The organism is Streptomyces sp. NPDC058678 (assembly GCF_042714835.1).
Taxonomy (GTDB): domain Bacteria; phylum Actinomycetota; class Actinomycetes; order Streptomycetales; family Streptomycetaceae; genus Streptomyces.
Genome location: NZ_JBHXSG010000006.1, coordinates 64664 through 121343 on the forward strand (window position 1 = coordinate 64664; position 56680 = coordinate 121343).

The 56680-nt window shown below is 70.6% G+C and carries 50 protein-coding genes, 5 tRNA genes and 2 pseudogenes (2 of these 57 cut by a window edge); 21 read left to right on the forward strand and 36 right to left on the reverse strand.

Annotated elements, in window-relative coordinates:
- The 3 genes from ACFWWR_RS08415 to ACFWWR_RS08425 all read right to left on the reverse strand — a co-directional run.
- Window positions 1-2102: the 5' portion of an AAA family ATPase gene (locus ACFWWR_RS08415; RefSeq protein WP_384302581.1), read on the reverse strand. The gene continues 1768 nt to the left of window position 1, outside the view; 2102 of the gene's 3870 nt are visible here — the first part of the coding sequence; its start codon is at window positions 2100-2102; its stop codon lies off the left edge, out of view.
- Between the two features lie 212 nt (window positions 2103-2314).
- Window positions 2315-2518: a hypothetical protein gene (locus tag ACFWWR_RS08420; protein WP_217234679.1), complete on the reverse strand. Its 204-nt coding sequence runs from the start codon at window positions 2516-2518 to the stop codon at window positions 2315-2317.
- A gap of 382 nt (window positions 2519-2900) precedes the next feature.
- Window positions 2901-3182, reverse strand: a complete 282-nt coding sequence (locus tag ACFWWR_RS08425; RefSeq protein ID WP_363287081.1) for an acylphosphatase — start codon at window positions 3180-3182, stop codon at window positions 2901-2903.
- 168 nt (window positions 3183-3350) lie between these two features.
- On the opposite strand from ACFWWR_RS08425, the gene ACFWWR_RS08430 reads away from it, so the two are divergent.
- Complete coding sequence (locus ACFWWR_RS08430) at window positions 3351-4421, forward strand: CAP domain-containing protein (protein WP_383861161.1); 1071 nt, start codon at window positions 3351-3353, stop codon at window positions 4419-4421.
- 81 nt (window positions 4422-4502) lie between these two features.
- The gene (locus ACFWWR_RS08435) at window positions 4503-4904 is read left to right on the forward strand and encodes a winged helix-turn-helix transcriptional regulator (RefSeq protein WP_383861158.1); all 402 of its coding nucleotides are present in this window, start codon (window positions 4503-4505) and stop codon (window positions 4902-4904) included.
- On the opposite strand, the gene mutM is transcribed toward ACFWWR_RS08435, so the two are convergent.
- The 8 genes and pseudogenes from mutM to recG all read right to left on the reverse strand — a co-directional run bounded on the left by mutM (window position 4877) and on the right by recG (window position 12243).
- Window positions 4877-5737 carry a bifunctional DNA-formamidopyrimidine glycosylase/DNA-(apurinic or apyrimidinic site) lyase gene (gene mutM / locus ACFWWR_RS08440; protein ID WP_383861155.1) on the reverse strand — a complete coding sequence of 287 codons (861 nt, stop codon included), beginning with the start codon at window positions 5735-5737 and terminating at the stop codon, window positions 4877-4879. The genes ACFWWR_RS08435 and mutM overlap by 28 nt on opposite strands.
- 87 nt (window positions 5738-5824) lie before the next feature.
- Window positions 5825-6637 (reverse strand): ribonuclease III, encoded by an 813-nt coding sequence (gene rnc / locus ACFWWR_RS08445; RefSeq protein ID WP_383861152.1) that lies wholly within the window; start codon window positions 6635-6637, stop codon window positions 5825-5827.
- 19 nt (window positions 6638-6656) lie between these two features.
- A complete protein-coding gene (gene rpmF / locus ACFWWR_RS08450) occupies window positions 6657-6830 on the reverse strand; it encodes a 50S ribosomal protein L32 (RefSeq protein WP_007493396.1) in 174 nt (57 codons plus the stop codon).
- 2 nt (window positions 6831-6832) lie between these two features.
- On the reverse strand, window positions 6833-7486 hold the full coding sequence (locus tag ACFWWR_RS08455) for a YceD family protein (protein ID WP_383861148.1): 654 nt from the start codon (window positions 7484-7486) through the stop codon (window positions 6833-6835).
- A 164-nt stretch (window positions 7487-7650) separates the two neighbouring features.
- Window positions 7651-8727 carry a cell division initiation protein gene (locus ACFWWR_RS08460; protein WP_383861145.1) on the reverse strand — a complete coding sequence of 359 codons (1077 nt, stop codon included), beginning with the start codon at window positions 8725-8727 and terminating at the stop codon, window positions 7651-7653.
- A 57-nt stretch (window positions 8728-8784) separates the two neighbouring features.
- Entirely contained in the window at window positions 8785-9264 is a 480-nt protein-coding gene (gene coaD / locus ACFWWR_RS08465; protein WP_383861142.1) for a pantetheine-phosphate adenylyltransferase, read from the reverse strand.
- A 26-nt stretch (window positions 9265-9290) separates the two neighbouring features.
- A pseudogene (gene rsmD, locus ACFWWR_RS08470) lies at window positions 9291-9881 on the reverse strand (16S rRNA (guanine(966)-N(2))-methyltransferase RsmD); the annotation flags it as partial.
- A 142-nt stretch (window positions 9882-10023) separates the two neighbouring features.
- Complete coding sequence (gene recG / locus ACFWWR_RS08475) at window positions 10024-12243, reverse strand: ATP-dependent DNA helicase RecG (RefSeq protein WP_383861139.1); 2220 nt, start codon at window positions 12241-12243, stop codon at window positions 10024-10026.
- Between the two features lie 165 nt (window positions 12244-12408).
- Between recG and ACFWWR_RS08480 the strand changes: the two genes are divergently transcribed.
- Window positions 12409-14244: an HSP90 family protein gene (locus ACFWWR_RS08480; protein WP_383861136.1), complete on the forward strand. Its 1836-nt coding sequence runs from the start codon at window positions 12409-12411 to the stop codon at window positions 14242-14244.
- Window positions 14244-17711, forward strand: coding sequence for a tetratricopeptide repeat protein (locus ACFWWR_RS08485; RefSeq protein ID WP_384302583.1), 3468 nt, complete (start codon window positions 14244-14246; stop codon window positions 17709-17711). Before ACFWWR_RS08480 ends, ACFWWR_RS08485 begins: the two co-directional genes overlap by 1 nt.
- A gap of 18 nt (window positions 17712-17729) precedes the next feature.
- On the opposite strand, the gene ACFWWR_RS08490 is transcribed toward ACFWWR_RS08485, so the two are convergent.
- Window positions 17730-19466: a DAK2 domain-containing protein gene (locus ACFWWR_RS08490; protein ID WP_383861129.1), complete on the reverse strand. Its 1737-nt coding sequence runs from the start codon at window positions 19464-19466 to the stop codon at window positions 17730-17732.
- A 257-nt stretch (window positions 19467-19723) separates the two neighbouring features.
- On the opposite strand from ACFWWR_RS08490, the gene rpmB reads away from it, so the two are divergent.
- Window positions 19724-19909, forward strand: coding sequence for a 50S ribosomal protein L28 (gene rpmB / locus ACFWWR_RS08495; protein WP_286064931.1), 186 nt, complete (start codon window positions 19724-19726; stop codon window positions 19907-19909).
- Window positions 19910-20013: 104 nt separating this feature from the next.
- On the opposite strand, the gene thiD is transcribed toward rpmB, so the two are convergent.
- A complete protein-coding gene (thiD, locus tag ACFWWR_RS08500; RefSeq protein WP_383861125.1) occupies window positions 20014-20814 on the reverse strand; it encodes a bifunctional hydroxymethylpyrimidine kinase/phosphomethylpyrimidine kinase in 801 nt (266 codons plus the stop codon).
- Window positions 20811-21776: a thiamine-phosphate kinase gene (locus ACFWWR_RS08505; protein WP_383861122.1), complete on the reverse strand. Its 966-nt coding sequence runs from the start codon at window positions 21774-21776 to the stop codon at window positions 20811-20813. Before ACFWWR_RS08505 ends, thiD begins: the two co-directional genes overlap by 4 nt.
- A gap of 206 nt (window positions 21777-21982) precedes the next feature.
- On the opposite strand from ACFWWR_RS08505, the gene ACFWWR_RS08510 reads away from it, so the two are divergent.
- Both ACFWWR_RS08510 and ACFWWR_RS08515 read left to right on the forward strand, forming a co-directional pair.
- Window positions 21983-22216 (forward strand): Lrp/AsnC family transcriptional regulator, encoded by a 234-nt coding sequence (locus ACFWWR_RS08510; protein WP_020121007.1) that lies wholly within the window; start codon window positions 21983-21985, stop codon window positions 22214-22216.
- A 20-nt stretch (window positions 22217-22236) separates the two neighbouring features.
- Entirely contained in the window at window positions 22237-22746 is a 510-nt protein-coding gene (locus tag ACFWWR_RS08515) for a DUF3515 domain-containing protein (RefSeq protein ID WP_383861119.1), read from the forward strand.
- A gap of 9 nt (window positions 22747-22755) precedes the next feature.
- Here the strand turns inward: ACFWWR_RS08515 and ACFWWR_RS08520 are convergent, their stop codons facing one another.
- From ACFWWR_RS08520 to ACFWWR_RS08530, 3 genes are read right to left on the reverse strand one after another with little or no spacing between them, the layout of a single operon-like run.
- Window positions 22756-23913 carry a D-alanine--D-alanine ligase family protein gene (locus ACFWWR_RS08520; RefSeq protein WP_383861116.1) on the reverse strand — a complete coding sequence of 386 codons (1158 nt, stop codon included), beginning with the start codon at window positions 23911-23913 and terminating at the stop codon, window positions 22756-22758.
- Between the two features lie 58 nt (window positions 23914-23971).
- A complete protein-coding gene (locus ACFWWR_RS08525) occupies window positions 23972-24982 on the reverse strand; it encodes an NAD(P)H-dependent glycerol-3-phosphate dehydrogenase (RefSeq protein WP_383861114.1) in 1011 nt (336 codons plus the stop codon).
- The gene (locus tag ACFWWR_RS08530) at window positions 24979-25755 is read right to left on the reverse strand and encodes a lysophospholipid acyltransferase family protein (RefSeq protein WP_384302585.1); all 777 of its coding nucleotides are present in this window, start codon (window positions 25753-25755) and stop codon (window positions 24979-24981) included. The genes ACFWWR_RS08525 and ACFWWR_RS08530 overlap by 4 nt, the downstream gene beginning before the upstream one ends.
- Window positions 25756-25909: 154 nt before the next feature.
- On the opposite strand from ACFWWR_RS08530, the gene cofC reads away from it, so the two are divergent.
- Window positions 25910-26548: a 2-phospho-L-lactate guanylyltransferase gene (gene cofC / locus ACFWWR_RS08535; RefSeq protein WP_383861108.1), complete on the forward strand. Its 639-nt coding sequence runs from the start codon at window positions 25910-25912 to the stop codon at window positions 26546-26548.
- Window positions 26549-26557: 9 nt separating this feature from the next.
- Window positions 26558-26761 carry a hypothetical protein gene (locus ACFWWR_RS08540; protein ID WP_040906068.1) on the forward strand — a complete coding sequence of 68 codons (204 nt, stop codon included), beginning with the start codon at window positions 26558-26560 and terminating at the stop codon, window positions 26759-26761.
- A gap of 71 nt (window positions 26762-26832) precedes the next feature.
- Here the strand turns inward: ACFWWR_RS08540 and ACFWWR_RS08545 are convergent, their stop codons facing one another.
- The 4 genes from ACFWWR_RS08545 to leuC all read right to left on the reverse strand — a co-directional run bounded on the left by ACFWWR_RS08545 (window position 26833) and on the right by leuC (window position 30155).
- Window positions 26833-27480, reverse strand: a complete 648-nt coding sequence (locus tag ACFWWR_RS08545) for an HU family DNA-binding protein (RefSeq protein WP_383861104.1) — start codon at window positions 27478-27480, stop codon at window positions 26833-26835.
- Window positions 27481-27617: 137 nt separating this feature from the next.
- Window positions 27618-27848 carry a hypothetical protein gene (locus ACFWWR_RS08550; RefSeq protein WP_383861102.1) on the reverse strand — a complete coding sequence of 77 codons (231 nt, stop codon included), beginning with the start codon at window positions 27846-27848 and terminating at the stop codon, window positions 27618-27620.
- A gap of 277 nt (window positions 27849-28125) precedes the next feature.
- Entirely contained in the window at window positions 28126-28719 is a 594-nt protein-coding gene (leuD, locus tag ACFWWR_RS08555; RefSeq protein ID WP_383861099.1) for a 3-isopropylmalate dehydratase small subunit, read from the reverse strand.
- Between the two features lie 5 nt (window positions 28720-28724).
- Window positions 28725-30155 carry a 3-isopropylmalate dehydratase large subunit gene (gene leuC / locus ACFWWR_RS08560; protein ID WP_383861096.1) on the reverse strand — a complete coding sequence of 477 codons (1431 nt, stop codon included), beginning with the start codon at window positions 30153-30155 and terminating at the stop codon, window positions 28725-28727.
- 188 nt (window positions 30156-30343) lie between these two features.
- Between leuC and ndgR the strand changes: the two genes are divergently transcribed.
- Complete coding sequence (gene ndgR / locus ACFWWR_RS08565; RefSeq protein WP_383861093.1) at window positions 30344-31060, forward strand: IclR family transcriptional regulator NdgR; 717 nt, start codon at window positions 30344-30346, stop codon at window positions 31058-31060.
- 229 nt (window positions 31061-31289) lie between these two features.
- Window positions 31290-31403 (forward strand): annotated as a pseudogene (locus tag ACFWWR_RS08570) (transcriptional regulator); the annotation flags it as partial.
- Window positions 31404-31539: 136 nt separating this feature from the next.
- Here the strand turns inward: ACFWWR_RS08570 and ACFWWR_RS08575 are convergent.
- The 9 genes from ACFWWR_RS08575 to ACFWWR_RS08615 all read right to left on the reverse strand — a co-directional run bounded on the left by ACFWWR_RS08575 (window position 31540) and on the right by ACFWWR_RS08615 (window position 35550).
- Window positions 31540-31612, reverse strand: a tRNA-Glu gene (locus tag ACFWWR_RS08575).
- Window positions 31613-31640: 28 nt separating this feature from the next.
- A tRNA-Gln gene (locus tag ACFWWR_RS08580) sits at window positions 31641-31712 on the reverse strand.
- Between the two features lie 20 nt (window positions 31713-31732).
- Window positions 31733-31805, reverse strand: a tRNA-Glu gene (locus ACFWWR_RS08585).
- A gap of 62 nt (window positions 31806-31867) precedes the next feature.
- Window positions 31868-31940 (reverse strand) — tRNA-Glu (locus tag ACFWWR_RS08590).
- A gap of 42 nt (window positions 31941-31982) precedes the next feature.
- A tRNA-Gln gene (locus ACFWWR_RS08595) sits at window positions 31983-32054 on the reverse strand.
- Window positions 32055-32145: 91 nt separating this feature from the next.
- Window positions 32146-32877, reverse strand: coding sequence for an HAD family hydrolase (locus ACFWWR_RS08600; protein ID WP_383861087.1), 732 nt, complete (start codon window positions 32875-32877; stop codon window positions 32146-32148).
- Window positions 32878-32973: 96 nt separating this feature from the next.
- Window positions 32974-34458 carry a glutamate--tRNA ligase gene (gltX, locus tag ACFWWR_RS08605; RefSeq protein ID WP_383861085.1) on the reverse strand — a complete coding sequence of 495 codons (1485 nt, stop codon included), beginning with the start codon at window positions 34456-34458 and terminating at the stop codon, window positions 32974-32976.
- Window positions 34451-35227 (reverse strand): fumarylacetoacetate hydrolase family protein, encoded by a 777-nt coding sequence (locus tag ACFWWR_RS08610; RefSeq protein ID WP_383861082.1) that lies wholly within the window; start codon window positions 35225-35227, stop codon window positions 34451-34453. The genes gltX and ACFWWR_RS08610 overlap by 8 nt, the downstream gene beginning before the upstream one ends.
- A 131-nt stretch (window positions 35228-35358) precedes the next feature.
- The gene (locus ACFWWR_RS08615; protein ID WP_383861079.1) at window positions 35359-35550 is read right to left on the reverse strand and encodes a hypothetical protein; all 192 of its coding nucleotides are present in this window, start codon (window positions 35548-35550) and stop codon (window positions 35359-35361) included.
- Window positions 35551-36163: 613 nt separating this feature from the next.
- Here ACFWWR_RS08615 and ACFWWR_RS08620 point away from each other — a divergent pair.
- The 8 genes from ACFWWR_RS08620 to ACFWWR_RS08655 all read left to right on the forward strand — a co-directional run bounded on the left by ACFWWR_RS08620 (window position 36164) and on the right by ACFWWR_RS08655 (window position 46730).
- Window positions 36164-39919 (forward strand): nitrate- and nitrite sensing domain-containing protein, encoded by a 3756-nt coding sequence (locus ACFWWR_RS08620; protein ID WP_383861076.1) that lies wholly within the window; start codon window positions 36164-36166, stop codon window positions 39917-39919.
- A 9-nt stretch (window positions 39920-39928) separates the two neighbouring features.
- The gene (locus ACFWWR_RS08625) at window positions 39929-40342 is read left to right on the forward strand and encodes a roadblock/LC7 domain-containing protein (RefSeq protein WP_030611534.1); all 414 of its coding nucleotides are present in this window, start codon (window positions 39929-39931) and stop codon (window positions 40340-40342) included.
- A 112-nt stretch (window positions 40343-40454) separates the two neighbouring features.
- A complete protein-coding gene (locus ACFWWR_RS08630; RefSeq protein ID WP_030045307.1) occupies window positions 40455-40850 on the forward strand; it encodes a DUF742 domain-containing protein in 396 nt (131 codons plus the stop codon).
- Window positions 40831-41406: an ATP/GTP-binding protein gene (locus ACFWWR_RS08635; RefSeq protein WP_046258886.1), complete on the forward strand. Its 576-nt coding sequence runs from the start codon at window positions 40831-40833 to the stop codon at window positions 41404-41406. The genes ACFWWR_RS08630 and ACFWWR_RS08635 overlap by 20 nt, the downstream gene beginning before the upstream one ends.
- A 378-nt stretch (window positions 41407-41784) precedes the next feature.
- Window positions 41785-45054: a nitrate- and nitrite sensing domain-containing protein gene (locus tag ACFWWR_RS08640; RefSeq protein ID WP_384302587.1), complete on the forward strand. Its 3270-nt coding sequence runs from the start codon at window positions 41785-41787 to the stop codon at window positions 45052-45054.
- A gap of 10 nt (window positions 45055-45064) precedes the next feature.
- The gene (locus tag ACFWWR_RS08645; RefSeq protein WP_003993185.1) at window positions 45065-45478 is read left to right on the forward strand and encodes a roadblock/LC7 domain-containing protein; all 414 of its coding nucleotides are present in this window, start codon (window positions 45065-45067) and stop codon (window positions 45476-45478) included.
- 96 nt (window positions 45479-45574) lie between these two features.
- Complete coding sequence (locus ACFWWR_RS08650; RefSeq protein WP_383861068.1) at window positions 45575-46168, forward strand: DUF742 domain-containing protein; 594 nt, start codon at window positions 45575-45577, stop codon at window positions 46166-46168.
- Entirely contained in the window at window positions 46149-46730 is a 582-nt protein-coding gene (locus ACFWWR_RS08655) for an ATP/GTP-binding protein (protein WP_026248371.1), read from the forward strand. The genes ACFWWR_RS08650 and ACFWWR_RS08655 overlap by 20 nt, the downstream gene beginning before the upstream one ends.
- Window positions 46731-47423: 693 nt before the next feature.
- Here ACFWWR_RS08655 and ACFWWR_RS08660 read toward each other — a convergent pair.
- From ACFWWR_RS08660 to ACFWWR_RS08670, 3 genes are all read right to left on the reverse strand, one after another.
- Window positions 47424-47612 (reverse strand): acyl-CoA carboxylase subunit epsilon, encoded by a 189-nt coding sequence (locus ACFWWR_RS08660; protein ID WP_384302589.1) that lies wholly within the window; start codon window positions 47610-47612, stop codon window positions 47424-47426.
- A gap of 57 nt (window positions 47613-47669) precedes the next feature.
- A complete protein-coding gene (locus tag ACFWWR_RS08665; RefSeq protein ID WP_383861062.1) occupies window positions 47670-49277 on the reverse strand; it encodes an acyl-CoA carboxylase subunit beta in 1608 nt (535 codons plus the stop codon).
- A 151-nt stretch (window positions 49278-49428) separates the two neighbouring features.
- Window positions 49429-51777, reverse strand: a complete 2349-nt coding sequence (locus tag ACFWWR_RS08670; RefSeq protein WP_384302591.1) for a polysaccharide lyase 8 family protein — start codon at window positions 51775-51777, stop codon at window positions 49429-49431.
- A gap of 142 nt (window positions 51778-51919) precedes the next feature.
- Between ACFWWR_RS08670 and ACFWWR_RS08675 the strand changes: the two genes are divergently transcribed.
- The gene (locus ACFWWR_RS08675) at window positions 51920-52528 is read left to right on the forward strand and encodes a YceI family protein (protein WP_383861056.1); all 609 of its coding nucleotides are present in this window, start codon (window positions 51920-51922) and stop codon (window positions 52526-52528) included.
- A 112-nt stretch (window positions 52529-52640) separates the two neighbouring features.
- On the opposite strand, the gene ACFWWR_RS08680 is transcribed toward ACFWWR_RS08675, so the two are convergent.
- Window positions 52641-53207 (reverse strand): YdeI family protein, encoded by a 567-nt coding sequence (locus ACFWWR_RS08680; RefSeq protein ID WP_383861053.1) that lies wholly within the window; start codon window positions 53205-53207, stop codon window positions 52641-52643.
- 280 nt (window positions 53208-53487) lie between these two features.
- Between ACFWWR_RS08680 and ACFWWR_RS08685 the strand changes: the two genes are divergently transcribed.
- Window positions 53488-54270 (forward strand): serine protease, encoded by a 783-nt coding sequence (locus ACFWWR_RS08685; RefSeq protein WP_383861050.1) that lies wholly within the window; start codon window positions 53488-53490, stop codon window positions 54268-54270.
- A gap of 142 nt (window positions 54271-54412) precedes the next feature.
- Here ACFWWR_RS08685 and ACFWWR_RS08690 read toward each other — a convergent pair whose 3' ends face one another.
- On the reverse strand, window positions 54413-55792 hold the full coding sequence (locus tag ACFWWR_RS08690; protein ID WP_383861047.1) for a hypothetical protein: 1380 nt from the start codon (window positions 55790-55792) through the stop codon (window positions 54413-54415).
- A 61-nt stretch (window positions 55793-55853) separates the two neighbouring features.
- On the reverse strand, window positions 55854-56680 hold the end of the coding sequence (locus ACFWWR_RS08695; RefSeq protein WP_383861044.1) for a glycoside hydrolase family 3 N-terminal domain-containing protein. It continues 2197 nt past the right edge of the window; 827 of the gene's 3024 nt are visible here — the last part of the coding sequence; the start codon falls outside the window, past its right edge; the stop codon is at window positions 55854-55856.

A 56680-nucleotide genomic window follows, 5' to 3' on the forward strand; every position in this document is an offset into this window, starting at 1 on the left:
GGGCCGCGGACCAGGTCGGCGGCGAAGGGAGGGCCGTCGGAGCGCGAGCGTCCGGACGAGGTACCAGGGTGCGGGCCGCCGGCCGCGTTGTCGGGGCCCGGGCCGGCGTGGGCGCCGGAGGAGGCGGAAGCGGTCGTGGGGTTTGCCTCGGCCTCGGCGGTGCCGCTCGTGACGGTCGCCACCGAGGGCACGTCCACGCCACTTCCGTTCGCGGGCCCGCCGGCGTCCGTGGATGCGTCAGGCGCCTGTGCGCCATTCCCGGCCGTCGCCGCAGTCGTCGCGGGCCCCGTCTCCGCACCCACCCGCTCGGCCCCGGCATTCGTGGCTGCCGGCACCGAGTGTGCCCGTGCGCCGCCTTCGGCTCTCGCGCCCGTGTCCTCGGGCGCTCCCGCCAGCAGCAGGGCCGCCCGGCCCGCGTCCTGTTTGCGCAGCAGCCGGATCGCGTCGGCGGCCGAGGACGGGGTGGTCACCGCGATGGCGTCCGCGGCGGCGCCGAAGGCGGCGGCCAGGGCGACCTCGTGGCCCGGGGTCACGGTCAGCAGCTCGGCGGCCGGGCCGAGCAGGCCGGTGAGGCGGTCCTTCGCGCCGAGCAGCACGCCCGTGCCGTCCTTGCGGCGCAGGCCGAGCGCCAGCGTCTCGTGCCGGGCCTGGGTCGCGGCCCGTCTGCGCTCGGCAGCCGTGGCGGCCTCGCGGGCCGCGGTGAGCGCGGCCTCCGCCTCGGAGAGCCGCTCCTTCGCCGTCTCGTGCTGCTCGGCGAGTTCCGCGTCGTCGGCGTCGAGGCCGTCGACCTCGGCCTTCAGGATTTCGTACTCCTCCTGGGCCCGGAGGGCACGCTCCTGCGCCTCGTCCCTCGCGGCGGCCAGGCGGTCGATCTCGGCCTGGGCGGAGGCGGCACGCGAACGGGCCGCGTTGACCTGCCCGTTCAGGCGGGCCAGGCCCTCGCGACGGTCGGCGATCGCACGGGCCACGTCCTTCAGACGCCGTTCCTCGTGAGCCAGTCCGCGTTCCAGCTCGGCGCGGTGCGCGACCGTGTCCTCCAGGGCGTGCTCGGCCGCCTCCAGCGCCGCTTCGAGCTCGGCCTCCTGCTCCCGGATCCGGGCGGCCTCGCGCTCCATGTCCTCGGGGTCACGGCCGCGCCGTTCCTCAGGAGGCGCGGAGGTCGCGCTCTTCACGCGCGCGTCGGCCAGCGAGATCGTGCCGCGTACCCGCTCGGCGAGCTGGGAGAGCTCGTACCAGCTCTGCTGTGCGCGCTGGAGGCGCGGGGTGAGCTGCCGTACCTCGTCCTCCAGGAGCGCCTCCCGCTGGAGCGCCTTCTTCAGCTCCAGCTCGGCGGCTTCCTTGCGCTCCTTGAGGGCGGCCTCGTCCGCGACTTCGGCCTGCAACGCCTCGCGCAGCCGTACGAGATCGTCGGCGAGGAGCCTGAGCCGGGCATCGCGCAGATCGGCCTGGATCACGGCGGCCCGGCGGGCGACCGCGGCCTGACGCCCCAGGGGCTTCAACTGCCGGCGCAGCTCGTCGGTCAGGTCCTGCACGCGCGCGAGGTTGGCCTGCATCGCGTCCAGCTTCCGCAGCGCCTTCTCCTTGCGCTTGCGGTGCTTGAGGACGCCGGCCGCCTCTTCGATGAAGGCGCGACGGCCCATGGGGTCGGCGTGCAGGACGGAGTCGAGCTGGCCCTGGCCGACGATGACGTGCATCTCGCGGCCGATGCCGGAGTCGGACAGGAGTTCCTGGATGTCGAGGAGACGGCAGGTGTCGCCGTTGATCTGGTACTCGCTGCCGCCGTTGCGGAACATGATCCGCGTGATGGTGACCTCGGCGTACTCGATGGGCAGTGCGCCATCGGAGTTGTCGATGGTCAGCGAAACCTCGGCACGGCCAAGTGGCGGACGGCCGGTCGTGCCGGCGAAGATGACGTCCTCCATCTTGCCGCCGCGCAGCGACTTGGCGCCCTGCTCCCCCATGACCCAGCTGAGCGCGTCCACGACGTTGGACTTGCCCGAGCCGTTCGGTCCGACGACACACGTGATGCCCGGTTCGAACCGGAGCGTGGTCGCCGAGGCGAACGACTTGAAGCCACGGAGGGTCAGGGCCTTGAGGTGCACGCCGCCGGACTCTACCTTCCGGTTGGTGTCTCACTCCATGAACCCACGGTTTCACCCATGAACGCGCAGGGCAGACCAGACGTTGAAGAGGGTGAAAGGATGTGCGGGGAAAGAAAGAAGGGACGCCGAAGCGTCCCTTGCAAATCTGACAACTTAGCGGTTGATACAGGCTGCCCAACCACTGCGTGAGCTGTCGTGTAGCGATGCAGTGATCAGGTGAGCGCAGGCTCCGCCTGGTGTGCGTCGATGCTCTCCATGATCCTGTCGTGAGAAGCGGCAGCCGCGAGCGCGTCGTTCTCCTCCTGGATCCGAACGAGCTCGGATTCCAGGTCTTGGACGCGCTGCTGAAGCCGTCGCATCTCGGCGAGGAGTCGAGGGTCGGAGCCGCCGACGTAACCGAGAAGCGCCTTTGCCATGATGGATGGTCCTCCACACTGAGTGACCGACCGAAGCGGTGTGGGTCGTGAGGGATTCGCACCCGCGGTGCTTGACACTTTTGAGTTCTTGCTGCCGTTCTTCCATGCCAAACAGCTAAGGTGCGCGGGGTGCTTTCAGCGTCTCACCAAAAAGTTTGACGGTCAACACGATCACGCCCCGTATTGGTGGGCAACCCGCTGCCGCGCGGCCGAGAACGGCGACGCTGCGGCTCCTTCGGGACCCTCGAGGGGTGACGATCATCCTTACGTGCGGAGCCTGCCACGGTCGGCGTTTCTTGGCAACCACCAGGCTCTTTCTGCTTCTGGCAGCTGCCGGTGGCATGTCCCTCCACTTCCGCCTGGGCTGTTTTACGGAATCGGGTCAGCGGATGGCGAAGCCGTCGTAGCCCCCGCGAGGTGTGTCCCAGATCTCGGTGACGCCGTCCACGCGGCCGGGCGTGTCGTCACCCTGGAGCCAATCGAGGAGTCCCTGGCACCCGGCTCGGGGCCCTTCGGCTACCACCTGGACCCGCCCGTCGCCCAAATTGAGAGCAAAACCACTCAGGCCGCCGATCTCCAGGGCCTTGGCCCGCGTGAACCAGCGGAAACCCACACCTTGGACCCGTCCACGCACCCAGGCGACCAGTCGCACATCCTCGCTCATGAGTGCAACCTAACGGGCCAATGTCTCTCGGGACACTTCCTCCCCTGGCGCCATGCGGTACCGTCCCCACCCAATGAATCTCATACGAAACTCACTCGATCGTGTGGGTTTCGTGAGCTTGGTTGACCGGGGGGACGCGTCGACCGCCAGGACGAGGAAGGCAAGGACATGGGACGCCACCGACGCTCCGCCGCCGGCCGCGCCGCCACGGGCCGCGCCACGGGGTTGACAGAGACGTATGACCCGTACACGGGGAGTTACTCACACCACGACTCGTACGGGGACCACCCCACGACAGGCACCGCCCCCTATCTGAACCCCGAGGCGCACACCGAGGCCAACGCGAGAAGCGACGCCTACCTCTTCGCGACGGAGGAGGACTACGCCGCCTACCGGGGCGAGGGCTTCACGCCCGGCAACGGTCCTCGGCGTGGCTCGCACCGCCGGAGGAAGAGGACCGTGACGCCGGTGAAGACCGGTCTGCTCGGCGTCTCCGCGGCGGTCGCCCTCGGTACGGTCGCGGTCGCCACGGGTGCGGTGCCCGGCCTCCAGAACTACAAGCTCGGCGGGGGCAACAGCAGCGGCGACGGCAGCGTGCAGGCCGTGGACTCGCCGACCAACAGCCCGGCCGAGCAGGGCGGCACGTCCGGCAGCGCCGAGAGCCGTGACGAGGGCGCGACCAGCCGCGACGCCGACCGCTCCGCCTCACCCTCGCCCTCCCCCTCGACGTCGTCGGCCACGCCGACCGAGACACCGTCGAAGAAGCCGAAGGCCACCCCCAGCAAGAAGCCGAGGGCGACTCCTCCCCAGGCGGCCACCAAGGCGCCGAAGGAGACCAGCGCCCCCGTGACGGTGTCCGCGGAGACCGCCGCCGCGACGGAGGTGCTGAAACTCGTCAACGAGGAGCGGGCGAAGGTGGGCTGCAGCGCGGTCGCCGCGAACAGCGCCCTGGCCGACCTCGCCCAGGCCTTCAGCGAGGACATGGCCGAGCGCGGGTTCTTCGACCACACCGACCCCGGCGGCCTGAGCCCCTGGGACCGGGCCGCGAAGGCCGGCATAACCGACCTCGGCGGCGAGAACATAGCCCGGGGTCAGGCCGACGCGGCCGCGGTGATGGAGGCGTGGATGAACAGCCCCGGCCACAAGGCCAACATCCTGAACTGCGACTTCAAGACGCTGGGAGTAGGCGTGCACCTCGGGTCGGGCGGCCCTTGGTGGACTCAGGACTTCGGGTACTAGACCCGGCGGCTCCGGCAGGGTGCACTAACTCGTAGTTAGTGCAACCTGTCGGTTAGCGCTGCGGTCGAGTACGCTTGAGGTATGGACACCACGCAGGAGCGCACGGAGGCGCAGGACCTCCCGTACAACGTGTTCGCCAAGGCCTGCCCCTCGCGCGGCACCCTGGAGCACGTCACGGGACGCTGGGGCGCGCTCACCCTCGGCGCCCTGCACGAGGGCTCGCTGCGCTTCAACGAGCTGCGCCGCCGCGTGGACGGCGTGAGCGAGAAGATGCTCTCCCAGACGCTGCACGCCCTGGAGCGCGACGGCCTGGTCCACCGCGAGGCCCAGCCCACCAACCCGCCCCGCGTGGACTACGAACTGACTCCGCTCGGCCGCGAGATCGCCGCACGGCTGACCGGCCTCATCGAGTTCGTGGAGGGGCGGATGGACGACGTACTCACGGCACGCGAGCGTTACGACGCGACGCGCGGCGCCCGCTGACACCTCGGGCAGAAATAGCTGGACCGGTTCATCCAGGGGCGCCGGCGCATCGGTGTGGCGCACCGCCTGCAGGGCAGACCCTCACGTCCGTACGCGTCCAGGGAGCGGTCGAAGTAGCCCGACTCCCCGTTGACGTTGACGTAGAGGCTGTCGAAGCTCGTGCCGCCGACCGCGAGGGCCGCGTTCATCACGTCCCGGACGTGACCCAGGAGTTCGGCGCTGCGCGGCCGCGTGAAGCCGGTCGTCGGACGCTCGTAGTGGATGCGGGCGCGCCAGAGGGCCTCGTCCGCGTAGATGTTGCCGACGCCGCTGATCAACGACTGGTCGAGCAGGGCGCGTTTGATGGTGCTGCGTTTGCGGCGCAGGGCCTGGTGGAAGGCTTCGTCGTCGAACTGCGGGTCCAGGGGGTCGCGGGCGATGTGCGCGATGACGTCGGGCAGGCCGTCCGGGGTGGTGTCGTGCAACGACAGACCGCCGAAGGTGCGTTGGTCGACGAAGCGGAGTTCCGTGTCGACCTCGTCCGCGAACCGGACCCGGATCCTGAGGTGCTTCTCGTCGGGCGCCGCGTGCGGCTGGACCAGGAGTTGTCCGCTCATGCCGAGATGTGCCAGGACCGCCTGGTCGGTGTCCTCCAGCGGCAGCCACAGGTACTTGCCCCGGCGGCTGGGCACGCCGATGCGGTGGCCCTTGAGACCGTGGGCGAAGTCGTCGGCGCCGGCCGGATGACGGCGTACCGCACGCGGGTGCAGCACCTCGGCCTCGGCGACCGTCCGGTGGGCGACCCACCGCTCCAGACCGCGCCGTACGACCTCGACCTCGGGCAACTCGGGCATGGGGTTCCCCCGTCACATCCGGTGTATGAGTCGAGCGCCCGCCCCGGGGAAGGACCCAGGGGCGGGCGCTCGGTCGCGCTTGTTCGGTCAGGCGGGGACGGACGACGGACCTTCGCCGTCCTCGGCGGCCCGCTCGGCCGCCTCCTTGGCTCGCTCGTCCGCGGCGGCCCGAATGGCCCGCCAGGCGGACTCGGCGGCCTGCTGCTCCGCCTCCTTCTTGCTGCGGCCGGTGCCGGTGCCGTACGAGACGCCTCCGACGCGGGCGGCAGCAGTGAAGGTCTTCTCGTGGTCGGGACCGGTCTCCGTGACCAGGTACTCGGGCACGCCGAGTCCTTCGGTCGCGGTGAGCTCCTGGAGACTGGTCTTCCAGTCCAGGCCGGCTCCGAGATTCGAGGACTTCTCGATCAACGGGTCGAACAGGCGGTGCACCAGCTCCGCCGCCGAGTCCAGGCCCTGGTCGAGATAGACCGCGCCGATCACCGCTTCCAGGGTGTCGGCGAGGATGGACGCCTTGTCCCGGCCGCCCGTGCCCTCTTCACCACGGCCGAGCCGGATGAAGGAGCCCAGGTCGAGCCCACGGCTGACCTCCGCCAACGCACGCGAGTTGACCACCGCGGCCCGCAACTTGGCCAGCTGGCCTTCGGGCAGGTCGGGGTGGGTGCGATACAGCGTGTCCGTGACCACGAGGCCGAGTACGGAGTCCCCGAGGAACTCCAGGCGCTCGTTGGTGGGCAGACCGCCGTTCTCGTACGCGTACGAACGGTGGGTCAGTGCACGCACCAGAAGGGCGGACTCGAGTGTGTACCCGAGCCGCCCTTCCAACAGCGTGTGGGACGAGGCCGTGTTGTCCGCCGGGATACTCCCGCTCACGCGGGGAGCGGTCTTCTTTGGCGTGGACACTGTGCCTCTCACCAGCCGCTCAGACCTCGAGGACCTGGCGCTTGTTGTAAGTGCCGCAAGACGGGCACGCAATGTGCTGCAGCTTGGGCTCGTGGCAGCGCTCACACGCAACCAGGGTGGGGACCGCAGCCTTCCACTGCGACCGGCGGTGGCGCGTGTTGCTGCGCGACATCTTCCGCTTCGGAACAGCCACGGCTACTTCTCCTGCTTCTCGTCGACGCCCGCTTCGGCGCCGCTCATGTCGTCCTTCTCGCCGTCTCCGAGTGAATCGGCGAGTCCCTGCAGTGCCGCCCAACGAATGTCGACGGCGTCATGGTGGTGGTCCGGGTCGTCCGTGAGCCGTGCTCCGCACTCGGAGCACAGGCCCAGACAGTCTTCCTGGCACACCGGCTGCATCGGCAGTGAGAGCACCACCGCATCCCGCAGCACGGGTTCGAGGTCGAACAGGCCGTCCTCGATGAAGAGCATGTCCTCGTCCTGTACGGACCCCTCGGCGTCGTCGGCCGGCTCCGCTTTCACGCGGCCCCGGTCGTCGGCGTCATGGTACGAGAACATCTCCTGGAAGTCCGCTTCGAGCAGCAGCTCGAGCGGCTCCAGACACCTTACGCACTCCCCCTTGGCCCGTGCACGGGCGGTGCCTGTGACAAGCACCCCTTCCATGACCGACTCAAGGCGGAGATCAAGCTTCACCGGGGCGCCTTCCGGCACTCCGATGACCTCCTGGATCCCGAGATCCTTGGGGGCGTCGATCTCGCGGGTCAGGCGCTGCAGCGCGCCAGGACGCCGCCCCAGCTCGTGTGTGTCGAACACGAGAGGGTTGCGGTGGTCGAGGCGGGCGTTCAGAGCCATTCCTGCTTTCGATCTTCTGAGCTCGTGGGGCGCTGCCCTTCGGTGTTCCCGGGCAGCGTTGATCGCGGACGTACACGCGACCGAAGAGCCAGGATACTGGACCTTTCGCTCACGGCCCAATCCGCTGTGCGCTCCTGGCCACCGCCCCTTTCCGAAGAGGCTGATCAGCCGTTTCCGCGCCCCTGTTCATAGGCCCGCAGCTGCTCCGCGCTGATCATGCCGGTGTCGAAGAGACTGGTCTCGTCCAGGGCGGGCATCTGCTGCTGCCCGGCGTAGCCCTGCTGGGCCTGCTGGGCCTGCTGGGGGTCGTAGGTGCCCTGCTGAGCGTCGTAGCCCTGGTAGGCGTACGGATCCTGCTGGTAGCCGTACTGATCCTGCTGGCCGCCGTACTGCTGCTGGTAGCCGCCGTAGGGGTCGGCGGCCGGCTGCTGCTGATAGCCGTAGGCCGGCTGCACGGTCTGGTCGTACGGCTGCTGGGCCGGTTGCTCGGCGTGAGCGGCCTGGGCTGCCGAGGTGTTCGCCTCCGTGTGGGCGACGAGGTCGGCCAGGTAGTCGGCGTCGCTGGAGTGCTGGAGGGTGGAGAGGTCGTCGGCGAGAGCCCCGAGGTCGTCCGAGGCGATCCGGCCGTGCAGCTTCTGGCGGCCGCGGCCGACGGCCTCCAGGGTCTTGGCCAGGACCGCCTCGAAGGCGCCGAGCTTGACGTCGACGTACTCGTCGGCCGTGCGGCGCAGGGTCTCGGGGTCGTGGCTGCGCTCGGGGGCGTCCTCGTCCTCGTAGCCCTGCTCGTCGATGCCGGGTCCGGTGCCGAGGAGCTTCTCGCGGCCACGGCCCACCGAGCCGAGGGTCTTGGTGAGGACGACCTCGAAGTTGGCGAGCTTGGAGTCGACGTAGTCGTCGGCCTCCGCGCGCACGTCCTCGGCCTCCTTGCGGGCCTCGGCGAGGATGCGGTCGGCCTCGGCCTGGGAGCGGCGGGCGACCTCCGTGTCGGAGATCAGCGAGCCGCGCTCGGCGTGCGCCTGACCGATGATCCGCTCGGCCTCCTGACGGGCCTGCTCGACCATCTGCTCACGGTCGCCGATCAGCTCCTGGGCCTGGGCGAGGGAGCCGGGCAGGGCCTGGCGCAGCTCTTCGAGCATCGAGAGCAGTTCGGCGCGGTTGACCACGCACGAGGCCGACATGGGCATCGACCGGGCACCGGAGACCGAGGCCACGATCTCGTCGAGCTTCTTCTGCACGTCCACCTGTGCTCGCCACTCTCTACAGCTGTGTTGGAGACGGACGGGACGACTGTAGCCCCATCAGTCCTTGCGCAGGCGCTCGTTGAGGGCCTCGAGGACGATGGGCGGCACCAGGTGGGAGACGTCTCCGCCCCAGGTCGCGACCTCCTTGACGAGCGAGGAGGAGAGGAAGCTGTACGTCGGGTTGGTCGGCACGAAGAGCGTCTCCACACCCGAGAGACCGATGTTCATCTGGGCCATCTGCAGCTCGTAGTCGAAGTCGCTCACCGCACGCAGGCCCTTGACGATGGCGGGGATGTCGCGCTGCTTGCAGTAGTCGACGAGGAGGCCGTGGAAGGCCTCGATACGGACGTTCTCGTACTCGGCGGTGACCTGGCGGATCAGGTCGATCCGCTCGTCGACCTCGAACAGGCCCTTCTTGGACTTGTTGATCATGACCGCGACATAGACCTCGTCGTACAGACGGGAGGCGCGGGAAATGATGTCGAGATGTCCGTTGGTGATCGGGTCGAACGACCCGGGACAGACGGCGCGGCGCACTTGAGATCCCTCGCTCTCCGGTCCGGTCATCGTGCGTCTTCGCACGTAGAGGCGGCGCGACCGTACCAAAACGTTCCCTCGCCGTAACGACGGGCCCGGATCGCGTCGAAGCCGTCCGGCCACCTGAATTCGCCGCCTCTGGTGCTGCGCTCCACGGTGACGAGGGCATCGTCCGTGAGCCAGCCCTGCGTACGGAGTGTGAGCAGAATCTCCCGAAGATCGTCGTCCGTGACGGCGTACGGCGGGTCCAGGAAGACGAGGTCGTACGGCTGCGCGGGCGGCGTCTGGATCACCTGCCGGGCCTTGCCCGCCCTGACCTCGGCGCCGGGCAGACCCAGGCTCTTCACGTTCTCCCGGACGATGCGAGCGGCCCGGGCGTCGGCCTCGACGAGCAGGGTGTGGCCGGCACCGCGCGACAGCGCCTCCAGGCCGACGGCGCCCGAACCGGCGTACAGGTCGAGGACCCGCTCGCCGTCCAGCTGGCCGCCGAGCAGGGACTGCCAGGTGGAGAAGAGGCCCTCGCGTGCACGGCCGGAGGTGGGGCGGGTGCCGGTTCCCGGTGGGACGGACAGGCGACGTCCGCCGGCTGCGCCGGCGATCACGCGGGTCATCTGGGGTCCTTGTTCGAGGGGCGGTTACAGGTCCAGTTTGGCAGGCGGAGGTGGGGGGTGCGGGGTGTGGTGCGGGGTGTCATGAGCGGCTGCGGGTCCGCGGTGGTGGCCAGCGCGGTTCCCCGCGACCCTGAAGGCCGGCTGTCCTCTAGCCCTTTTCCAGGTACTGCTCCCTTTCCTCGTCCAGGAGGGCGTCCAGAGCCGTGCGCAGGCCCGGCAGACGCTCCAGGTCCGGATCGGCCGCCACCACCGCCGCGGCCTCCTCCCGCGCCTCCGCGATGATCTCCTCGTCCTCGATGACCGCGAGCATCCGCAGGCTGGTGCGGGCTCCGGACTGGGCCTGGCCGAGGACATCGCCCTCGCGGCGCTGTTCGAGGTCGATGCGGGAGAGCTCGAAGCCGTCGAGGGTGGAGGCCACGGCGTTCAGTCGCTGGCGGGCCGCGCTCGCCTCCGGCATCTCGCTGACCAGGAGGCACAGGCCGGCCGCCGAGCCACGGCCGACGCGGCCGCGCAGCTGGTGCAGCTGGGAGACGCCGAAGCGGTCGGCGTCCATGATCACCATGGCGGTGGCGTTGGGCACGTTGACGCCGACCTCGATGACCGTGGTGGCGACCAGGACGTCGGTCTCCCCGGCGGCGAAGCGGCGCATGACCGCGTCCTTGTCGTCGGGGTGCATACGGCCGTGCAGGACCTCGACCTTGAGGCCGCTGAGAGGCCCCTTGGCGAGCTGGTCGGCCACGTCGAGGACGGCGAGCGGCGGGCGCTTCTCGGCCTCGTCCTCGGGGGACTTCTTCTTGCCGGACTTCTTGGGGTCGTCCTCCTCATCGCCGATGCGGGGGCAGACGACGTACGCCTGGTGGCCGTTCTCCACCTCCTCGCGCACTCGCTCCCAGGCCCGCGCCAGGAAGTGCGGCTTGTCGGCGGCCGGCACGACATGGCTGGCGATCGGCGAGCGGCCGGCCGGGAGCTGGTCGAGGACGGAGGTCTCCAGGTCGCCGAAGACGGTCATGGCGACCGTGCGCGGAATGGGCGTGGCGGTCATGACGAGGAGGTGGGGCGGCTGCTTGCCCTTGCCGCGCAGGGCGTCGCGCTGCTCGACACCGAACCGGTGCTGTTCGTCCACCACGACCAGCCCGAGATCGTGGAACTGCACCTTGTCCTCGATCAACGCGTGCGTGCCGATCACGATCCCGGCCTCGCCGGTGACGAGATCGAGCAGTGCCTGGCGGCGGCCGGCCGCGCCCATGGACCCGGTGAGCAGCACCACCTTGGTGGCCTGCTCGGCTCCGCCGAGCATCCCGCCCTCGGCCAGCTCCCCCATCATCTCGACGACCGACCGGTGGTGCTGCTGGGCGAGCACTTCGGTGGGCGCGAGCATCGCGGCCTGGCCGCCCGCGTCGACCACGGCGAGCATGGCGCGCAGGGCCACCATCGTTTTACCCGACCCCACCTCGCCCTGGAGCAGCCGGTGCATCGGATGGTCCGTCGCCAGGTCGTCGAAGATCTCCCGGGAGACCTTCTGCTGGCCGTCGGTGAGGGTGAAGGGAAGACGGGCGTCGAAGGCGGTGAGCAGGCCGTCGGGAGCGGGTTTGCGGGGGACCGCGGGGAGTTGGGCGTCGGCATGGCGGCGGCGGGCGAGGGCGACCTGGAGGACGAAGGCCTCGTCCCACTTGAGGCGGGAGCGGGCGTCGTCGATGTCCGCCTTGGTGTGCGGGCGGTGGATCTTGAGGAGGGCCTCGGGGAGGGAGACCAGGCCGCGGCCCTCGCGGAGGGAGTCCGGGAGCGGGTCGAGGGCTTCCTGGGCGCTCGGCAGGACGGTCTGGACCGCCTTGCCGATCTTCCAGGACTCCAGCTTGGCGGTGGCGGGGTAGAGCGGGATGAGGGCGCCCGCCCACGTGTCTACGGCTTCCTCACTTTCCCCCCGGAGCAATTCGTAGGCCGGGTGGGCCAGTTGAAGGCGGCGGTTGAAGACGGAGACCTTGCCCGCGAACAGCGCGCGGGTGCCCGGCAGGAGTTCCTTGTGGGGCTTGTGAACGCCATTGCCGAAGAAGACCAGTTGGAGTCGGCCGCTGCCGTCCGTGATGGTCACTTCCAGGCGCTGGCCCTTGCCGCGCGGAGCCTTGGCCGAGGCGAAGCTGTGCAGGCGGGCGTCGGCGACCTGGGCGACCACCGTGACGTGCTCGTCCATGGGGAGGTCGGCGAGGTGGGTGAGCTGGCCCCGCTCCTCGTATCTGCGCGGGTAGTGGTGCAGAAGGTCGCCGACGGTGTGCAGGCCGAGATGCTCGGCCATCACCTTCGCGGTGGCTGGGCCGAGCACTGCCTTCAATGGTTGTTCTAGTGGTTCTTCCAGTGCGGGCACGAGATCCATTGCACACCACTGCACTGACAACGCCGTATAAGTCTCGGGAAACCCCTGGTCAGACGGCTGGTTGGGGCCCTAGGATGGCGCGCCTCCGGCCATCCCCGCGGTCACCGCCTCACCGGGACCGCCCGACCCCGCGCCGTCGCCCCTCCCCCCACCGGCGCTGCGACGATGGACTCCCAGACCTCACAGCCCTCCCCGGCATCCCCGTCACCCCAGTCACCTCATACCTTCCAGGTCGACCTGCGCGGTCTGGTGGACCTGCTCTCCCACCACCTCTACTCCAGCCCCAAGGTCTATCTGCGCGAGCTGCTGCAGAACGCGGTGGACGCGATCACCGCCCGGCGGGCCGAGCAGCCGGACGCCCCTGCCCGGGTGAGGCTGTACGCCGAGGGCGGGTCCCTGCGTGTCGAGGACTCCGGGGTCGGGCTCACCGAGGCGGACGTGCACGCCCTGCTCGCCACCATCGGGCGCAGCTCCAAGCGGGCGGACGGGCTCCAGGAGGCCCGCTCCGACTTCCTCGGGCAGTTCGGCATCGGGCTGCTCGCCTGTTTCGTGGTCGCCGAGCGGATCCGGGTGGTCAGTCGCAGCGCGCGTACGCCGCAGGCCCCGCCCGTGGAGTGGACGGCGAGCGACGACGGTTCGTACACCGTGCGGACGCTGCCGGACGAGGCCCGTCCGGAACCGGGCACCACCGTGCACCTGGTGGCGCGGGCGGGCGCCGGGGAGTGGCTGGCCGAGGAGCGGGTCCTCGCGCTGGCGCGGGACTTCGGCTCGCTGCTGCCGTACGACGTGCGGGTGGGCGACGAGGCGGTCACCGACCTGCCGGCGCCGTGGGACCGGACGTACCCGAGCCCCGCCACCCGGCGGGTGGCCCTGGCGCGGCACTGCTACGACCTGTTCGGGTTCACCCCGCTGGACTCGATCGCGCTGGACGTGCCGCTCGCCGGGATCCGCGGGGTGGCGTACGTCCTGCCGTCGGCGGTGAGTCCGGCCCAGCGGGCGAGTCACCGCGTGCACCTGAAGGGCATGCTGCTGACCGAGCGGGGCGAACAGCTGCTGCCGGACTGGGCGTTCTTCGTGCGCTGCGTCCTGGACACGGACAGCCTGCGTCCCACGGCCTCGCGCGAGTCGCTGTACGAGGACGAGACGCTGGCGGCCGTGCGGGAGGCGCTGGGCGAAAGGATCCGGTCCTGGCTGACGGGCCTGGCGGCCGGTGATCCGGAGCGGCTGGCGGCCTTCCTGGCCGTGCACCACCTGGGCGTGAAGTCGCTGGCGCGGCACGACCGGGAGATGCTGCGCACCATGCTCCCGTGGCTGCCCTTCGAGACGACCGACGGGCGGCTGTCCCTGGAGGAGTTCGCGCAGCGCCACCCGGTGGTGCACTTCACGCGGAGCGTCGAGGAGTACCGGCAGGTCGCGCCGATCGCGTCCGCGCAGGGCGTCGGAGTGATCAACGGCGGCTACACCTACGACAGCGAGCTGATCGAGGCGCTGCCCTCGGTGCGGCCGGGGACGGTCGTCGCGGAGCTGGACGCCGACACCGTGACCGCCCATCTGGACGCGGTCGATCCGGTCGAGGAGCTGGCCCTGGCGGGCTTCCTGGCGGCCGCGCGGGCGAAACTCGACCCCTTGGGCTGTGACGTCGTCCTGCGGGCCTTCCATCCGCTCTCCGTGCCCGCGCTGCACCTGGACGACCGGGCGGCGCGGCATGAGCAGGCCCGGGCGGAGGCCGCGGAGCAGGCCGACGACCTGTGGGCGGGCATCCTCGGCTCGCTGCGGGGCAGCGCCCCGCGCGCGCGGCTGGTGCTCAACCACCTCAACCCGCTGATCCGGCGGATCAGCTCGCTCGGCGACCCGGAGCTGATCGGCACCGCCACGGAGTCGCTGTACGGGCAGGCGCTGCTGATGGCGCAGCGGCCGCTCAGGCCCGCGGACTCGGCGCTGCTGAACCGGGCGTTCATCGGCCTCCTGGAATGGGCCACCCACGGCGAGGACGGTCACTGATGAGTGAGATCACGGACTTCGAGGAGCTGCGCCGGGCGATGGCGGAGAACTCCGAGCAGCCGGAGGGGCCGGCCCGCAACGCGCGCGCGGAGCGGCTGCTCGCCGAGGCGGAGAAGCTGAACGTCCCGCTCGCGGTGATCGAGGCGCTCGGGCACCAGCTGAAGGTCTACAACTACAGCTCCGAGAAGGCCAAGATGTTCGTCCCCTTCGCGCGGCTGCTGCGCATGTGGGACCAGCGGCCCGAGGACTTCGACGAGTACGAGACGCACTCCCTGCACTGGGTCTTCAAGTGGATGTCGTCCGGCATGCTCGACCAGCCGCACATCCCGCTCGCCTCCGTCGAGAAGTGGCTCGGCGAGATGGAGCACCGCTACCGGCTGGCCGGGCACAGCGAACGGGCCGTGCGTGGCGCCGAGTTCAGCGTGGCAGCGCACATCGGGGACGTGCCGCGGGCCGAGCGCGCGTACGCCGCATGGCTGGCCGCCGACCGGGACGCCATGGCCGACTGCCACGCCTGCGAGCTGCACGGGCAGGGCTGGTGGCAGGCGGAGCGCGGGCGGGACGCAGAGGCGCTGGAACTGTGGGCGCCTGTACTAGAGGGCGAGTACACGTGCGCCCACGAGCCGCACACGGTGCTCGCGTCGTCCCTGGTGCCCCTGCTGCGGCTCGGCCGCGTGGACGAGGCACGGGCCAACCATCTGCGGGGCTTCCGGCTCGTGCGGGCCATGGAGAGCATGCGCGGCGCCTACGCGGACCACGTCGAGTTCTGCGCGCTGTCCGGCAACGAGGCGCGGGGGCTGGAACTGCTCGCGGAGCGGTCGGCTTACTTCACGGACGACGGGCATCCGCGCAGCAAGCTGGACTTCATGGCCGTGGTGGCCCTCCTCATGGACCGGCTGACCGAGTTGGGGCTCGGCGGCCAGCGGGTGCCCGGACCGGCCGACCGGGCGTGGAGCGCGCGCGAACTCGCCGCCCACGCGCGCGGGGAGGCCCTCGCGCTGGCCGGCCGTTTCGACGAGCGCAACGGCACGCGGCACGTCAGCGAGCGGGCACGTGCGCGTATGGCGCAGCGGCCGCTGGTGGAGCGTCTGCCGCTGGGGGTGCGGTCGGCGCGGACGGCGTCTTCGCCTCCCGTTCCGGCGCCGGTGGCCGTCGCCCCCGACGAGCCCGATCTGGCGGTGCTGCTCGCCGAGGCTCGGCGGCTGTCGGACACCCTGCAGCCGAACGCCGTCGAGGCGTGGGCGGCCGTCGCACGGGCCGCGCGGGGCGTCGAGCTGGCCGCCCGCGACCGGGCGGAGATCGCCGACCACGAGGCGATGGACCGGGGCCCCGAGGGCGTCGGCCTCTTCGAGCACGCCGCCGTGCTGTACGCCGAGGCGGGCGACCCCGGAGAGGCCCTGGCCGCACGCACGCGTGCTGCGTACGTGCGTGCCCTCGCGGGCCACGTGGACGAGGCACTGACGGCGGTCGCCGAGCACTACGACGAGATCCTCGCGCTGTACGCCGAGGACGGTACGGGGGTACGGCAGACGGCGTCGGTGCTGATGGGGCGGGCGCGGATCCTGATGCGACGGGTGCAGGAGGTCGTCGAGGTCCTCGGCAACGACGAGGACCCGGCCGGTGAGACGGCTGGGACGCGGGAGGCCGGGGCACCGAGTGACGGCTCCCGGCGCGAGGTGGTCCCGAGTGACGGCCCTCCGGCGACGCCGGACGGCAGCCCTGGGGACACCGATCCAGGCCCCGCCGACGACCACCGAGGCGCACTTTCGGACCGCGGCCCCACGAACACCGTCTCCGGCCCGGCCGACGGCCACCACGGCCCCGTGACTCCGGCCGGAGGCTCCCAAGGCACGGCAACTCCGGCCGACGACCCCGACGACGGGGCGATTACGGCCGAGCACTCTCCCGGAGACGCGCTCTCAGACCACAGCTCCCAGCACACCGCCCCCGGCCCGGCCGACGACCATCAGAGCACCGTGATCCCGGCCGGCGACTCCCAAGGCAAGACGACGCCGACCGACGCCCCCGGCGACGCGCTCTCAGACCACAGCTCCCAGGACACCGCCCCCGGACCGGCCGACGGCCACCGAGGCCCTGTGACTCCCGCCCGCCGCCCCTCCGTGGGATCAATGCTGGCCGAGGCCGAAGTGGCCGCGCGGGAGGTGCTGGCGCTGGTCGAGGGGCGGGGCGGGGAGGACGTACGGCTGGCGTCGCGGGCCGCCGAGGCGCAGGCGATGCTCGCGGAACTGGCGGCGCACGGCGGGGACGTGGAGGCGGCCGCGGAGCTGTTCGCGCGGGCCGCGGCGGCGTTCGTCGGGGCGGGGCTGCCGTGGTTCGCGGTGGAGTACGAGGCCCGGTTGGCCGGACTCGCGCACCATCTGGGCGACCTGGCCGAGACGGAGCGGGCGCTGCGGGCGGCCCTGGAGCACGGCGGTCCGCATCTGGAGGCGACAGGGCGGGCCCAGCTGCATCTCCAGCTCGCCGAGGTCGTCGGCGGCCGGGGGCTGGCGGAGGAGGCGGCCGAGCACGCCCTGGAGGCGGCGCACTGGGCCGACGAGGCCGGCGAGGGGCGGACGCTCGGCGCCTGGGCCCGGCAGCAGCTCGGCGGGATCCTGTTGCGGCTGGGGCGATGGGCCGAGGCCGCGGAGGTGCTGGAGTCGGCACTGCCCGATCTGCACGCCGAGACGCACGGCGACGGCGCGATCGTACAGACGCAGTGGTGGCTCGGCGACTGTCTGAGCGAGCTCGGCGAGCACCGCGCGGCCGCCGAACGGCGGCTCCAGGCGGCCGAGCTGGCCCGGCACTGGCCCGAGCAGCACGACCACGCGACGCTGGCCCACCTCGCCGCTGAGTCCCTCGGGCATGCGGGGCTGCACGCCGACGCGGACCGGTCGTACGCGCGCGCCGGCGACCTGTGGCGGTCGCTCGGCAATGTCCACGGCCTGGTCCGCTCCCTGCGCGCCCGCGCGTGGCTCGCACTGCGTCCGGAGGAGGGGCCGGACGAGGCACGGGAGTTGATGGCGAGCGCGGTCCGGGAGTGCGAGGCGGCGCTGGGCTCGTCGGTGGCCGACGAGGACGCCCGGCAGCGGCTCGTCGCCGAACTCGGTCACACCCGGCGTCAGTTCGGCGATCTGCTGGCCCGTTCCGCCGCCGAGGACGCCGAGGACGACTCGATCCGGGCCGTGCTGGAGGAGTCCCTGGCCCAAGTGGCCGAGGCCATCGTGCTGTTCGCCTCCCTCGGGGCCGACGCCGTGCACAGCCGGACCGGCGCCGAACTCACCGCGGGCTGGCTGGAGGCCGACCTGAACCGCGCCGCCCGGGCGGCGGCACGCGCGCGTGCGGTACTGGCCGCGTACGGCGCCACCGAGGACGAGGTGGCCGTGGCGCGACTGGCCGAGGCCCGGCAGCTGCTCCAGGTGGTGGAGGACCAGGCGGCGGCACAGACGGACGAACAACCGGCCGACTAGGGCTGCTCGGCGTGGGGCCTACTCCACCCCGATGAGGAGTACGGCACCCTGCCGCCCGCCCCGGTACACCACCGTGTCGACGGCCATGTACGCCTCCCGTACGCGCGCTTCGAGGTGCTCGGCGATCGGCTCGGGAGCCTCGTTGCCCAGAACGAGCGTGACCAGTTCGCCGCCGGCCGCGAGCATGCGGTCAAGAACCGTTTCGGCGGTGACGGTGACGTCCTCCCCGATGACGGCCACGTCACCGTCGATGAGGCCGAGGATGTCGCCGGCCTGGCAGATGCCGGCCATGGTCCACGACTGGCGTTCCGCGACGACGACTTCGGCGTACCTGGTGGCCCCCGCCGCCGAGGTCATCGTCACGACGTCCTCGTCGAAGCGGCGGTCCGGCTCGTGCACGGCGAGCGCGGCGATGCCCTGGACCGCGGAGCGCGTCGGGATGAGGGCCACCCGGATGCCCTCCGTGCGGGCCTGTTCGGCGGCCGCGGCCGCGGTGTGGCGCAGGTCCGCGTCGTTGGGCAGCAGCACCACCTCGCGCGCGTGGGCCCGCCGTACGGCCTCGACGAGTTCCCCGCTCGCGGGCGGCTCCCCGGGCCGCGCGAGCACGGTGGTGGCACCCGCCTCGGTGTAGAGCCCGGCCAGGCCCTCGCCGGGCACGACGGCCACGACGGCGCGCTGGGCGCGCTCCCGGGGCGGCCGCTCGGCGCCGGTGGTGTGCACGTCGCCGAGCCCGAAGTGCGTGATCCGGATCCGGTACGGCCGCCCGGCCTCGACGCCCGCCTCCACGGCGGCACCCGCGTCGTCGACGTGCACATGCACGTTCCACAGCCCGTCGCCACCGACCACGACGAGCGAGTCGCCGAGGGCGTCGAGCCGCTCCCGCAGCCGCTCGACGGCCGTGTCGTCGGCCTCCAGGAGGTAGATCACCTCGAAGGCGGGCCCACCGTGCTCCGGGTCGGCGGGGGTGTCCCCGCACTCGGCGGCGAGAGCGGCGGCGGCGGTGGCCTCCGAGGTACTTCCGTCAGTCGGCCGCGCGTGCGGCCCTCCGGCCGGCCCGTCGTCCACGCGCGCGTGCGGCGCCGACAACGCCACCTCCCCCGGCGTCTCCCCCGTGAACGTCTCGACCAGCGCCCCGAGGACCGCCACCAGCCCCCGCCCGCCGGCGTCCACCACGCCGGCCCGCTCCAGTACGGCCAACTGTGCGGGGGTCGCGGCCAGCGCCGCGCAGGCACCCTCGTAGGCCGCCCGCGCGACCGTCCCGCAGTCGCCCTCGGCCCCCTCGGCCGCGTCGGCCGCGGCTGAGGCGACGGACAGAACGGTGCCCTCGACGGGATGGGCCACGGCCTGGCGGGCGGAGTCGGCGGCATGCCTCAGGGCCAGCCGCAGCCCCGGCCCGTCGGCGTGAGCGGTGTCATGGTCGGCGGCGAGCACCTGGGCCATGCCGCGCAGCAGCTGCGCGAGGATCGTCCCGGAGTTTCCCCGTGCCCCGATGAGAGCGCCGTGCGCCATCGCGCGCGTGGCATCCGCCAGGGACGGCCCCTCAAAGGCGGCCTCGTACCCGGCGAACACCGCCTCGACGGCGGTGGAGGCGGACTCCACGGTCAGATACAGGTTCGTGCCGGTGTCCCCGTCCGCCACGGGGTAGACGTTGATCGCGTCGATCTCCTCGCGCGCCCGTCCCAGCGCCCGGAGCGCGAGACCGCACCAGGTGCGTACCGCGAGAGCATCGAAGAATGTCTGCGGCACCTGCGCCACCTGCGCCTCCCTGAGCTGCTGGACGTGGGACGCAGCGTAGACCTCGGGATGGTGTTCACCGGAAGAGGGCCTGGAGCGAGGCCCTGAGCAGCCATGGTAGTTTCGTTCTGCTGGCGCAGTCGTTGTATGCTGCTCCGGTTGCCCGATCCACATCGGGCCATCCCCCTGGCAGCGCCACTCAGATCTCTGATCCTACGATCTCGATCCCGGCATGCCGGGATCCACCGTAAGTGCATCTGAAGTCTTTGGAGTGACCCGTGGCTGCCAACTGCGACGTCTGCGGCAAGGGGCCGGGCTTCGGCAACAGCATCTCGCACTCGCACCGCCGTACGTCCCGTCGCTGGAACCCGAACATCCAGCGCGTGCGTACTGTGGTCGGCGGGACGCCGAAGCGCGTGAACGCTTGCACCTCGTGCATCAAGGCCGGCAAGGTCTCGCGCTGACGCACAGCTAAGCGCGCGGCCACTGCTGGTTTGCTGCACTGAGCCGGTCCACCTCGTGTGGACCGGCTTTTTGCATGTCCAAGGCGACCGGGAAACCCCACGGTTTACGCGCCGCCGGCCCGGAGCCGCCACCCGTGGTCCACGGGACCGATCCCCCCGCCGAGCGCGAATCCGGCCGCGATCGCCCCGGTGACGTACTCCTTGGCCGCCGCCACCGCCTCCGGCACGGACTGCCCCTTCGCGAGTTGCGACGCGGTCGCCGACGCGAGCGTGCAGCCCGTGCCGTGCGTGTGCCGGTTGTCGTACCTCGGCGCCCGCAGCCAATGCTCCTCCGAGCCGTCGGTGAGCAGGTCCACGGCGTCACCGGTCAGATGACCGCCCTTGATGAGCACCCATCGCGGGCCGTACGAGAGCATGGCCGCGGCGGCTTCCCTCATCAGGGACTCCGACTCGACCCGCACACCCGTGAGCTGCGCCACCTCGTCGAGGTTGGGCGTCGCCACGGTCGCGACCGGCAGCAGCTTGTGCCGTACGGCGTCCAGGGCGGACGCGGCGAGCAGCGGGTCACCGTGCTTGGAGACGCCCACGGGGTCCACGACGGCCGGCACGTCGGTCCCACCGATCAAATCGGCGACCGCCTCCACGAGTTCCGCCGAGGCCAGCATCCCGGTCTTGACCGCCTGTACGCCGATGTCGTCGACCACGCTGCGGTACTGGGCCCGCACGGCCTCCACCGGCAGCGCCCAGGCGCCCTGCACGCCGAGGGAGTTCTGCGCGGTGACGGCCGTGATGACGCTCATGCCGTGCACGCCGAGCGCCAGCATCGTCTTCAGGTCGGCCTGGATGCCCGCCCCGCCGCCGGAGTCGGAGCCCGCGACCGTGAGAACCCGGGGCGGCGCGCTCATGACTCGATGTCCCCGAAGTGGTCCCAGCCGCCCTTCTTGGTCCACGGCGCCCCGTCCACCGTCACCTGGGGCAGCGCCGAGGGGTTGAGGACCTCGCCGATGATCTTCCAGCGGGCCGGCAGCTTCACGTCCGGCGGGAAGGTCGCGACGATGGCGTGGTCCTCTCCCCCGGTGAGCACCCACTGCATGGGGTCGACGCCGACGGCCTGCCCGATGTCGTTCATCTGCGAGGGGATGTCGATCGCGCCGGAGCGGACGTCGATACGGACCTTGCTGGCCTCGGCGATGTGCCCGAGGTCGGCGATCAGCCCGTCGCTCACGTCGCACATCGCGGTAGCGCCGAGCCCGGCGGCGGCCGGTCCCGCGTGGTACGGCGGCTCGGGGCGCCGGTGTGCCTCCACGAAGGCGCGCGGCGAGCGGAACCCGCGGGAGAGCACCGCGAACCCGGCCGCGGACCAGCCGAGCCAGCCCGTCACCGCGACGATGTCCCCGGGCTGCGCACCGCCCCGCGTGATGGGCTCGTTGTTGCGCAGATCGCCGAGCGCGGTGATCGACACCATGATCGTGTCGCCGCGTACGACGTCGCCGCCGACCACGGACGCGCCCGCGACCTGGCACTCGTCGCGCAGGCCGTCCATCAGCTCGACCGCCCAGGCCACCGGGAGTTCGGCCGGGACGACCAGGCCGAGCAGCAGCGCGGTCGGTACGGCGCCCATGGCGGCGATGTCCGCGAGGTTCTGCGCGGCGGCCTTGCGGCCGACGTCGTAGGCCGTGGACCAGTCGCGCCGGAAGTGCCGTCCCTCGAGGAGGATGTCGGTGCTCGCCACGACCCTGCGGTCGGGCGCGGCCACCACCGCGGCGTCGTCGCCGGGGCCGACCCGGACCGCCGGGGTGGTGGTGAGACGGGAGGTGAGCTCCCTGATGAGCCCGAACTCACCGAGCTCACCAACAGTGCCCTTCATTGCCCTTACGCCCCTTCTGTACCTGTCCGAGCCCGGTCGCGCGTCACCAGTGTCCTCGATACGGTCGAGGTGACCGTCAACTTCCGTCGTGCCTGCACCCCGGCGCGCGAGCCCTGGTCGCCGCGGGTCTCCCCGCGGCGAGCGGCGACGCGATACCGTGGCGTTCCTTTTCCCCACATGATCCTCGTGGCCGCCCTGGAGGTTCCGTGGTACAGGCGTACATCCTGATCCAGACGGAGGTCGGCAAAGCGTCGACCGTCGCCGAGACGATCAGCAAGATTCCTGGGGTCATCCAGGCCGAGGACGTGACAGGACCGTACGACGTGATCGTGCGTGCCCAAGCGGACACGGTCGACGACCTCGGCCGCTTGGTGGTCGCGAAGGTCCAGCAGGTGGACGGCATCACCCGCACCTTGACCTGCCCGGTCGTCCATCTGTAGCCCCCGTCTACCCTTGGCCGGTGAACTTCTTCCGTCACCGGTACCGCATCCTCATCGGGCCGCCCGCGCTTGCCGTGCTGATCACGGTCGCGGGCTGCTCCTCAGCAGACGACAGTGCGTCGGCGGCGGTTCCCAGTCCGAGTGCGAAGGTCACGAAGCTGTGCCGGAACCTGGACAAGGCGCTGCCGACGAAGCTGGACGGTCTGGGCCGCGAGGATCCCGAGCCCTCGTCCGCACTGACGGCGGGCTGGGGAAGCCCGGCGATCATACTGCGCTGCGGTGTCGTACGACCGCCCAAGATGGTCGACCCCAAGGTGGCCGAAGGCGGCGACCCGGACGCGGTCGCCGGCGGTGTGAACGGCGTCGACTGGCTGATGGAGAAGCAGGACGACGGAGCGTACCGCTTCACCACCGCCAATCGCAGCGCGTACGTCGAGGTGACGGTGCCGAAGGGGCAGGACAGCACCGGAGTGCTGGTCGACCTCGCCCCGGCCGTCAAGAAGGCGATTCCCGAAGGGATCGCCGGCTAGCCGAGCGACTCAGCGCAGGCCCGTGGACCGCCGCAGCGCCGCCTGCACCAGCCTGTCCACCAGCTCCGGGTAGCTGATCCCGGTCGCCTGCCACATCTGCGGGTACATCGAGATCGGTGTCATGCCGGGCATCGTGTTGATCTCGTTGATCACGAACTCGCCGTCCTCGGTGAGGAAGAAGTCCGCGCGTACCAGGCCCTCGCAGGAGGCGGCCTCGAACGCCTCCACGGCGAGCCGCTGGACCTCGGCCGTCTCCTCGGGCGTCAGCGGCGCGGGCACGATGCCGGGCGTCGAGTCGATGTACTTCGCCTCGAAGTCGTAGTACGCGTGCGTGTCCGGCGGCGGGATCTCCGAGGGCACGCTGGCACGGGGCCCGTCCTCGAACTCCAGCACCCCGCACTCGATCTCGCGGCCGCGCAGCGCCGCCTCCACGAGGATCTTCGGGTCGTGCCGCTGGGCCTCGGCGATGGCCTCGTCGAGACCGGACAGGTCCTCGACCTTGGTGATGCCGATCGACGATCCCGCGCGCGCGGGCTTCACGAAGAGCGGCCAGCCGTGCTCGCCGGCCAGGTCGACGATCTTCTTGCGGGCGCCGGACTCGTCGCGCTCCCACTCACGCGGCCGGATCACCACGTAGGGGCCCACCTTGAGCCCGAAGGAGGTGAACACCCGCTTCATGTACTCCTTGTCCTGGCCGACGGCCGAGGCGAGCACACCCGAACCCACGTACGGCACCCCGGAGAGCTCCAGGAGGCCCTGGAGGGTGCCGTCCTCGCCGTACGGGCCGTGCAGCACCGGGAAGACGACGTCGACCTCGCCGAGCGCCTTGGGCACCGATCCGGGCTCGCTGTAGACGACTTCGCGGTTCGCGGGGTCGACCGGGAGCACCACGCCGCCCTCGCTCGAATCGGCGAGCTCCTCGACATCGGGCGTACGGCGCTCGGTGATCGCCATGCGCTCCGGTTCGTCGGCGGTGAGCACCCACCGGCCCTCCCGGGTGATGCCGATCGGCAGGACGTCGTACTTGGTCCGGTCGATGGCCCGCAGGACGGCGCCGGCGGTGACCGTGGAGATCCCGTGTTCGGAGCTGCGCCCGCCGAACACGACGGCCACGCGCGGCTTGCGAGGCGGCTGCTCAGGGTTCTGGGGGAGGTTCTCGGTGCTCATATCGCGTTGAGGGTACCCGGTGGTAGTGCCCCGAGACAGTGTCCGCCCCGCGGGTGGCTCAACGTCGTTCCGGCTTCGCGCTGCGCGACATCAGCTCCTTGAGGGCGACCACCGGAGGCTTGCCCTCGTGGACGATTCCCACGACCGTCTCGGTGATGGGCATGTCGACGCCGTGCCGGCGGGCCAGATCCAGCACGGACTCACAGGACTTGACGCCCTCGGCGGTCTGCTTGGTGACCGCGATGGTCTCCTGAAGGGTCATGCCCTTGCCGAGGTTGGTGCCGAAGGTGTGGTTGCGGGACAGCGGCGAGGAGCAGGTCGCCACCAGGTCGCCGAGCCCGGCCAGTCCGGAGAAGGTCAGCGGGTCGGCGCCCATGGCGAGGCCGAGGCGGGTGGTCTCGGCGAGCCCGCGCGTGATCAAGGACCCCTTGGCGTTGTCGCCCAGACCCATGCCGTCCGCGATGCCGACGGCGAGGCCGATCACGTTCTTGACCGCGCCGCCCAGTTCGCAGCCGACGACGTCGGTGTTGGTGTACGGGCGGAAGTACGGCGTGTGACAGGCGGCCTGGAGGCGCTGGGCGACCGCCTCGTCGGTGCACGCGACCACGGACGCGGCCGGCATCCGGGCGGCGATCTCCCGCGCGAGGTTGGGTCCGGTGACCACGGCGATGCGGTTCTGCCCCACCTTGGCGACGTCCTCGATCACCTCGCTCATGCGCATGGCGGAACCGAGTTCGACGCCCTTCATGAGCGACACCAGGACCGTGTCGGGCGCCAGCAGCGGCGTCCATTCCGCGAGGTTGGCGCGCAGTGTCTGCGACGGGATCGCGAGGACGGTGAAGTCGGCGTCACGGGCGGCCTCGGTCGCGTCCGTCGTCGCGCGCAGGTTCTCCGGGAGCTCGACGCCGGGGAGGTAGTCCGGGTTCGTACGCGTGGAGTTGACCGCTTCCGCGAGGTCGGCGCGACGCCCCCACAGGGTCACCTCGCACCCCGCGTCGGCGAGCACCGTACCGAAGGCGGTGCCCCACGATCCGGTGCCGAAGACGGCCGCCTTGACGGACTTGCTCACGTGCCCTGCCCTTCTTCCTGTCCGACCTTGCGCTGCGTCTGCGCCCGAGTGCGGCGCCGCTGCTCGATCCGCTCGCGGCGCGGGTCGTAGGGCCTTGTGGGCGCCTTCTCGCCGCGGATCTCCTCCAGCTGGCGGGTGATGGCGGCCATGATGACCTCGGTGGCCTCCTTCAGGAGTTCCGGGGACATCTCCTTGTCGTAGAACCGCGCCAGGTCCACGGGCGGGCCCGCGAGCACGCGGTGGGTCTTGCGCGGAAACAGTTCGAGCCTCTTGGCGTACGGCGGCAGCACCTCGTTGGCGCCCCACTGGGCGACCGGAATCACCGGGCACTTGGTCTGCAGGGCGACCCGGGCGGCACCGGTCTTGCCGGTCATGGGCCAGCCGTCGGGGTCGCGGGTGAGAGTGCCCTCGGGGTAGAAGGCGACGCACTCGCCGCGCTCCACGGCATCGATCGCGGCACGGAAAGCGCTGAGTGCGTCCGTACTCTCGCGGTAGACGGGGATCTGTCCGGTGCCGCGCATCGCGGCGCCGACAAATCCCTTCCGGAAAAGGTCGCTCTTCGCCAGGAATCTCGGAACACGGCCGGTGTTGTACTGGAAGTGCGCGTAAGCGAAGGGATCAATGTGCGAATTGTGGTTCACCGCGGTGATAAATCCGCCCTCGACCGGAATGTGCTCCAATCCGCGCCAGTTCCGCTTGATCAGAACCACCAGCGGCGGTTTGCACAGGACCGCTGCGAAGCGGTACCAGAAGCCGATTCTGCGGCGGGACACGCGGACACCTTCCTCTAGGGCCTGGGGGCCGCACAAGTGTCACCCCGGGCCGCCGGTCTGTCGAGAACACCGTACGCCCCGGCTCCGCGACCACCAGATGGCCCTGGTGACGGCTGAGTGACAATGGCCGCGACAAGAGAGGTACGAAACGCTCGTGCAGTGGACCTTGGTCATACCCGTGAAACCTCTGGCGCGGGCGAAGAGCAGGCTCTCGGACACCGCCGCCGACGGGCTGCGTCCGGGCCTGGCTCTCGCCTTCGCCCAGGACACCGTGGCGGCGGCGCTGGCCTGCCCCGCGGTGAAGGATGTGGCGGTCGTCACGGACGACGCCCTGGCCGGCCGGGAACTCGGCTCGCTGGGCGCCCATATCGTCACCGACGAGCCGCGCGGCGGCCTGAACGCCGCTCTGGCGCACGCGGCGGCGGTCGTACGCGCCGCCCGTCCCGAAAGTGCCGTCGCGGCCCTGAACGCCGATCTTCCGGCGCTACGCCCGCTGGAATTGGCCCGGGTCCTGGAAGCGGCCGCGGAATTCCCCCGCGCATTTCTCCCGGACGCCGCAGCAATCGGCACCACGCTGCTGGCCGCGCGAGCAGGCGAGGAATTGCGGCCCGCCTTCGGCACGGATTCCCGCGCCCGTCATCGCGCCTCCGGCGCCGCCGAAATCACGCTCGGCGCGGTGGATTCCGTACGACAGGACGTGGACACTGGCGACGACCTGCGCGCCGCGCTCGCCCTGGGAGTGGGGCCACGGACGGCCGCGGCGGCCGCGCGGCTGCTGATCCCCGGGCAGTAGGCTGCGGCCATGCAGGCGACCGCATACACGTACGACCCCGACAGCCGCAGCGGGCAGGTGCTCCTCGACGACGGCACCCCGGTGCCCTTCGACGCCCCGGCGTTCGACGCGGGCGGGCTCAGACTGCTGCGGCCCGGGCAGCGGGTGCGCGTCGAGACGGAGGGCGAGGGCGAGGCCCGCCGGATCACTCTGGTCACGCTCCACACCTTCTGAACACCCGACGGACACGCCGCGGGCCGGGCTCCGTGGGGAGTCCGGCCCGGCGTGTGAGTGCCCCTGTGCCCTTACCTCTTGCGGGCGGTGGCCTTCTTGGCGGTGGTGGTGCGAGAGGTCGACTTCTTGGCGGGGGCCTTCTTGGCCGTCGCCTTCTTCGCCGGAGCGCTCTTGGCCGTCGCCTTCTTGGCGGTGGTCTTCTTCGCGGCGGTAGTGCCGGCGGTCGCCGAAGTCTTCTTGGCGGGCGCCTTCTTCGCCGTGGTCTTCTTCGCGGTGGCCGTGGTCTTCTTGGCCGTCGTCTTCTTCGCGGTGGTGGTCTTCTTCGCGGCGGCGGTCCTGGTGGTGGCCTTCTTGGCGGCGGCCTTCTTGACCGTCGCGGAAGCACCGCCGGTCAGGCTGCCCTTGGGGGCCTTCTTGACGGCGACGTCGTTCTTCGGGAGCTTCTTCGAGCCGCTCACCAGGTCCTTGAAACCCTGGCCCGCGCGGAAGCGCGGCACGGAGGTCTTCTTGACCCGAACCCGCTCGCCGGTCTGGGGATTGCGGGCGTAACGGGCCGGACGGTCGACCTTCTCGAACGAACCGAAACCGGTGACCGAAACCCTTTCACCTGCGACGACCGCACGGACGACGGCGTCCAGGACCGCGTCGACAGCGTCGGCAGCCTGCTGTCGGCCGCCCATCTTGTCGGCAATCGTTTCTACGAGCTGCGCCTTGTTCACGTCTTCCCCTTCGGAGACATTGCCAGAACGAAAGTGTTCAAGCTTTTTCGCACGTTAGGCAGATATATACCGCAAATCAAACACGAAACGGGCTTATCACCCGCGCGCCGCAACGAACTCGACTGTCCTGGACTCGTTCAGCGTTCCTCTTCGGGGACACGACCCGCGTCGAGGTCCGCCACGAACCGCTCCAGACGCCTTGTCGCATCGGCGAGATCGTGCTTGGCCGCGGCCGTAATGACCAGCAGCTTCCGGGTCAGCGCCATCCGTACGCCCTCCGGGACTTGCAGTGCGCGCACTCTTGTGTGCGCTTCCTTGAGTTGGTCCGCGACTGCCGCATAGAGCTCGAGTTGGCCGTCGTGTTCCATGCACAGATTGTGCCATCTGGGGCGAGTTGTCGCCTGCTCAGGGGGCAACTGCCGCCTCGAACGGCCTCCCTGGCGCCTGTCGGAGCCACGGTCACAACGACCGCGTACCCCGGCAACACCCCGCCTAACGTGGGAAGTTGAGAAGCCTGGTCGCAGCAGGCAGGGCCGTTCGGGTGCAGACATGGCTGTACCCCCGATCGGGCCGATCGGGGGTACAGCGGGGGTGCCGCGGTGGCCGAAACTCGACCTGTTCAGTTGCTCCGGGCGTCCGCTCGGGTCAGATCTGGAGCGTCCGCGGCTTGTACGACGGGCGCTTGGCCTCGTACGCCGCGATGTCGGCCTCGTTCTGCAGGGTGATGGAGATGTCGTCCAGCCCGTTCAGCAGCCGCCAACGGGCGTTCTCGTCGAGTTCGAAGGCCGCGGTGATGCCCTCGGCCCGCACCTCACGAGCCTCAAGGTCCACAGTGACCTCAGCAGTCGCGTCCTTCTCCGTGAGTTCCTGCAGCGCGTCCACGATCTTCTGCTCCAGAACCACCGTGAGCAGGCCGTTCTTGAGCGAGTTGCCGCGGAAGATGTCCGCGAAGCGCGAGGAGATGACGGCCTTGAAGCCGAAGTTCTGCAGCGCCCAGACGGCGTGCTCACGGGAGGAGCCGGTGCCGAAGTCGGGGCCGGCGACCAGGACGGTCGCGCCCTTGCGCTCGGGCTGGTTGAGGATGAACGACGGGTCCTTGCGCCAGGCCTCGAAGAGCCCGTCCTCGAACCCGTCCCGGGTCACCTTCTTGAGCCAGTGAGCAGGGATGATCTGGTCGGTGTCGACGTTGCTGCGCCGCAGCGGGACGGCCCGGCCGGTGTGCGTGGTGAATGCTTCCATGACTCTCAGACTCCAGCGGGCGTACGGGTCTCGGCGTCGGACAGGTCGGCCGGGGAGGCCAGGTGGCCCAGGACCGCCGTCGCGGCTGCGACCTGCGGCGACACCAGGTGCGTACGACCGCCCTTGCCCTGTCGGCCCTCGAAGTTGCGGTTGGAGGTGGACGCGGAGCGCTCACCGGGGGCCAGCTGGTCCGGGTTCATACCCAGACACATCGAACAGCCCGCGTGCCGCCACTCGGCGCCGGCGTCCTTGAAGACGACGTCCAGGCCCTCGGAGACGGCCTGCAGACCGACCCGCGCGGAGCCCGGGACGACCAGCATCCGTACGCCGTCGGCGACTTTGCGGTCCTTGACGATCTCGGCGGCGGCGCGCAGGTCCTCGATGCGGCCGTTGGTGCACGAGCCTACGAAGACGGTGTCCACCTTGATGGAGCGCAGCGGCTGCCCGGCCTCCAACCCCATGTACTCCAGGGCCTTTTCGGCGGCGAAGCGCTCCGAAGCGTCTTCGTACGAAGCAGGGTCGGGGACGTGGGCCGAAAGCGGCGCGCCCTGGCCGGGGTTGGTGCCCCAGGTGACGAACGGCGCCAGCTCGGCGGCCTCGATCACGACCTCGGCGTCGAACTCGGCGTCCGCGTCCGTCTTCAGGGTCTTCCAATACGCGACGGCCGCGTCCCAGTCCTCGCCCTCGGGGGCGTGCGGACGGCCCTTGAGGTACTCGAAGGTGGTCTCGTCGGGGGCGATCATGCCCGCGCGGGCGCCGGCCTCGATCGACATGTTGCAGATGGTCATGCGGGCTTCCATCGAGAGCTGCTCGATGGCGGAGCCGCGGTACTCCAGGACGTAGCCCTGGCCGCCGCCCGTGCCGATCTTGGCGATGATCGTCAGGATCAGGTCCTTGGCGGTGACGCCGTCGGGCAGATCGCCGTTGACGGTGATGGCCATGGTCTTCGGGCGGGCCATGGGCAGCGTCTGGGTGGCCAGCACGTGCTCGACCTGGGAGGTGCCGATGCCGAACGCCAGACCGCCGAAGGCGCCGTGCGTGGAGGTGTGGGAGTCGCCGCAGACGACCGTCATGCCCGGCTGGGTCAGACCGAGCTGCGGGCCCACGACGTGCACGACACCCTGCTCGACGTCGCCCAGCGGGTGCAGCCGGACACCGAAGTCGGCGCAGTTCTTGCGCAGCGTCTCCAGCTGGATCCGGGACACCGGGTCGGCGATGGGCTTGTCGATGTCGAGGGTCGGGGTGTTGTGGTCCTCGGTCGCGATGGTCAGATCGAGGCGGCGCACCTGGCGACCGGTCTTGCGGAGGCCGTCGAAGGCCTGCGGGCTGGTCACCTCGTGCAGCAGGTGCAGATCGATGAAGAGGAGGTCGGGCTCGCCCTCGGCGCGCCGGACGACGTGGTCGTCCCAGACCTTCTCCGCGAGTGTCCTACCCATCGCTTTCCCTCCGGCCGGAAATAGTGCCCCGGCCCAACTAGAGATCTTGAGGATGCGGCGCCCGCGCCCCTGTTCCCGAGCGTCCGCCACCGGACCCGTTGGTCTGCGGGCCGCTGTGTCTTCCAGAGTGGCGTGTTCCACCGAAAATTGAACTTGCGTTTCACAGAGTGAGACGCGAGTATCGTTTCATGGACAACAGTAGCGGCGTCGGCGTTCTGGACAAGGCGGCCCTTGTTCTGAGCGCTCTGGAGTCCGGTCCGGCCACCCTCGCGGGTCTGGTCTCGGCCACCGGACTGGCACGGCCCACGGCCCACCGACTGGCCGTGGCTCTGGAACACCACCGCATGGTGGCGCGTGACATGCAGGGCCGTTTCATTCTCGGCCCCCGGCTCGCCGAGCTGGCCGCGGCCGCCGGCGAGGACCGCCTTCTCGCCACGGCGGGCCCGGTCCTCACCCACCTCCGTGACATCACGGGCGAGAGCGCCCAGCTCTACCGTCGCCAGGGCGACATGCGCATCTGCGTCGCCGCGGCGGAGCGCCTGTCCGGCCTGCGGGACACGGTCCCGGTCGGCTCGACGCTCACGATGAAGGCGGGCTCCTCCGCGCAGATCCTGATGGCCTGGGAGGAGCCGGAGCGCCTGCACCGGGGTCTGCAGGGCGCCCGCTTCACGGCCACCGCCCTCTCGGGCGTCCGACGCCGGGGCTGGGCCCAGTCCATCGGTGAGCGGGAGCCGGGCGTCGCCTCCGTCTCCGCGCCCGTGCGCGGCCCTTCGAACCGGGTGGTGGCCGCCGTCTCGGTCTCCGGCCCCATCGAGCGCCTGACGCGCCACCCGGGCCGTATGCACGCCCAGGCGGTCATCGACGCCGCCGGCCGCCTCTCCGAGGCCCTGCGCCGGACGGGCTGAGGTTTTCGGGACAACCGCTTCAGGGACATCAGCGAGAAGGGCCTGCCTCAACGCCGCGGCAGGCCCTTCTCGCTCCCCCGGTCCTCCTCAAGTGGTCTTCTTCGCCGCCCCGACCGAGCGGCGCGCGAACCACTGCGCCGCCCGCCGCCCCCGGCTCTCGACCGCCGGCACCCCCGTGGCCGCCGCGAGGCCGAAGGGCGGCATGTCGGAGCAGATCGCACTGGTGCACCGCGTGGTGCCGGGGATGATCCAGGTCGGGCGGCTGCCGGTGACGACGGTCCGCGAGGTGCTCCGCCATGTCGACGACGAATCCCTGGGCCGCACGTCCCACCTTCCGTCGGCTCGGCTACGACCGGGATCCCGAACTGAACGTGGAGCACGGCCGGTTGCTGCACCAGGCGGCCGTACCCGACCTCAGGCCCTGGGCCCGGGAACGCCTGAGGGCCTCCACCGAAGTGGAGGCCCTCAGGACTCGCATGTACCCCCGACCGGATTCGAACCGGCGCTACCGCCTTGAGAGGGCGGCGTGCTAGGCCGCTACACAACGGGGGCGTGGACTCTGCGTTTCCGCAGGTCCGAGCTGGTCTACCTGGACTCGAACCAAGAATGACGGTACCAGAAACCGTAGTGTTGCCAATTACACCATAGACCAATGTGGTTCAGACCAATTCGTACCCCCGACCGGATTCGAACCGGCGCTACCGCCTTGAGAGGGCGGCGTGCTAGGCCGCTACACAACGGGGGCCCTAGCGATCCTGCATGAGAGTCAGCGGGTGCGACCCGGACTGTCCCCCTGGGAAGGATCTGTACCCCCGACCGGATTCGAACCGGCGCTACTGCCTTGAGAGGGCAGCGTGCTAGGCCGCTACACAACGGGGGCTTCGCGGAGATCACTCCGCTTTTTGCAGATGAGCTCTGCGAGCTGGCCTACCTGGACTCGAACCAAGACTAACGGAACCAGAAACCGTCGTGCTGCCAATTACACCATAGGCCACTGGAACGCAAGCCCCTGAAGGGGTCTTGTTCTAGTGTGCTCCCCCGGGTTCCGGCCTTTCGGCCCGCTCCCCGGCGGCGCAGGAAGAACATTACCCGAAGGTGGACGGGGCTCCAAAACGGGTATCCGCGCCGAGGATCGCGGGGAGTTCGGCGAGCGAGGCGATCCGGTGCGGGCCGACGAAGGCGTCACCGACGGTGTGGACGCCATCGCGGTCGATCCAGACCGACAGCAGCCCGGCGTCAGCGGCGCCCCGCCCGTCGATCTCCGGGTGGTCGCCGACGTACGCCACTTGGTGCGGGGCCAGCTCCAGGGCGTCACAGGCGGCCAGGAAGGCGCCGGCCTCGGGCTTGGAGACGCCGAGCTCCGCCGCACACAGGATGACCTCGAAGCGGTCGTGCACGCCGAGGACGCGCAGCTTGCGGTCCTGGACGTGGATGCTGGAGTTGGACAGCACGGCGTGTCGGTGGCTGGCGGCCAGGGCGTCCAGGGCGGGCAGAACGTCCGGGAAGAGGGCCCAGGCGGTCTCGTAGTGCGCGATGTACCGCTCGAACCACGCGTCGGCGTCGGCGTCGCTCAGTTCCTCGCCCAGGAACACCCGCACCCGGTCCCTGCGCTGTCCCTGGAAGGAGGTCTCCCCCGCCGAGAATCGCGCCCACTGGCGGTCCGTGATCTCCCGCCACCGCACGATGGCCTGCTCGACACTGTCGTACGTGTCGAGCAGCCCCTCGGCCGCGAGATGGACGCGCATGCCGACACGGTCGGCCGCGGTGTAGTCGAAGAGGGTGTCGTCGACGTCCCAGACCACGGCGCGAATGCTCATGGTCCGACGGTAACGCGGGGACAGGCGCCACGTCCGGCGGAATGGCGGAGGGGCGGCACCGGTGATCCGGGTGCCGCCCCTTCACGCGCGCGTGCGCTACGCCGTCAGCTTCGCCAGGGCCGCGTCGATGCGGGCCAGCGTCTTCTCCTTGCCGAGGATCTCCAGGGACTCGAAGAGGGGGAGGCCGACGGTGCGGCCGGTGACGGCGACGCGGACCGGGGCCTGGGCCTTGCCGAGCTTGAGACCGTGGGCCTCGCCGGCGGCCAGGACGGCCTCCTTCAGGGACTCCGGGGACGTCCAGTCCGCCGACTCCAGCTTCTCGCGGGCCGTGCGGAGCAGGGCGTCCGAGCCCTCCTTCATCGCCTTCGTCCAGCTCGGCTCGTCGAAGACCGGCTCGGCGAGGAAGAGGAAGTCGACGTTGTCGGTGATCTCGGAGAGGACCTTGAGGCGGGTCTGGGCGTGCGGGGCGATCGCCTGCCACTGGGTCTCGTCGAAGGCCTCCGGCGCCCAGGGGGCGAAGGGGGGCTGAAGCCACGGGCGGCAGCGCTCCGTGAAGTCCTTCACGTCGAGCAGCCGGATGTGGTCGGCGTTGATCGCCTCGCACTTCTTCAGGTCGAAACGGGCCGGGTTGGGGTTCACGTCCGCGATGTCGAACGCCGCGACCATCTCGTCGATCGCGAAGATGTCCTGGTCGGCGGAGAGCGACCAGCCCAGCAGGGAGAGGTAGTTGAGCAGGCCCTCGGGCAGGAAGCCACGCTCGCGGTAGAGGTTGAGGGAGGACTGCGGGTCGCGCTTGGAGAGCTTCTTGTTGCCCTCGCCCATCACGTACGGCAGGTGTCCGAAGGACGGGATCTGCTGGGCGACGCCCAGCTCGATCAGGGCCTTGTACAGGGCGATCTGGCGGGGCGTCGAGGACAGCAGGTCCTCGCCGCGCAGGACGTGCGTGATCTCCATCAGCGCGTCGTCGACCGGGTTCACCAGCGTGTACAGCGGGGCGCCGTTCGCTCGTACGATCCCGTAGTCTGGCACGTTCTCCGGGAGGTACGTGATCTCGCCGCGGACCAGGTCCGTGAAGGTGATCGTCTCGTCGGGCATGCGGAAGCGGACGATCGGGGTGCGGCCCCGGGCCTTGTACTCCTCGACCTGCTCCGCGCTCAGGTCGCGGCAGTGGCCGTCGTAGCCGGACGGCTTGCCGGCGGCGCGGGCGGCCTCGCGGCGGGTGTCCAGCTCCTCCTGGGAGCAGTAGCAGTGGTAGGCGTGGCCGGCTTCCAGGAGCTTGTGCGCGACGTCCTTGTAGAGGTCCATGCGCTGCGACTGGCGGTACGGCGCGTGCGGGCCGCCGACCTCGGGGCCCTCGTCCCAGTCGAAGCCCAGCCAGCGCATCGAGTCGAGGAGCTGGCCGTAGGACTCCTCGGAGTCGCGGGCCGCGTCGGTGTCCTCGATGCGGAAGACCAGAGTGCCCTCGTGGTGCCGGGCGAACGCCCAGTTGAACAGGGCGGTGCGAACCAGGCCCACGTGGGGGTTACCGGTGGGCGACGGGCAGAACCGTACTCGGACGGCGGGGACGGGTGCGCTAGCCACGCTTGACAACCTTGTTGGTGAGAGTGCCGATGCCTTCGATGGTGACGGCGACCTCGTCGCCGACGGTGAGCGGTCCGACGCCTGCCGGGGTGCCCGTGAGGATCACGTCGCCCGGGAGCAGCGTCATGGCCTCGGTGATGTTGACGATCAGGTCCTCGATGGAGTGGATCATCTCGCTGGTGCGGCCGAGCTGGCGCTGCCCGCCGTTGACCGTGAGCTGGATGGTCAGGTCGGACGGGTCGAGGTCCGTCTCCACCCAGGGGCCCAGCGGGCAGGAGCTGTCGAAGCCCTTGGCCCTGGCCCACTGCTTCTCGCGCTTCTGGACGTCGCGGGCGGTGATGTCGTTGGCGCAGGTGTAGCCGAGGATGACGTCCTTGACGCGCTCGCGCGGGACCTCGCGGCACATCCGGCCGATGACCACGGCCAGTTCGGCCTCGTGGTGGAGGTCCTCGGTGAAGCCGGGGTACTGGATCTCGTCGCCGGAGCCGATCACCGAGGTGGAGGGCTTGAAGAAGGCGAACGGGGCGTCGGGGACCTCGTTGCCCAGCTCGCGCGCGTGCTCGGCGTAGTTGCGGCCGAAGGCCACGACCTTGTTGGGGAGCACCGGCGGCAGCAGCCTCACCTTGCTCAGCGGGACCTTCGTACCGGAGAGTTCGAAGTCCGCGAACGGGATGCCCTTGATGATGTCCAGGACGAGTTCGTCCGGCCTGTCACCCTCGACCGCGCCGAAGGCGACGTTCCCGTCGATGGAGAATCTGGCGATGCGCACGAGATCCTTGCGCCCCTCACTGAGCTGGCTGGAGTCTGACGCTCCAGGCTAACGCGGCCGGGCAGGCCCGAGGGGCGGGCGCCTCGCGCATTCGCGTGGGCGCCCTTGACATCACCGGCGGCGTTGATGATCTACTCCTGGACGGAGCCGGCCGTGGCGGGGATCTCCATCAGGATGGTGCGGCGGGGGTTGGCGGTCTGGGCCGGGAGGTCGATGGCGTGCTCCGGCTGTTCCGGGGTCTGCAGTTCGTCGGCGTCCTCGAGGTGTGCCAGCGTCGTGCGCCGCGGGTTGGCGGTGTGGCGGAACATCATCGTCGTCTTCACGGTTGTACGAGACCTGTCCTGTACGGGCGCCGGGAGTACGTGCGGGCCGAAGGGTCCCTGGACCGGCGCGGGTTGTCGGATTTGCCATCCCTGTAAAGCGTCAGGCTAAACATGCGATTCCCCGGACGAGGTGCACAGCCCCCAAGATCGGTGTGTGAGTTTGCTCACTTACCTAGGGGCAAAACGGGCAAACCCGACTCGCAACCCACCCCAACGAAACGGACATTGCCCCCCTGAAGCCATCATTCCGCTCCTGATCATGGCGACTGGGACACCGCTTACCCCCGGGCGATTCGCTCGCACATGTCCGGTATGTGGCAGATCAGGTTCTACGTCCGGTGACCCGGCACTCACGTGGTGTCACGTAGGTCACGGCATGACCACGGGCCTTGTTGGAGATCCGGCACTGTGCTGGAATTCCACGGACCGCCGCAGGTATCGAGCCGGCGCACAGGGGGCGCAGAGAAGCGCCGAGTGGCGGCGAGATAGGGGGAACCAGCGCGCCGGTCACTCACGACCACCAGGGGAGCGTATTTCAGGGCGCCCCCCTACGACGCCGACACCGTCCTTCCGTTCGCGCGGAGGGGCGCCTGGTCCAGAGGTTGCGACGCTAGTGCAGGGACGTTTCAAGAGGGATGGCAGTGCTTCGGCGGAGCCGGAGCCGCACGGCGGGACTGGCCCGACGGCCGGCAGCTCCTCGCCCCAGCACGCCCAGAACCCGGGTCCGGCCCCGTCCGGTGACGGCGGTGAGCGCTCCGGGCGCCCCGGCGCGTCCGCGTCGAGCGGCCCCGCCACTCCGACCACGCCGGACGTGAAGCCGCCGAAGGGCCCGAGCGGCCCCGGTCCGCGAATAGCCCTGCGCAACTGGCGTATCTCCACGCGTCTGGTGTCGCTGCTGGCGCTCCCCGTGGTCGCGGCCACCTCACTCGGTGCGCTGCGCATCAACAGCTCCATGGACGACATCCAGCAGCTCGACAACATGAAGCTGCTGACGGAGATGACCAAGCAGGCCACCGAGCTGGCCGCCGCGCTCCAGGAGGAGCGCGACCAGTCCGCCGGTCCGCTGGCGCACGGCTCCTCCGCGACCGATTACACGGTCAAGGGCTACCGGGACAAGACCGACCGGGCCATGACCGCCTTCCAGGACGCCGCCGAGGAGATCGACGCCTCCAGCAAGGACGGCAACCTCCAGGGCGTCCGCGAGAGCCTCGTCGGCCTCATCCGCGACCTGGGCGGCCTCGAGAAGATCCGCAGCGCCGCCTACGAGACCAAGAACAACGCCTCCCAGACCGTCGAGGGCTACCACCGCCTCGTCACCCACCTGCTCGACCTCTCGCAGGACATGGCGGAGGCCACCAGCAACCCCGAGATGATCCAGCGCACGCGCGCCCTGTCGGCGTTCTCGTCGGCCAAGGAGTACGCGTCCATCCAGCGCGCGATCCTCGCGGCGGCGCTGCCCACCGGCAACACCACGTTCGGCAAGCTCACCGAGAACGACCGGCTGTACGCCGAGGGCGCCCTGGAGAGCGAGGACTCCGAGCTCTCGAGCTTCCGGAGCATCTACGGCACCGACAACGCCCCCGAGCTCCTCAAGCCCATCGAAGAGGGCAACCCGACCATCCAGGCCACCGACACCTACGCCAGCCGCGCCCTGCGGACCTCGGGTGGTCTCGCCGACCTGGACAAGCGGTCGTACAAGGACTGGGTGGACGACAGCTCGACCAAGATCGAGCAGATGGGCAACATCGAGCACACGCTGCTCGAGGACATGGAGCAGAAGGCCCGCGAGCTGCGCAACGAGGCGGAGCGCGAGGCGTACATCTCCGGTGCGCTGATCCTGCTCGTGCTCGGTGTGTCCCTGGTCGGCGCCTTCGTCATCGCCCGCTCCATGATCCGCTCGCTGCGCCGGCTCCAGGAGACCGCCAACAAGGTCGCCCAGGACCGGCTGCCCGAGCTCGTCAAGCAGCTGTCGGAATCCGACCCGCAGGACGTCGACACCTCCGTCGAGTCCGTCGGTGTGCACTCCCGGGACGAGATCGGCCAGGTGGCCGCGGCCTTCGACGACGTGCACCGCGAGGCGGTCCGCCTCGCCGCCGAGCAGGCCCTGCTGCGGGGCAACGTCAACGCGATGTTCACCAACCTCTCGCGCCGCTCCCAGGGTCTGATCCAGCGCCAGCTGTCGCTGATCTCCGAACTGGAGTCCCGCGAGGCCGACCCCGACCAGCTGTCCTCTCTGTTCAAGCTCGACCACCTCGCGACCCGCATGCGCCGTAACGGTGAGAACCTCCTCGTTCTCGCCGGTGAAGAGCCCGGCCGCCGCTGGACCCGCCCGGTCCCGCTGGTCGACGTGCTCCGCGCCGCCGCGTCCGAGGTGGAGCAGTACGAGCGCATCGAGCTGTCCTCGGTGCCGACCACCGAAGTGGCCGGCCGGGTCGTCAACGACCTCGTGCACCTGCTCGCCGAGCTGCTGGAGAACGCGACCTCGTTCTCCTCCCCGCAGACCAAGGTCAAGGTCACCGGTCACGCGCTGCCCGACGGCCGGGTGCTGATCGAGATCCACGACACCGGCATCGGCCTCTCCCCGGAGGACCTGGCCGCGATCAACGAGCGGCTCGCCTCGCCGCCCACCGTGGACGTCTCGGTCTCCCGCCGCATGGGTCTGTTCGTGGTCGGCCGGCTGTCTCAGCGTCACGGCATCCGCATCCAGCTCCGCCCGTCCGACTCCGGTGGTACGACCGCGCTGGTCATGCTGCCCGTGGACGTCGCCCAGGGTGGCAAGAAGCCCCAGCCCAAGCCCGGCCAGGCCGGCGGAGCCGGCAGCGGCGGGCAGGCCGCCGGTGTGGCGGCCGCTCGTCGCGGCGGCGGCCAGCAGGGCGGCGGTGTCCTCGGCGGCGCTCCCGCCGGTGCGGGCGCCGGTGCTCTCGGCGCCGGTGCGCCCACAGGAGGCCGGCTCAACGCCGGTCAGGGGCCGCGCGCCGCGCTGCCCGGGCGTGACGGTGGCGGTCGTCCCGGTGGTGCGCCGCGCGGACCGCAGGGTCCGGGTATGCCGCCGCAAGGCCGCCCCGCTCCGGCCGGTGCCGGTTTCGGCGGCCAGGCGCCGGGCGCCCCGCAGGGCCTGCAGGCCGCGGGCACCAACGCCTCGCAGGGCCAGGACGCCTTCGGGGGCAACCGTGGCCCCGCGATGCCGCAGTCGCCGCCCTCCCAGCAGCCGTCGAACTCGGGCAACGAGCCGCAGGGTCGGCGCCGTCGGCCGCAGCTGCCGGGCCGCGGCGGTCCGCGGGCCGAGCTGCCCGGCGGCAACAGCCCGCAGCCCCGCGTGCCCAGCTGGAGCGACGAGAACGCTCAGCCGCCGGTGCCGCGGGCCTCGCTCGACACCCCGCGCGGCCATGACGAGCAGGACCCTGCGCAGACCTCCCGGATGCCGCGGCTCGACGACCGGCAGGGCCCGGGCGCGACCACGGAGATGCCGGCGATCCCGCGCGGCGACGGCCGTCAGGGCACCGGCGCACCGGCCTCCGGAGGGAACAGCGGTCCCCAGAGCACGGGCCAGTTCCCCCGTCCCGGCACGAACGGCGTCCAGAACTCGGGTCACTTCGTCCGCCCGGACGTCTTCGGCGCCCCGGTCGAACCGAACACCCCCCCGGCCTCGTCGAATCCGTCGGCAACGGGTCCGTTCGCGGTGCCCCAGGCCTACGACAGCGGCTCCACGGGCCAGTTCCCCGCGCCGGGCTACGACGCCGGTGCCACGGGCCAGTTCCCCGCGCCGGGTTACGACAACGGCTCCACCGGCCAGTTCGACCGCCCGCAGCCGAACGGCACGCAGGGCGGCGCCGACTTCGGTGCCCCCCGTCCGCCGGTCCCGCAGCGTCCGCAGCAGCGGCCCGCCCAGCGCGAGCCCGAGGCGTTGCCGCCCGCGGGTCCCGGTGACGGCCGTACGCCGCTCTACGACACGCTCGAGACCAACTGGTTCCACGGGCAGCAGCAGAACGGGCAGCAGGGCAACGGCTCCGCTCCCACCCCGGCGGCCCCGCAGCAGCAGCCGCAGGCTCCCGCCGCTCCTCAACGTCCCGTGGCCAGCTCCTGGCGCAGCTCTCCGAACGACGACCTCGTCCGGCAGGCAGAGCGCGTACGGCAGCCGGCCGCGGGCGGCGTCACCACCTCCGGCCTGCCGCGCCGGGTGCCCCGGGCGAACCTCGTTCCGGGCACGGCACAGCAGCAACAGCACCAAGCCGGTCCGCAGGTCTCGCGTGCGCCTGACGACGTACGCGGCCGGCTGACCAATCTCCGTCGGGGCATTGCACAAGGTCGACAGGCCGGTACCGGCCAGACCGGAAGCTTCCCGAGCCCCACTCACCAGCAGGAGCGTTAGTTGAGTCCGATGAGCCAGGCGGCACAGAACCTGAACTGGTTGATCACCAACTTCGTGGACAACACCCCAGGGGTGTCCCACACCGTCGTCGTGTCCGCCGACGGCCTCCTTCTGGCAATGTCCGAAGGCTTCCCGCGCGACCGCGCCGACCAGTTGGCCGCAGTCGCCTCCGGTCTGACGTCCCTGACGGCCGGGGCCTCCCGGATCTTCGAGGGCGGCAGCGTGGCACAGACGGTCGTCGAGATGGAACGGGGATTTCTCTTCCTCATGTCCGTCTCGGACGGCTCGTCCCTGGCCGTTCTCGCTCACCCCGACTGCGACATCGGCCTCGTCGGCTACGAGATGGCGCTCCTGGTCGACCGCGCGGGCGCGGTACTCACGCCCGACCTGCGCGCCGAACTCCAAGGCAGTCTGCTCCACTGACCGCCACAGGATCCACCCGCCTCACCAAATCACCGTCCGGCCGCCACAATCCCCCCACCGGCCCCTGTCAGACGGCTTGACTGACCGACTTGCTGTCCCGCCCGGAGGACTCATGACCCCGCCCACCGCCTCTCATGATCCGTACGCGGAGCCGTACGAGGATGAGGGCGACCAGCCGCTGGTACGTCCGTACGCGATGACCGGCGGCCGGACCCGGCCGCGCTACCAGCTCGCCATCGAGGCCCTGATCAGCACCACGGCCGACCCGGCGGCGCTCATGGGACTGCTCCCGGAGCACCAGCGGATCTGCCACCTGTGCCGCGAGGTGAAGTCGGTCGCCGAGGTCTCGGCGCTCCTGGCCATGCCGCTCGGCGTGGCCCGCATCCTCGTCGCGGACCTCGCGGAGGCCGGACTCGTCGCCATTCACCAGCCGGGTGGCGACGACAGCACCGGTGCTCCGGACGTGACACTGCTCGAAAGGGTGCTCAGTGGACTTCGCAAGCTCTGACGGAGGCCGGGCGACCACCTCCGCGAAGATCGTGGTGGCGGGCGGCTTCGGCGTGGGCAAGACCACGTTCGTCGGCGCCGTCTCCGAGATCAACCCGCTGCGCACCGAGGCCGTGATGACGTCCGCGAGTGCGGGCATCGACGACCTCACCCACACCGGAGGCAAGACCACCACCACGGTGGCCATGGACTTCGGCCGCATCACGCTGGACCAGGACCTGATCCTGTACCTCTTCGGTACGCCGGGCCAGGACCGCTTCTGGTTCATGTGGGACGACCTGGTGCGCGGCGCGATCGGCGCCATCGTCCTGGTGGACACCCGCCGCCTCGCCGACTGCTTCCCCGCGGTCGACTACTTCGAGAACAGCGGTCTGCCGTTCGTCGTCGCGCTGAACGGCTTCGAGGGGCACCAGCCGTATGCTCCCGAGGAGGTGCGCGAGGCGCTCCAGATCGGTCCGGACACCCCGATCATCACGACGGACGCCCGCCATCGGTCCGATGCGAAGAGTGCGCTGATCACGCTGGTGGAGCACGCTCTGATGGCACGGTTGCGATAGCACGCAAATCGGTAGTGCCGTACGCAAGTTGTCGTAGAAGCTCCGGAGCCGGCTGTGTCCTTTGACACGGTCGGCCCCGGTGTTCATAACGTTTCGGCAGAGGAATCGGGTGGTACGGCCACTCGTCGCGGTCAGTCGGTGTCGCTGCGCGCACGAACGCCCCGTCTTTTGGCGGGGCTCGCTCTTTATGACCGTTTTATCTGGGGCTTACATCACTCCGGATCCCTGGCCTCCACTGTTTGGAACTGCACAGGACCACGTGCTGGAATGCCTGAACTGCCCAATAGTCAAAGACGTACTCCCCAGTCGATGGCACAACGGGCTCTGAGACACAGCGGCACAACGTTAGGTGCCGACCGCCGGAAGGTTGTTGGTCGAGTGAGGCGAAGCAAGAACGGTCCCGAGCCGTCGGCCCGGGGCAACTTCACCCCGCCGCCGCGCGGAGCGGCGTCCGCCCATGTGTCAGGTTCGGAGCCGACGGCCACGCCCGCTTCCAGCGGCGGCCGTTTCTCCCCGCGCAACTGGCGGGTGCCGACCCGGCTGAACGCGATCCTGCTCATACCCGTGGTGGTCGGCCTCGTCATGGGCGGCTTCCAGGTGAAGAGCTCGATCGACACCTGGCAGGAGGCCGAGGACGCGGAGAACACCGCGCGTCTGGTGCGGGCCGCACTGGCCTACGGCAACGAACTGCTCGTCGAGCGCGACGTGACCGCCGCCCCCCTGCTCCAGGGCAAGGGCGAGAAGGACAAGACGGTCGTACAGGCCCGCGCGAACACCGACAAGGCGGCCGACGCCTTCGACGAGGCCGTCCAGAACATGCCGGACCGGCCCAACCTGGTGCGGCGCCTGGAGCGCTTCCGCGAGGTGGAGCCGAATCTGGCGAAGCTCCGCAAGGCCGCCTACACCGACCAGCTCTCCGGCGTGCAGACGGAAGAGGGCTATGTCGACACCGAGCACCGGCTGCTGGAGTTCGCCAACGAGCTCGGCCTGGGCACCGGCAACATCACCAGCTACGGCCGTACGGTCTACGCCATCTCGCTGACCAAGGGCGCGCTCTCCCTGGACCGCTCCATCGGCATGCACATGCTGATCAAGCCCGGTCCCGAGACCGCGGACCTGGCCAAGCAGCGGGTCGCCCTCACCTCGTACGCGTACCTGGAGGGCATCGCCATCCAGGAGTACACGAGCGGTGGCACCGAAGGGGACATCACCAAGCTCTCGCAGGCCGAGACGCAGATCAAGGCCGACGGCGCGAAGATGGCCGCGGAGGCCAAGGCCAAGGACCCGGACTACGTTCCGCCGCCCTCCAACCCCACCACGATGGTCACGAAGCTCGCCTCGCTGTCCTCCACGGACACGAGCGAGCGTGCCGCCCTGGCCCAGGAGGGCATCACCGCGGAGAACTGGTGGGCGGTCACCACGCTCAAGTTCAACGCGTACAACGCCATCGAGAAGGACCTGGCCGACACCGCGGTGAGCGAGGCCAACGACATCGCCGACAGCGCCAAGCGTGACGCGCTCATCACCGGTGCCGCCGTCGTGGTCGCCCTGCTCGCCGCGTTCATCCTGGCCGGCATGGTGGCCCGCCAGATGAGCCGTGCGATGCGCCAGCTGCGCAACGCCGCCTTCGGTATCGCCGAGCAGCGTCTGCCGATGCTCGTCGACCAGCTCTCGCGCACCGACCCCGGCCGCGTCGACACCCGTGTGCAGCCGATCCCGATCACCACCAGGGACGAGATCGGCGAGGTCGCCCGGGCCTTCGACCAGGTCCACCGCGAGGCCGTCCGGCTCGCCGCCGAGCAGGCCCTGCTGCGGGGCAACATCAACGCGATCTTCACCAACCTGTCGCGCCGCAACCAGTCGCTGATCGAGGGCCAGCTGACCCTGATCACCGACCTGGAGAACAACGAGGCCGACCCGGACCAGCTGGAGAACCTCTTCAAGCTGGACCACCTGGCCACCCGTATGCGCCGCAACGGCGAGAACCTCCTGGTCCTCGCCGGCGAGGAGCCCGGCCGTCGCTGGGACCAGCCGGTCCCGCTGGTCGACGTGCTGCGCGCCGCCTCCTCCGAGGTGGAGCAGTACGAGCGCATCGAGCTGTCCGGCGTGCCGGAGGCCGAGATCCACGGCCGCGCGGTCACCGACCTCGTGCACCTGCTGGCCGAGTTGCTGGAGAACGCCACCACGTTCTCCTCGCCGCAGACCAAGGTCCGCGTCACCGCGACCCGGCTGCCCGACGGCCGCATCATGATCGAGATCCACGACAAGGGCATCGGCCTCACCGCCGAGGACTTCGCGGACATCAACCACAAGCTGGCCAACCCGCCGACCGTGGACGCCGCGATCTCCCAGCGCATGGGCCTGTTCGTGGTCGGCCGGCTGTCCGACCGGCACGGCATCCGCGTCCAGCTGCGTCCCTCCGGCGAGCAGGCGGGCACGACCTCGCTGGTCATGCTGCCCGACGCGATCACGCACGGCGGCAGCGGCGGCGAGCAGCAGCGCGACGAGTTCACGGTCTCGCAGATCATCCCGGAGCAGCAGAACTTCCAGGGCGAGAACTTCAACAACGGCCTGCCGATGCGCACGGCCGCGGAGCTGGGCTTCGACGACAGCCGCTACACCGAGGTCCCGGACGACATCAGGGAGCTGGACCCGGTGGGCCGCTCGCTGATGCGTGAGGAGCGCCGCGCGGCCCTGGAGTCCCAGGGCCCCCACGGCCAGCCGTCCGACCAGCAGTCCCCCGACTCCGCCGGGTACGCCGAGGCCTTCGACGGCCCGGGCGGCTACCAGGAGCAGCAGCAGCCCTCGTACGACCCTCAGACGGCGTACGAGGAGCAGCGGCAGCCGTCGTACGAGGAGCGGCAGCAGACGGCCTACGAGGACCCGCAGCGGGCCGCGTACGAGGAGCCGCAGCGACCGTCGTACGACGAGGGGTACTACGCGCCGAACGGCGGCCTGCCGCAGAACGACGCCTTCTCCTCCAACGGTGGTTACCCGGAGCCGGCCTATCCGGAGCCGGTCCGCGAGGAGCCCGCGCCGGCCCGTGCGGCCGCCCCGGAGACGTTCTCGGGCTTCGAAGAGCAGTCCTACCAGGACGACTGGCCGCAGCAGGACGGCTACCGCAACGGGTACCAGGACCAGTACGCTCCGCAAGCGGAGTCCGTGCAGGCCGCTGACGTGAGTGAGCGGGACCGCGTAGGCTTCGAACAACCGGGACCGACCTCCTCCGCCAGCCACGACCTGACCGACGCCGGTCTCCCGCGCCGCGGATCCACCCCGAGCGCCGCGAACGGCTCGGGCGGCGCGCGGCACGTGAACCAGGAGCCGTCGGCCCCCGCCGAGAGCAACGGCGACCCCGACTGGCGTTCGGCGAACGACGCGCGCTGGCAGCAGGCCTCGCAGCTCCGCAAGCCCAAGGCGGGCGGGGTCACCTCCTCCGGTCTGCCGCGGCGGGTGCCCAAGGCCAACCTGGTCGAGGGAGCCGCCGAGACCACCCATCAGGGAGGCCCACAGGTCTCCCGCGCTCCCGAGGACGTCCGGGGCAGGCTGAGCAACCTGCGTCGCGGTGTCCAGCGGGGCCGCAGCGCAGGAAGCGAAACGAACGGTCAGGGCTTCGGTTCTGACAGCACCTACAACCAGGAGCGTTAGTGTGAGCCCGATGAGCCAGGCGGCGCAGAACCTGAACTGGTTGATCACCAACTTCGTGGACAACACCCCCGGGGTGTCCCACACGGTGGTGGTCTCCGCCGACGGACTCCTTCTGGCGATGTCCGAAGGCTTTCCCCGTGACCGTGCCGACCAGCTCGCGGCCGTCGCCTCCGGTCTGACGTCTTTGACGGCAGGCGCCTCCCGTATCTTCGAGGGCGGCGCGGTGAACCAGACGGTTGTGGAGATGGAGCGGGGATTCCTCTTCATCATGTCCGTTTCCGACGGTTCGTCGCTCGCGGTTCTCGCACATCCGGAGGCGGACATCGGCCTCATCGGGTACGAGATGGCGCTCCTTGTGGACCGCGCCGGTACGGTCCTGACACCCGATCTGCGTGCGGAGCTCCAAGGGAGCCTGCTCAACTAGCAGACACACGGTGCGTTTTGGCGTCCCGAGGCCATAAGGTTTCGGGACGCGGCTCCACAGTGATGGGTGCCAGGCACAGTCGGAGGAGGAGAGAAAGTGGCAACACCCCCAGGCGGTTCACCTTCGGGTAACTGGTCGTACGGCCCTGGCCAGGGCCAAGGCGACGGTTCCCAGAACCCGAACCGTTACAACTTCCCCTCCGCACCGAGCCAGCGGCGTCAGCAGCCGTACGCGCCCCAGGGCCCCCAGGGTCCCGGGCCGTCGCCGTACGACCAGCCGCCAGCGCCGCGTATCCAGCCCGTGCAGCCGCATCGACGCACCCCTGAGCCCGCGCCCGCCGGGGCGGCGAACAACCCCCTGGTGCGCCCCTACGCCATGACGGGCGGCCGCACCAGGCCGCGGTACCAGCTCGCCATCGAGGCGCTGGTGCACACCACCGCGGCTCCGCACCAGATGCAGGGGCAGCTGCCCGAGCATCAGCGGATCTGCAACCTCTGCCGGGAGATCAAGTCGGTGGCCGAGATCTCGGCCCTCCTGACGATCCCTCTCGGCGTGGCCAGGATCCTCGTCGCCGACTTGGCGGAGGCGGGCCTGGTCGCCATCCATCAGCCCGGCGGCGACGAGAACGCCGGCGGCCAGCCAGACGTGACACTGCTCGAAAGGGTGCTCAGTGGACTTCGCAAGCTCTAGCGGAGGGCCTTCCCGCTCCACCACGTCCGCGAAGATCGTGGTGGCTGGCGGCTTCGGCGTGGGCAAGACCACGTTCGTCGGCGCCGTCTCGGAGATCAACCCGCTGCGCACCGAGGCCGTGATGACGTCTGCTTCGGCGGGCATCGACGACCTCACCCACACCGGCGACAAGACCACCACCACGGTGGCCATGGACTTCGGCCGCATCACGCTGGACCAGGACCTGATCCTGTACCTCTTCGGTACACCCGGCCAGGACCGCTTCTGGTTCATGTGGGACGACCTGGTGCGCGGCGCGATCGGCGCCATCGTCCTGGTGGACACCCGCCGCCTCGCCGACTGCTTCCCCGCGGTCGACTACTTCGAGAACAGCGGTCTCCCCTTCGTGATCGCCCTCAACGGCTTCGACGGCAACCAGCCGTACAACCCGGACGAGGTCCGCGAGGCCCTCCAGATCGGCCCCGACACCCCGATCATCACGACGGACGCCCGCCACCGCGCGGACGCGAAGTCGGCGCTGATCACGCTCGTGGAGCACGCTCTGATGGCACGCCTGCGGTAGCGAGAGACTCCGGACGGCCCCTGCACCTCCCTCGGGAGGCACGGGGGCCGTTCGCGTGCCCCGGGGCTCACCAGAAGCCCTACGGGGTCGCGGCCGGCCGCCCTGAGCAGGATCTGCCGGATGGATCCCATCCCGTACTTCTCCTGGTCGCTGGAGAGTTCGGCGACCTCCAGGAGGAGGGGGCGGATGTCGACGTGTGCGGCGCGGGCTTCTTCGCACAGCCGGTTCAACTCGACCATCTCGTCCCGAGTGTCGCGGCCGTGGTCCCTGGCGGACAGATAGACGAGGTGGCGGCGGAAGCCCTCGGTCGTCCGCGCTTCCGGGAGGCCGGTGGCCCAGTGGAAGTGGTGGCAGCGCTCCAGCAGGGCGCGCACGGCGACGCGGGTCGGCTCGTCGCCGCCTTCGTAGAGGCCGAGCAGCCGGCTCAGGGCCGCCTCCGCCTCCTCGCGGACGTTCGCCTCGTCCAGCGGCCTGGGCCCTTCCCGCAGGCGGGTCTCCCAGTCGGGGTCGTTGAAGTCGATCGGCCGCTCCCCCAAGGGCTTCACCATCGCGGCGATCAGTTCGACCTCGTCCGCCAACTCGCGTGGCACGCCCACCGCTTCCCCCGCTTCCGTCGCAGGGGCTCCAACCTATGCGCGAAGGCCCCGGCCGCCCAAGGGGGCGGTCGGGGCCTTCGGGGGTTGTGCGCGGGGCTCAGTGCCAGCTGTGCGGGGCGCGGAAGCCGGGCTCGCGCTCCAGGCGGCGCCAGCCTGCCTTCGGGCGGGCTCGGTGGGTCGGGGCGGCAGGGGCGGCCGCCGCGCGGGCCAGGAGGATGGCCGTGATGGCGGCGACTTCCTCGGGCTCGGCGTGGCCCTTCTCGACACGAATGTCAGGCGTGGTCATGGGTGTCAGTCTCCGTGAGAGAGGTTTCCGCGGGGGTACCGCAGAGGTTCCGCAGGGTTACTGCGGGGGGTTGCCGTGCTTGCGGGACGGCAGGTCGGCGTGCTTGGTGTGCAGCATCGCCAGCGACTTGATCAGGACCTCGCGGGTCTCCGCGGGGTCGATGACGTCGTCGACCAGGCCGCGCTCCGCCGCGTAGTACGGGTGCATGAGTTCGGACTTGTACTCCTTGACCATGCGGGCCCGCATGGCCTCGGGGTCCTCGGCCTCGGCGATCTGGCGGCGGAAGATCACGTTGGCCGCGCCTTCCGCGCCCATGACGGCGATCTCGTTGGTGGGCCAGGCGTAGGTGAGGTCCGCACCGATGGACTGGCTGTCCATGACGATGTACGCACCTCCGTAGGCCTTGCGCAGGATCAGGGAGATCCTCGGCACGGTTGCGTTGCAGTAGGCGTAGAGCAGCTTCGCTCCGTGCCGGATGATCCCGCCGTGCTCCTGGTCGACGCCCGGGAGGAACCCGGGGACGTCCAGGAAAGTGATGATCGGGATGTTAAAAGCGTCGCACATCTGGACAAAGCGTGCAGCTTTTTCCGACGCCTCGATGTCCAGGACCCCGGCCAGGGACTGCGGCTGGTTGGCGACGATGCCCACCACCTGACCGTCGAGACGGGCCAGGGCGCAGATGATGTTGCGGGCCCAGCGCTCGTGGACCTCCAGGTAGTCGCCGTCGTCGACGATCTCCTCGATGACCTTGGTCATGTCGTACGGCCGGTTGCCGTCGGCCGGGACCAGGTCGAGCAGGACGTCGCTGCGCCGGTCCGTCGCGTCGCCCGGCTCCACCCGGGGCGGGTTCTCCCGGTTGTTCTGCGGGAGCATCGACAGCAGGTAGCGCACCTCGGCGAGGCACGTCTCCTCGTCGTCGTAGGCGAAGTGGCAGACGCCGGAGGTCTCGGCGTGCACGTCGGCGCCACCGAGGCCGTTCTGGGTGATCTCCTCGCCGGTGACCGCCTTGACGACGTCCGGGCCGGTGATGAACATCTGCGAGGTCTCGCGGACCATGAACACGAAGTCGGTGAGGGCGGGGCTGTAGGCCGCGCCACCCGCGCACGGGCCGAGCATCACCGAGATCTGCGGGATGACCCCGGAGGCCTTGGTGTTGCGCTGGAAGATGCCGCCGTAGCCCGCGAGGGCCGAGACGCCTTCCTGGATACGGGCACCGGCACCGTCGTTCAGGGAGACCAGGGGCGCACCGGCCGCGATGGCCATGTCCATGATCTTGTGGATCTTCGTGGCGTGGGCCTCGCCCAGCGCGCCGCCGAAGATGCGGAAGTCGTGGGCGTAGACGAAGACCGTACGGCCCTCGACGGTGCCCCAGCCGGTGATGACCCCGTCCGTGTAGGGCTTCTTCGCCTCCAGGCCGAAGCCGGTCGCCCGGTGTCGCCGCAGCTGTTCGACCTCGCGGAAGGAATCCGGGTCCAGGAGCAGCTCGATGCGCTCCCGTGCGGTCAGCTTGCCCTTGGCGTGCTGCGCCGCGGTCGCCTTCTCGCCGGGGCCGGCCAGCGCCTGCGCACGGATCTCGTGCAGCTCGGCGACCCGCCCGCGCGCGTCCGTCGGCTCACCCGTCGACTCGTCGGTCGACTCACCCGGCGCCTCATCCAAAACGGTCATGTAGCGACCTTACGAAGTCCACCAAGGAAAGCTCGCCGTCGACTCCGTACAGTCTCCGGACCGTTTCCTTGGTACCCCTGAACAGAACCCGGGCGGCATGCAGCCCTTCTGACTGCTCAGAGGGCATCGCCCTTGTAGGGGTCGCACAAACTCATCCGGTGAGAGTCACCTCACATTCATGGGTGGCACATGCCCTCCCCGGAGTGACACGGAGGCGCAATCGGCGGCCTGCGGAGACCACCTCGACCGATTCGTCCGCGCGGATGACGCCGCTCACCGGGTGCTCCCAGGTGATCTCCAGGGGCTCGCCGGTGCGGGGTGGCTCGCTCACGCAGAGGGTAGCGGTGCGGCCGTGTCGGCGGACCAACACGCTCGCGCCGGCGGACACGGTCAGTCCGCCCGCGGTGCCGGCCTGCCAGAAGGTGGCGGCCGTCAGGCCCAGGGAGGGGATCCTGACGGCCTGACGGACGGTGTCGTTGGCGAGGACCGACAGCCAGTGGCGGTCGGCGGCGCGGGCGGCGACCGTACGCCGGGCGGCTCCGGGCATGAGGACGTAGACGTACGAGGCGTCCACCGGGTCGGTGCCGTGGTCCAGCCAGAGGGTCTGCCAGCGGCGGGTGCGGCGCTCGGTCGTGCCGCCGGTGTTGATGTCCGACCAGGCGCCGGTGCGGTCCTCGCGCAGGGTGCGCAGGTCTCCTGCCGGGAGGAGCCACCCGCCGTGGTCCTCCAGGTGGGCCCAGCCGTGGCCGCGCACGAAGGCCGGGGTGCCGTCCTCGCCCAGGTTGCGGTTGTCGACGACCGTCTCGACGGGGACGCCGTCGGTGCAGGTGATGCCGGCGCCGAGGCACACGACCGCGTCGGCGACGCAGAACCACGACTTGCGGGCCTCCAGGGTCGAGCCCAGCCCCTTCAGATGCTGGCCGATCGCCGCGTACTCGCCGTCGGTCGTGCCGCCGACCCACCGCACGTCCGGCTTGGGTTCGCCCCATCGACCGCCCGCGCGGTCGGGGAGGCGCCTGGTGGAGACGGTGGTGCCGGGGAGGCGGTACCAGTCGACGGTCGGCCAGTACCAGTCGGTGTACTGGTCTCCGCGGCCTCTCGGCCACCAGGCGACCATCCCCGCACCCGTGTGCCAGCCGCGCGGGTTCTCGCCGTTGCCGCACTCGTAGTGCGCGATGCGGTCGCTCGCCATGGCGAGGCTCGCGGTGAAGGCGGGGCGGCGGTGGACGGCGCGGTCCATGGCCGGGAAGAGGTGGTGGCCGGTCGGCTCGGGGGCGGGGGCGACCGGGGAGGCGGCGACGGCGTGCAGACGGGCCAGGTCGGCCACGCCGAACTGGGGCGCCGTCAGGATCGGGGCCACGGTGTCCCGTTCGATCCAGCCCTTGATACGGCCGTACCAGCGCTGCCGTTCCGCGGCGCTCGCCCCTTCGGCGAGCAGGGCGATGGCGGCGATGATCTGCTGCCCGTGGAAATGGTCGCCGCGCAGGACGTGGCGGTCGTCGCTCCTGAGGTGACCCCGGCTGATGGCACGGCCGTTGACGCTGTCCATCACCAGTCCGTCGTGGATCAGGGGCGCGTACGCGTGGTCGACGCTGTCGAGGATGATCTGCCGGTTCGGGTCGGTGACCTCCCACGCGGAGCCGGCGAGCAGCGCGAAGAGGCGGCCGAGGCCGTCGAGCATGACCTGGCCGTACGTCCCCGAGTAGGCGACCCAGGTGTGCTGCACGAACGAGCCGTCCGCGTAGAGCCCGTCCCCCTCGGTCACGTACGGGAAGACCGGCGAGAGGGCGTCCCGGGCGAGGGCGATCCGGTCGGGGGCCCGGCCCAGGATGCCGCGCAGGGCGACGGAGCGGCACAGGTCGACGCGGTTGGCGCCGGTGGAGGTGCCGGAGTAGTCGGTCAGCATCATGTCGGGGATGAAGTGGTCGACGGCGGCGCAGGCGGCTTGGCGTCGGGCGTCGGTGAGGTGGTCGTGCAGGGCGGCCGTGAGGTCCATGAGCAGGCGCGGGCTGCCGATCTGCCATTCCCACCAGTTGCCGTAGCGGGTGGTGGTGGGGTTGTAGACGGTGGCGGAGAGGTGGTCGAGGCCGCGGAGTACGTCCGTGAGGAGGGCGGGGTCGCCGGTGGAGCCGGTGCCCTGCCGGACGTACGCCTGGGCCATGGTCCACAGGCGGCCGTAGCTCTGGGTGATCCCGGAGGGCGGGTCGTAGGGGCGGTCGGGCCAGAGCGAGGTGGGGGTGGGGGTCATGGTGGCTCGGAAGCCGCGGGCGAGGTCGCCGGTTTCGGCGAGACGGGAGGCGTACGGCTCGGTGGCGGGGTCGTAGCCGGTGCCGAGGGTGAGGTCGAGCCAGCGTCGGCGCAGGGTGTCGTAGGGGTCGACGGCCGCGTCCACGGGGAGCCCCGGGGTGGCGGCGGTGGTCGTCGCCATCAGGGCTGCCGTGAGCAGGAGGGCCCGGCGGGTGGGGGCGGGTAAGGCGGAGGGCCGGCGCTGGGGATCCATGACCGTTTCGTCTACCACCTCCGTGCCATCGGGCCAACACTCCGCCGAAGAGGTTGAAGCGTCACCGGAATAGGTCTACGGTCGTCCTTGTTGACCTGGTTGAACGTTCAACATCATCTCGTCGATCCGCTAGGAGCACGTCATGGGCATCTTCGGCCGCAAGGACACCGCCGACACGACCGCCGCGGCGCCCGCCGCCGTGAACCCCGACCTCGCCGCGCTGACCGGTGACTACACCATCGACCCGTCCCACACCACGCTCGGCTTCGTCGCCCGGCACGCCATGGTCACCAACGTCAAGGGCAAGTTCCTCGACTTCAGCGGCTCGCTGCACCTCGACGGCAGCGACCCGTCCGCGTCCACGGCGGCCATCGACGTCAAGATGGACAGCATCGACACGGGTTCCGCGGACCGCGACGGTCACCTCAAGGGCTCGGACTTCTTCAAGACGGACGAGTTCCCGACGATGACCTTCCGCTCGACCTCGGCTCAGGCCCTGGGCGGCGACGACTACCGCATCACCGGCGACCTCAGCGTCCTCGGCGTCACCAAGCCGATCACCATCGACCTCGAGTTCAACGGCGCCGCGAAGGACCCCTTCGGCAACGAGCGCGTCGGCTTCGAGGGCAAGGCGGAGATCCTCCGTTCCGAGTGGGGCCTGACCTGGAACGCGGCGCTGGAGACGGGCGGCGTCCTGGTCTCCGACAAGATCAAGCTGAACTTCGACATCTCGGCGATCAAGAACGCCTGATCCTGCCGGCGGCCGACCCGGTGAGAAGCCCCCGGTGCGTCGTCGAGGCACGCGAGTACTGAGCGCGCCCGCCCTCCGGTCCCCAGGACCGGGAGGGCGGGCGCTCGGCGTGTCATCCCCGCGCCAGTTTGTCGACGGCCGCCGCCAGTTGGGCCTCGCGACTTTCCGGCGTACGGGCGCGCAGGACGGGGAGCATGGCGAGGTACCGGTCCGTCTTGCCGAGGCGCTCGAAGGCGGCCTTGGCACGGGGGTTCCGTTCCAGGGCCGCGGTGAGGCCGTCGGGGACGGTGGCCTCGCGCTGCGACTCGTACGCGGCGGCCCATCTGCCGTCGGCCTTCGCGGACTCCACCTCGGTGAGTCCGGCGGGGCGCATACGGCCGTCCGCCGTCAGCTCCTCCACGCGCCGCACGTTGACCATCGACCAGAGGCTGCCGGGGCGGCGCGGAGTGATCCGTTGCAGGTAGTGCGTGGCGTCGAGACTCCTGCGCCGGCCCGTGATCCAGCCGTGGCACAGGGCCACGTCGTTGACGTCGGCGGCGGTCACGGAGGGCAGGCCCGAGGACTTCTTGGCGACCTCGACCCAGAGGCCCGGGTGGGGGGCCGGGTGGGCGGTGAGCCAGGTGTCGAGGGCGGTCGCGGTGTCGAAGGCTCGGGGGTGCGGGTCTTCGGGGGCGGTCATGGAGACACCGTAGGCGGGAAGTAGGTCAGGAGCTGTCCCCGTTGGAGCCCTCTTGTCGCGGCGGGCACACGCGAGCCGGTGAGCGCTGCGCGCATCGCTGTGCGCATGGCCGAATCACACCCCTTGTGCGGGCCCTCACGGCGTTCTCATAATCCAGCAACAGATTTGACCTGCCCATGCCAGCAAAGAGGCAATTCTTTGTTGCCGACCATGACATGTTCGCGTCAATTCTGCGTTTCGTCGCACGTCCCCAGGTCAACCCCCCACGGAAGGCATCACGTTGAAGAGACTCCTCACGGCACTCAAGAGATGCGCGGCCGTCGGTGCCGCCGCCCTCGCGCTCGCCAGCCTTCAGCCCGTCTCGGCCGCCAACGCCGCCCCCGCCCCCGTCGTCGGCGGCACCCGGGCCGCGCAGGGCGAGTTCCCTTTCATGGTCCGGCTCTCGATGGGCTGTGGCGGCGCGCTCTACACCCAGCAGATCGTGCTCACCGCCGCGCACTGCGTGGGGGCGACCGGCAACAACACCAGCATCACCGCCACCGCCGGCGTCGTGGACCTCCAGTCCACCACCGGCCGGGTCCAGGTCAAGTCCACCAAGGTGTACCGGGCCCCCGGCTACAACGGCACCGGCAAGGACTGGGCGCTCATCAAGCTCGCCGCCCCCATCAACCTGCCGACCCTGAAGATCGCCACGACCACGCAGTACAACACCGGCACCTTCACCGTCGCGGGCTGGGGCTCGGCCTCCGAGGGCGGCGCCCAGCAGCGGTACATGCTGAAGGCCAGTGTGCCGTTCGTCAGCGACGCCACCTGTCGCTCCTACAGCGGCTACAGCGGCCTCGTCGCCGCCGAGGAGATCTGCGCCGGCTACGCGGCCGGCGGCGTCGACACCTGCCAGGGCGACTCCGGCGGCCCGATGTTCCGCCGCGACAGCGCCAACGCCTGGATCCAGGTCGGCATCGTCAGCTGGGGCATAGGCTGCGCCCGGGCCAACGCGCCCGGCGTCTACACCGAGGTCTCCACCTTCGCCTCAGCGATCGCCTCGGCCGCGTCCACGCTCTGACGCGCACCTGATCTCGTACGCCCTTCCCCCGACCTTCATGGGCCCGGCGCGGACGCGCCGGGCCCGTGCCCGTGCCCGTGACCGGTAGCCGGTAGCCGGTAGCCGGTAGCCGGTAGCCGGTAGCCGGTAGCCGGGGCGTACGTCAGAACCCGCCGCCGAAGTCCCCGCCACCTCCGCCGAAGTCGCCGCCACCGCCGAAGTCCCCGCCGCCGAAGCCGCCGCCGAAGTCGTCGGTGTTGAAGTCCGCGCCGGAGACGTCCCCTCCCTCGTAGCCGCCGGCGCCGAAGTCGCCGTAACCGGAGCCGTAGTCGGCGGCGTAGGCCGGGGCGGCCATCATGCCGCCGAGCATCGTGCCGATGAGGAGGCCGGGCAGGATGCCGCCGCCGAAGTAGCCGCCCGCCCACGGGCCGTAGGCGGGGCCCGCGTCCCAGTAGGGGCGACGGCCCTGGTCGGTGTCGACCTCCCGGATCACCGGATCGCGGCCGTCCGCCAGGCGGGTCCGGTCCGCCGCGCAGACCGGGACCTCACGCGGGGCGCCACCCACCGGCGTCCAGGTCGCGTCGGCGACCGAGGGGCCGTGACGCGGGTCGAAGAAGCAGGGCGCCCGGCGTTCGGGCAGCGGCCGTCCCTCGCGGCGGGCGGTGAGCTGGGTGAGTGCGAAGCGGCCGTCCGCCAGGGTCTGGGTGACGGCCCGGACGTCCTCCGGTTTCGCGGCCTCGGCCATGTACGTCTTCGCCTTCTCGTAGGCGTCCAGCGCACGCTCGTAGTCCGCGCGCATGGCGTCGTCCGCGCCGGGCTCCCCGGGGTGGAAGTCGAGACGGTCCAGTTCCTCGCCGAAGGCGGTGATGTCCTCGTCGACCACGACCCGCAGCCTCTCCAGCGCGGCCAGCTGCGCCTCCTCGTGCCGGCGCCGCCTGCGCCGTACGAGCGCGTACGCGCCTCCGCCACCCGCCACCAGGACCACCCCGGCGGTGATCAGCCCGGCGGTGGACCCGCCGCCGCCACCGTCGGAGGCGTCCCAGCCCGTCGGTGCGGAGCCGCCCATGTTCGTCAGGGCGCGGTCGGTGAAGTCGTCGATCTGGGCCTCGGCGCCCTTCTCCGCTGCGACGCTGCTGACGAGGTTCTGTACGGCCGTGGGCGACAGGACCGAGGAGTCGGCGCGGGCGTCGAAGTCGTCGCCGACCCGGATCGCGTACAGGCCGGTGATGCCGGTCGCGGTGCGCAGGTCCGTGAAGAGCTTCCCGGTCGGCTGGTCCGCGGGCAGGACGGCGACGAAGAGGGGCTTGTCGGCGTCCTTGATCTGCTCGGACAGCGCGTCGGCGTCGGCGGAGGAGAGCTGGTCGGAGGCGGCCGGGGCGACGTAGACCGGGTCCTCGCGGAGGGCCTCGGCGATCGTCGACACGTCGGTGGCCGCGGAGGCGCGTGAGGCGCCCGCCGTCAGGACGGTCAGGGCCGTCAGGACGGCGAGCGCCAGTGCGGCAAGCAGTCCGGCAAGGCTTCGGGCCGATAGGGCGACCTTCATACTTCGAAGCTACCCGAAAGCTAACAAAAAAGGCCTATTCGGACTGACGGAACCCGGTCGCTCAGCCCGCCGCCCGATAGGCCGCCGTCAGCTTCTCCACCGCCTCTCCGTACCGCCCGGTCACCAGCAGATGGTCCGCGTCCGCGAAGGGCTTCGCGACCGCTGCCGTGATGTCCTGGTCCACCTTCTGCTGGACGATCAGCCGGGCCCTGGCGACGAGCGCCCGACCGGCCTCGTCGGCACCCGTCCGCTCGGCGGCCCGCGCCCCGACGCCGAGTGCCTTCAGGGTCGCCGCGCCGCCCTCCGGGACACTGCTCAGGGTCGTCAGTCCCCAGCCGTAGGGGAACTGCGGGTCGTACGCCGCGTCGCCGACGTTGATCGGCAGCTGCGCCTGGGACTTCGGCCAGGTCACCGGGAGCTGTCCGGTGAAGGGCCGCCTGCCGTACAGGACGTCGGCCACGCCGTCGCCCTCCGTGCCCGGCAGCCAGGAGGCGACCAGCGCGTCGACGGCGCCGAGCCGGTCCGCGACGAGTTGGGGACGCCCGGAGACGATCAGCACCGCGCACCTCATCGCGGCGCACACCTTGTCGACGGCTGCCTGGTCGGCGGCGGACAGCTCCAGGTCGTGGCCGTTGCCCACGTCGCCCACACCCTCGGCGTACGGGGTCTCGCCGACGACGACCACCCCGACGTCGTGGCCGCCCGTCGGTGCGGAGGCGTCCTTGGAGTAGGTGACGTCGCCGCCCGCGTTCCGCAGCCCTTCGAGGATGGTCGTGCCGGGGGTGATGTCGCCGGAGGAGCCCTGCCAGGTGACGGTCCAGCCGCCGCTCTGGTTGCCGATGTCGTCGGCGTTGGAGCCGGCGACGTACACCTTCTGGCTCTTCTTCA

What these genes read in the sequence shown, in the direction of transcription:
- ACFWWR_RS08420 (WP_217234679.1), bottom strand. Translation starts at nt 2,518, where the DNA reads ATGGCAAAGGCGCTTCTCGGTTACGTCGGCGGCTCCGACCCTCGACTC.
- ACFWWR_RS08425 (WP_363287081.1), bottom strand. Translation starts at nt 3,182, where the DNA reads ATGAGCGAGGATGTGCGACTGGTCGCCTGGGTGCGTGGACGGGTCCAA.
- ACFWWR_RS08430 (WP_383861161.1), top strand. Translation starts at nt 3,351, where the DNA reads ATGGGACGCCACCGACGCTCCGCCGCCGGCCGCGCCGCCACGGGCCGC.
- ACFWWR_RS08435 (WP_383861158.1), top strand. Translation starts at nt 4,503, where the DNA reads ATGGACACCACGCAGGAGCGCACGGAGGCGCAGGACCTCCCGTACAAC.
- mutM (WP_383861155.1), bottom strand. Translation starts at nt 5,737, where the DNA reads ATGCCCGAGTTGCCCGAGGTCGAGGTCGTACGGCGCGGTCTGGAGCGG.
- ACFWWR_RS08455 (WP_383861148.1), bottom strand. Translation starts at nt 7,486, where the DNA reads ATGGCTCTGAACGCCCGCCTCGACCACCGCAACCCTCTCGTGTTCGAC.
- recG (WP_383861139.1), bottom strand. Translation starts at nt 12,243, where the DNA reads ATGGATCTCGTGCCCGCACTGGAAGAACCACTAGAACAACCATTGAAG.
- ACFWWR_RS08480 (WP_383861136.1), top strand. Translation starts at nt 12,409, where the DNA reads ATGGACTCCCAGACCTCACAGCCCTCCCCGGCATCCCCGTCACCCCAG.
- ACFWWR_RS08485 (WP_384302583.1), top strand. Translation starts at nt 14,244, where the DNA reads ATGAGTGAGATCACGGACTTCGAGGAGCTGCGCCGGGCGATGGCGGAG.
- thiD (WP_383861125.1), bottom strand. Translation starts at nt 20,814, where the DNA reads ATGAGCGCGCCGCCCCGGGTTCTCACGGTCGCGGGCTCCGACTCCGGC.
- ACFWWR_RS08505 (WP_383861122.1), bottom strand. Translation starts at nt 21,776, where the DNA reads ATGAAGGGCACTGTTGGTGAGCTCGGTGAGTTCGGGCTCATCAGGGAG.
- ACFWWR_RS08520 (WP_383861116.1), bottom strand. Translation starts at nt 23,913, where the DNA reads ATGAGCACCGAGAACCTCCCCCAGAACCCTGAGCAGCCGCCTCGCAAG.
- ACFWWR_RS08540 (WP_040906068.1), top strand. Translation starts at nt 26,558, where the DNA reads ATGCAGGCGACCGCATACACGTACGACCCCGACAGCCGCAGCGGGCAG.
- ACFWWR_RS08550 (WP_383861102.1), bottom strand. Translation starts at nt 27,848, where the DNA reads ATGGAACACGACGGCCAACTCGAGCTCTATGCGGCAGTCGCGGACCAA.
- leuD (WP_383861099.1), bottom strand. Translation starts at nt 28,719, where the DNA reads ATGGAAGCATTCACCACGCACACCGGCCGGGCCGTCCCGCTGCGGCGC.
- leuC (WP_383861096.1), bottom strand. Translation starts at nt 30,155, where the DNA reads ATGGGTAGGACACTCGCGGAGAAGGTCTGGGACGACCACGTCGTCCGG.
- ndgR (WP_383861093.1), top strand. Translation starts at nt 30,344, where the DNA reads ATGGACAACAGTAGCGGCGTCGGCGTTCTGGACAAGGCGGCCCTTGTT.
- ACFWWR_RS08600 (WP_383861087.1), bottom strand. Translation starts at nt 32,877, where the DNA reads ATGAGCATTCGCGCCGTGGTCTGGGACGTCGACGACACCCTCTTCGAC.
- ACFWWR_RS08625 (WP_030611534.1), top strand. Translation starts at nt 39,929, where the DNA reads ATGAGCCAGGCGGCACAGAACCTGAACTGGTTGATCACCAACTTCGTG.
- ACFWWR_RS08630 (WP_030045307.1), top strand. Translation starts at nt 40,455, where the DNA reads ATGACCCCGCCCACCGCCTCTCATGATCCGTACGCGGAGCCGTACGAG.
- ACFWWR_RS08645 (WP_003993185.1), top strand. Translation starts at nt 45,065, where the DNA reads ATGAGCCAGGCGGCGCAGAACCTGAACTGGTTGATCACCAACTTCGTG.
- ACFWWR_RS08660 (WP_384302589.1), bottom strand. Translation starts at nt 47,612, where the DNA reads ATGACCACGCCTGACATTCGTGTCGAGAAGGGCCACGCCGAGCCCGAG.
- ACFWWR_RS08665 (WP_383861062.1), bottom strand. Translation starts at nt 49,277, where the DNA reads ATGACCGTTTTGGATGAGGCGCCGGGTGAGTCGACCGACGAGTCGACG.
- ACFWWR_RS08670 (WP_384302591.1), bottom strand. Translation starts at nt 51,777, where the DNA reads ATGGATCCCCAGCGCCGGCCCTCCGCCTTACCCGCCCCCACCCGCCGG.
- ACFWWR_RS08675 (WP_383861056.1), top strand. Translation starts at nt 51,920, where the DNA reads ATGGGCATCTTCGGCCGCAAGGACACCGCCGACACGACCGCCGCGGCG.
- ACFWWR_RS08680 (WP_383861053.1), bottom strand. Translation starts at nt 53,207, where the DNA reads ATGACCGCCCCCGAAGACCCGCACCCCCGAGCCTTCGACACCGCGACC.
- ACFWWR_RS08690 (WP_383861047.1), bottom strand. Translation starts at nt 55,792, where the DNA reads ATGAAGGTCGCCCTATCGGCCCGAAGCCTTGCCGGACTGCTTGCCGCA.